Source organism: Streptomyces venezuelae ATCC 10712 (assembly GCF_008639165.1).
GTDB lineage: Bacteria > Actinomycetota > Actinomycetes > Streptomycetales > Streptomycetaceae > Streptomyces > Streptomyces venezuelae.
In genome coordinates this window covers 5,790,954-5,848,624 of the sequence record NZ_CP029197.1, presented here as the reverse complement: position 1 = coordinate 5,848,624, position 57,671 = coordinate 5,790,954, and the positions used below count along the sequence as shown (strand labels likewise).

40 protein-coding genes, 1 tRNA gene and 3 rRNA genes (2 of these 44 cut by a window edge) are annotated in these 57,671 nt (G+C 71.0%); 15 read left to right on the top strand and 29 right to left on the bottom strand.

From position 1 onward, the window contains the following. Positions 1 to 728 carry the beginning of a HAMP domain-containing protein gene (locus DEJ43_RS27095; RefSeq protein WP_181399481.1) on the bottom strand. Its footprint begins 4,759 nt before the window's first position, so only the first 728 of its 5,487 coding nucleotides appear in the window; its start codon is at positions 726 to 728; its stop codon lies off the left edge, out of view. A 270-nt stretch (positions 729 to 998) separates the two neighbouring features. Between DEJ43_RS27095 and DEJ43_RS27090 the strand changes: the two genes are divergently transcribed. After that, positions 999 to 3,644, top strand: coding sequence for a SpoIIE family protein phosphatase (locus tag DEJ43_RS27090; protein WP_015036577.1), 2,646 nt, complete (start codon positions 999 to 1,001; stop codon positions 3,642 to 3,644). A 96-nt stretch (positions 3,645 to 3,740) separates the two neighbouring features. On the opposite strand, the gene DEJ43_RS27085 is transcribed toward DEJ43_RS27090, so the two are convergent. The 7 genes from DEJ43_RS27085 to thyX form a co-directional block, all read right to left on the bottom strand. Next, a tRNA-Thr gene (locus tag DEJ43_RS27085) sits at positions 3,741 to 3,816 on the bottom strand. Between the two features lie 4 nt (positions 3,817 to 3,820). Beyond that, positions 3,821 to 3,937: ribosomal RNA gene (gene rrf / locus DEJ43_RS27080) — 5S ribosomal RNA — on the bottom strand. A 73-nt stretch (positions 3,938 to 4,010) separates the two neighbouring features. Then, a 23S ribosomal RNA gene (locus DEJ43_RS27075) occupies positions 4,011 to 7,134 on the bottom strand. 288 nt (positions 7,135 to 7,422) lie between these two features. After that, positions 7,423 to 8,948 (bottom strand): 16S ribosomal RNA (locus DEJ43_RS27070). The 16S, 23S and 5S rRNA genes sit together here with 1 tRNA gene alongside, the layout of an rRNA operon. 533 nt (positions 8,949 to 9,481) lie before the next feature. Further along, positions 9,482 to 11,167: a ribonuclease J gene (locus DEJ43_RS27065; protein WP_015036576.1), complete on the bottom strand. Its 1,686-nt coding sequence runs from the start codon at positions 11,165 to 11,167 to the stop codon at positions 9,482 to 9,484. A gap of 99 nt (positions 11,168 to 11,266) precedes the next feature. Next, complete coding sequence (dapA, locus tag DEJ43_RS27060) at positions 11,267 to 12,166, bottom strand: 4-hydroxy-tetrahydrodipicolinate synthase (RefSeq protein WP_041662934.1); 900 nt, start codon at positions 12,164 to 12,166, stop codon at positions 11,267 to 11,269. 178 nt (positions 12,167 to 12,344) lie between these two features. Continuing rightward, a complete protein-coding gene (gene thyX, locus DEJ43_RS27055) occupies positions 12,345 to 13,085 on the bottom strand; it encodes an FAD-dependent thymidylate synthase (RefSeq protein ID WP_015036574.1) in 741 nt (246 codons plus the stop codon). Between the two features lie 156 nt (positions 13,086 to 13,241). Here thyX and DEJ43_RS27050 point away from each other — a divergent pair, with 156 nt between their 5' ends. Together DEJ43_RS27050 and DEJ43_RS27045 are read left to right on the top strand one after the other, a co-directional pair. Continuing rightward, positions 13,242 to 13,481: a hypothetical protein gene (locus DEJ43_RS27050; protein ID WP_015036573.1), complete on the top strand. Its 240-nt coding sequence runs from the start codon at positions 13,242 to 13,244 to the stop codon at positions 13,479 to 13,481. Between the two features lie 54 nt (positions 13,482 to 13,535). Then, positions 13,536 to 14,096 carry a hypothetical protein gene (locus DEJ43_RS27045; RefSeq protein WP_015036572.1) on the top strand — a complete coding sequence of 187 codons (561 nt, stop codon included), beginning with the start codon at positions 13,536 to 13,538 and terminating at the stop codon, positions 14,094 to 14,096. Positions 14,097 to 14,105: 9 nt separating this feature from the next. On the opposite strand, the gene DEJ43_RS27040 is transcribed toward DEJ43_RS27045, so the two are convergent. The 6 genes from DEJ43_RS27040 to eccD all read right to left on the bottom strand — a co-directional run bounded on the left by DEJ43_RS27040 (position 14,106) and on the right by eccD (position 21,219). Beyond that, entirely contained in the window at positions 14,106 to 14,558 is a 453-nt protein-coding gene (locus DEJ43_RS27040; protein ID WP_015036571.1) for a hypothetical protein, read from the bottom strand. A 5-nt stretch (positions 14,559 to 14,563) separates the two neighbouring features. Beyond that, complete coding sequence (dapB, locus tag DEJ43_RS27035) at positions 14,564 to 15,316, bottom strand: 4-hydroxy-tetrahydrodipicolinate reductase (RefSeq protein WP_015036570.1); 753 nt, start codon at positions 15,314 to 15,316, stop codon at positions 14,564 to 14,566. A gap of 26 nt (positions 15,317 to 15,342) precedes the next feature. After that, positions 15,343 to 16,722 (bottom strand): M16 family metallopeptidase, encoded by a 1,380-nt coding sequence (locus DEJ43_RS27030; protein WP_015036569.1) that lies wholly within the window; start codon positions 16,720 to 16,722, stop codon positions 15,343 to 15,345. Continuing rightward, complete coding sequence (locus DEJ43_RS27025) at positions 16,719 to 18,938, bottom strand: polyribonucleotide nucleotidyltransferase (RefSeq protein ID WP_015036568.1); 2,220 nt, start codon at positions 18,936 to 18,938, stop codon at positions 16,719 to 16,721. The genes DEJ43_RS27030 and DEJ43_RS27025 overlap by 4 nt, the downstream gene beginning before the upstream one ends. 300 nt (positions 18,939 to 19,238) lie before the next feature. After that, on the bottom strand, positions 19,239 to 19,529 hold the full coding sequence (gene rpsO, locus DEJ43_RS27020; protein ID WP_015036567.1) for a 30S ribosomal protein S15: 291 nt from the start codon (positions 19,527 to 19,529) through the stop codon (positions 19,239 to 19,241). 202 nt (positions 19,530 to 19,731) lie between these two features. Next, positions 19,732 to 21,219 (bottom strand): type VII secretion integral membrane protein EccD, encoded by a 1,488-nt coding sequence (eccD, locus tag DEJ43_RS27015; protein ID WP_015036566.1) that lies wholly within the window; start codon positions 21,217 to 21,219, stop codon positions 19,732 to 19,734. A 226-nt stretch (positions 21,220 to 21,445) separates the two neighbouring features. Between eccD and DEJ43_RS27010 the strand changes: the two genes are divergently transcribed. Together DEJ43_RS27010 and DEJ43_RS27005 are read left to right on the top strand one after the other, a co-directional pair. After that, complete coding sequence (locus DEJ43_RS27010) at positions 21,446 to 25,414, top strand: type VII secretion protein EccC (protein WP_041662932.1); 3,969 nt, start codon at positions 21,446 to 21,448, stop codon at positions 25,412 to 25,414. Positions 25,415 to 25,477: 63 nt separating this feature from the next. After that, entirely contained in the window at positions 25,478 to 25,783 is a 306-nt protein-coding gene (locus DEJ43_RS27005) for a DUF397 domain-containing protein (protein ID WP_079179234.1), read from the top strand. Between the two features lie 78 nt (positions 25,784 to 25,861). Here the strand turns inward: DEJ43_RS27005 and DEJ43_RS27000 are convergent, their stop codons facing one another. The 4 genes from DEJ43_RS27000 to eccB all read right to left on the bottom strand — a co-directional run bounded on the left by DEJ43_RS27000 (position 25,862) and on the right by eccB (position 29,581). Further along, complete coding sequence (locus DEJ43_RS27000; RefSeq protein ID WP_015036562.1) at positions 25,862 to 26,152, bottom strand: WXG100 family type VII secretion target; 291 nt, start codon at positions 26,150 to 26,152, stop codon at positions 25,862 to 25,864. A gap of 53 nt (positions 26,153 to 26,205) precedes the next feature. Beyond that, positions 26,206 to 26,544, bottom strand: coding sequence for a WXG100 family type VII secretion target (locus DEJ43_RS26995; protein WP_015036561.1), 339 nt, complete (start codon positions 26,542 to 26,544; stop codon positions 26,206 to 26,208). A gap of 193 nt (positions 26,545 to 26,737) precedes the next feature. Further along, positions 26,738 to 28,021: a type VII secretion-associated serine protease mycosin gene (mycP, locus tag DEJ43_RS26990; protein WP_041662931.1), complete on the bottom strand. Its 1,284-nt coding sequence runs from the start codon at positions 28,019 to 28,021 to the stop codon at positions 26,738 to 26,740. 12 nt (positions 28,022 to 28,033) lie between these two features. After that, positions 28,034 to 29,581, bottom strand: coding sequence for a type VII secretion protein EccB (eccB, locus tag DEJ43_RS26985; protein WP_015036559.1), 1,548 nt, complete (start codon positions 29,579 to 29,581; stop codon positions 28,034 to 28,036). Between the two features lie 189 nt (positions 29,582 to 29,770). On the opposite strand from eccB, the gene eccE reads away from it, so the two are divergent. From eccE to DEJ43_RS26945, 8 genes are all read left to right on the top strand, one after another. Further along, a complete protein-coding gene (gene eccE / locus DEJ43_RS26980) occupies positions 29,771 to 31,072 on the top strand; it encodes a type VII secretion protein EccE (protein ID WP_015036558.1) in 1,302 nt (433 codons plus the stop codon). After that, positions 31,072 to 31,905, top strand: a complete 834-nt coding sequence (locus tag DEJ43_RS26975) for a hypothetical protein (RefSeq protein WP_015036557.1) — start codon at positions 31,072 to 31,074, stop codon at positions 31,903 to 31,905. Before eccE ends, DEJ43_RS26975 begins: the two co-directional genes overlap by 1 nt. A gap of 217 nt (positions 31,906 to 32,122) precedes the next feature. Continuing rightward, positions 32,123 to 35,584: an SCO5717 family growth-regulating ATPase gene (locus DEJ43_RS26970; protein ID WP_015036556.1), complete on the top strand. Its 3,462-nt coding sequence runs from the start codon at positions 32,123 to 32,125 to the stop codon at positions 35,582 to 35,584. A 192-nt stretch (positions 35,585 to 35,776) separates the two neighbouring features. Next, positions 35,777 to 37,618: an ABC transporter substrate-binding protein gene (locus DEJ43_RS26965; protein ID WP_041664241.1), complete on the top strand. Its 1,842-nt coding sequence runs from the start codon at positions 35,777 to 35,779 to the stop codon at positions 37,616 to 37,618. Between the two features lie 3 nt (positions 37,619 to 37,621). After that, positions 37,622 to 38,683 (top strand): ABC transporter permease, encoded by a 1,062-nt coding sequence (locus DEJ43_RS26960; RefSeq protein ID WP_015036554.1) that lies wholly within the window; start codon positions 37,622 to 37,624, stop codon positions 38,681 to 38,683. Further along, positions 38,680 to 39,678: an ABC transporter permease gene (locus tag DEJ43_RS26955; RefSeq protein ID WP_015036553.1), complete on the top strand. Its 999-nt coding sequence runs from the start codon at positions 38,680 to 38,682 to the stop codon at positions 39,676 to 39,678. Before DEJ43_RS26960 ends, DEJ43_RS26955 begins: the two co-directional genes overlap by 4 nt. Next, positions 39,675 to 40,640, top strand: a complete 966-nt coding sequence (locus DEJ43_RS26950; RefSeq protein ID WP_015036552.1) for an ABC transporter ATP-binding protein — start codon at positions 39,675 to 39,677, stop codon at positions 40,638 to 40,640. Before DEJ43_RS26955 ends, DEJ43_RS26950 begins: the two co-directional genes overlap by 4 nt. Next, a complete protein-coding gene (locus DEJ43_RS26945) occupies positions 40,637 to 41,650 on the top strand; it encodes an ABC transporter ATP-binding protein (protein ID WP_015036551.1) in 1,014 nt (337 codons plus the stop codon). Before DEJ43_RS26950 ends, DEJ43_RS26945 begins: the two co-directional genes overlap by 4 nt. Positions 41,651 to 41,706: 56 nt before the next feature. Here the strand turns inward: DEJ43_RS26945 and DEJ43_RS37565 are convergent, their stop codons facing one another. Both DEJ43_RS37565 and DEJ43_RS26930 read right to left on the bottom strand, forming a co-directional pair. Continuing rightward, positions 41,707 to 42,804 carry a large tegument protein gene (locus DEJ43_RS37565; RefSeq protein WP_015036550.1) on the bottom strand — a complete coding sequence of 366 codons (1,098 nt, stop codon included), beginning with the start codon at positions 42,802 to 42,804 and terminating at the stop codon, positions 41,707 to 41,709. 88 nt (positions 42,805 to 42,892) lie between these two features. Then, positions 42,893 to 44,065: a type III polyketide synthase gene (locus tag DEJ43_RS26930; RefSeq protein ID WP_257788002.1), complete on the bottom strand. Its 1,173-nt coding sequence runs from the start codon at positions 44,063 to 44,065 to the stop codon at positions 42,893 to 42,895. Between the two features lie 147 nt (positions 44,066 to 44,212). Between DEJ43_RS26930 and DEJ43_RS26925 the strand changes: the two genes are divergently transcribed. Beyond that, the gene (locus DEJ43_RS26925) at positions 44,213 to 45,505 is read left to right on the top strand and encodes a cytochrome P450 (protein WP_078508750.1); all 1,293 of its coding nucleotides are present in this window, start codon (positions 44,213 to 44,215) and stop codon (positions 45,503 to 45,505) included. Positions 45,506 to 45,539: 34 nt separating this feature from the next. Here the strand turns inward: DEJ43_RS26925 and DEJ43_RS26920 are convergent, their stop codons facing one another. From DEJ43_RS26920 to rimP, 9 genes are all read right to left on the bottom strand, one after another. After that, positions 45,540 to 46,508, bottom strand: a complete 969-nt coding sequence (locus DEJ43_RS26920) for a bifunctional riboflavin kinase/FAD synthetase (RefSeq protein WP_015036547.1) — start codon at positions 46,506 to 46,508, stop codon at positions 45,540 to 45,542. A 31-nt stretch (positions 46,509 to 46,539) separates the two neighbouring features. Continuing rightward, on the bottom strand, positions 46,540 to 50,268 hold the full coding sequence (locus DEJ43_RS26915) for a S1 family peptidase (RefSeq protein WP_015036546.1): 3,729 nt from the start codon (positions 50,266 to 50,268) through the stop codon (positions 46,540 to 46,542). A gap of 193 nt (positions 50,269 to 50,461) precedes the next feature. Beyond that, positions 50,462 to 51,361: a tRNA pseudouridine(55) synthase TruB gene (gene truB, locus DEJ43_RS26910; protein ID WP_015036545.1), complete on the bottom strand. Its 900-nt coding sequence runs from the start codon at positions 51,359 to 51,361 to the stop codon at positions 50,462 to 50,464. Continuing rightward, positions 51,358 to 51,798 carry a 30S ribosome-binding factor RbfA gene (gene rbfA, locus DEJ43_RS26905; RefSeq protein ID WP_015036544.1) on the bottom strand — a complete coding sequence of 147 codons (441 nt, stop codon included), beginning with the start codon at positions 51,796 to 51,798 and terminating at the stop codon, positions 51,358 to 51,360. The genes truB and rbfA overlap by 4 nt, the downstream gene beginning before the upstream one ends. A 30-nt stretch (positions 51,799 to 51,828) precedes the next feature. Then, entirely contained in the window at positions 51,829 to 52,122 is a 294-nt protein-coding gene (locus tag DEJ43_RS26900) for a DUF503 domain-containing protein (RefSeq protein ID WP_015036543.1), read from the bottom strand. A gap of 171 nt (positions 52,123 to 52,293) precedes the next feature. Next, a complete protein-coding gene (infB, locus tag DEJ43_RS26895) occupies positions 52,294 to 55,392 on the bottom strand; it encodes a translation initiation factor IF-2 (RefSeq protein ID WP_071891528.1) in 3,099 nt (1,032 codons plus the stop codon). A 150-nt stretch (positions 55,393 to 55,542) separates the two neighbouring features. Continuing rightward, positions 55,543 to 55,824 (bottom strand): YlxR family protein, encoded by a 282-nt coding sequence (locus tag DEJ43_RS26890; protein ID WP_071891525.1) that lies wholly within the window; start codon positions 55,822 to 55,824, stop codon positions 55,543 to 55,545. A 74-nt stretch (positions 55,825 to 55,898) separates the two neighbouring features. Next, entirely contained in the window at positions 55,899 to 56,894 is a 996-nt protein-coding gene (gene nusA, locus DEJ43_RS26885) for a transcription termination factor NusA (RefSeq protein ID WP_015036541.1), read from the bottom strand. Positions 56,895 to 56,896: 2 nt separating this feature from the next. Beyond that, complete coding sequence (gene rimP, locus DEJ43_RS26880) at positions 56,897 to 57,403, bottom strand: ribosome maturation factor RimP (protein WP_015036540.1); 507 nt, start codon at positions 57,401 to 57,403, stop codon at positions 56,897 to 56,899. A gap of 178 nt (positions 57,404 to 57,581) precedes the next feature. On the opposite strand from rimP, the gene DEJ43_RS26875 reads away from it, so the two are divergent. Beyond that, positions 57,582 to 57,671: the beginning of a hypothetical protein gene (locus DEJ43_RS26875; RefSeq protein ID WP_015036539.1), read on the top strand. Its footprint extends 495 nt past the window's final position; only the first 90 of its 585 coding nucleotides appear in the window; the start codon lies at positions 57,582 to 57,584; its stop codon lies off the right edge, out of view.

Sequence of the window (57,671 nt, the reverse complement as noted above, 5' to 3'; positions counted from 1 at the left end):
AGGTCACCGTCCGCGACCGCCGTCGTCACCAGCGCGATGTCCCGCACCTGGGCCGTCAGCCGGTTCGCCATCGTGTTGACCGAATCCGTGAGGTCCTTCCACGAACCCGACACCCCGCGCACCTGGGCCTGCCCGCCCAGCTTGCCGTCCGTCCCCACCTCGACCGCCACCCGGGTCACCTCGGAGGCGAACACCGACAGCTGGTCGACCAGGTTGTTCGCGGTACGCGCGACCTTCAGGAACTCCCCGCGAAGCGGCCGCACCGCCCCGTCGGCACCCTCCGAACGCAGGTCCATCCGCTGGTCCAGATCACCCTCGGCGACCGCCGAGAGCACCCGGCCCACCTCGGACACCGGCCGCGCCAGATCGTCGACGAGGGCGTTCGCGGCCTCGATCGCCGCCGCCCACGCCCCCTCACTGGCGCCCGCCTCCAGCCGCTCGGACAGCTTGCCCTCCCGGCCCACCACCCGGCGGACCCGCGACAGCTCCCCCGTCAGGTGCATCTGCCGGTCCGCGACCTCGTTGAACACGGCGGAGATCTCCGCCATGACCCCGTCGCCGGACACCGTCAACCGCCTGCGGAGGTTCCCGTCCCGCATCGACACCAGCGCGCCCAGCAAGCGCTCGAGCGCCGCCGCGTCCACCTGTACCGTCCCCCCACGGGAACGCCCGCCCCTCGCGCGCGTACCGCCGCCTCCGCCGCGTCGCGCCGCCGTGCCAGGTTCCACCGTGTCCCTCCCGAAAGGGGTCGACCGTACCGCTCCGACTCACGCCGGTAGCCTGCCCAGTGTTTCACCGCCACCCAACCAGGCGATAACAGTTCGGCAGCTTCGCACAGCGTCCCTACCCCCTGGGGACGGAATCAACGGTGACCGGCACCCGCGTGGACGGTGAAGGTAAGTAACCTGGCTACCGGCTGTCCAACCACCCCGGTCCGCCCGGCGGGGGCGGTGTGGTGCGCGAACGACCACCGGGCAGCGGGGAGGGACAGACCGAGCATGGCAGAGCCGGGCGTCGAGACGCGTATGAGGAGTGCTGTGATCACCGCGCGGGCGACTGCCAGCTTCGAGCCCGTCGGGCGGTCCGTCGCGGCCGCCCGCGCCTTCGTCCGGGACACCCTCCAGGGCTGGGGGCACCCCGAACTCGTCGACGACGCCGTCGTCCTCACCAGCGAACTCGTCACCAACGCCGTCATCCACGCCGGCACCGCGGCGGACGTCCTCTGCCTCCGCTCCGACGACAGCATCCGCGTCGAGGTCGCCGACCGCTATCCCGAGCGCGAGATCCCCGTCCAGAGCGGCCGCACCTTCGGCAACCCCGACCGCGAGAACGGCCGGGGCCTGCTGCTCTGCGCCGCCCTCGCCCACCGCTGGGGCGTCGACTACTCCCCCACCCGCAAGCACGTCTGGTTCCACCTCGACCTCCCCCAGCGCCCGGTCGGCACCCGCTCCGCGGGCCCCGTCATCCCCGACGCGCTCCTCCCCGTCACCGACAGCCGCGTCCGCGTCGCCGTCGCCCAGATCGACCGTGACGGAGCCGTCACCGCCTGGAACCAGCACGCCGAGGAACTCTTCGGGTACGCCGCCGAGCACGTCACCGGCAAACCCCTCAGCGACCTCGCCGCCTGGCCGCACACCCCCGGCATCGGCACCGGCCTCGCCGAGGCCCTCCGCCTCTCCCGCTGGGAGGGCAGCTACGGCATCCGCTGCGCCGACGGCCGCGTCATCCCCGTCTACGCCTCGCACCTCCGGGTCCGCGACGCCCAGGGCGAACCCTCCACCGTCTGTCTCCTCGTCCGCGAGCACGAGCGGGCCGTCCTCCAGACCCCGCAGCGCCCCGCGGCCGAGCCGGGCGCCGAGAGCCGCGCCGCGGACCCCTTCGAGGTCTTCATCGGCACCCCGGCCCCCGACGACCTCGACGGCCTCCTCCAGCGCACCGTCGAGCGCGCCCGCGACATGCTCGACGGCGACGCCGCCTTCCTGCTCCTCGCCACCGACGACGAGACGGAACTGGAGGTACGCGCGACCACCGGCCTCCCGGCCGCCCGCCAGCGCTTCGCCCGCGTCCCCGTGGAGACCGGCGCCAGCCGCTACGGCTCCGCCCGCATGCCGGCCGTCCACGAGGACCTGGCGGCCGTCCACGGAGCCGTCCCCCTCCTCGAAGGCACCGGCATGCGCTCGGTGGTCACCGTCCCCCTCAAGGTCGAGGGCCGGCTCACCGGCTCCCTCGGCGTCGCCGCCGAGAGCGCGAACCGCTACTCCAACGAAGAGGCACTCCGCCTCCAGTTCGCCGCCGACCGCATCGCCCTGGCCGTGGAATCCGCCCGCCTCGGCGAACTGGAGCGCCTGCGCCGCGGCTCCCTCAGCTTCCTCGTCGAGGCCTCCGACCTCCTCGCCGGCACCCTCGACCGCGACCAGACGCTGGCCCTGATGGCCCAGATGACCGTCCCGACCCTCGCCACCTGGTGCGCCGTCTACACTATCGCCGACCAGGCCTCCGACCCGTACCTCTCGTACGTGCTCCACGAGGACGAGGACCGCATCGACGGCCTCAAGGAGCTGCTCTCCTCCATCGCCCCGCCCGACCCGGTGCCGACCCCCGGCGCCCGCGTCTGGACGGCGCCGGGCGACGCCGCCCACCGCGCGGCCCTGTCCGCCTCGGTCCGCGCCCTCGACCACCCCACGAGCCCGCTGTCCTCCGGCATCGACACCACCCTGGCGACCGCGAGCGCGGTCGCCGGCGAGACGGTCGTCCTGCCGCTGGTCGCCCGCAACCGGGTCATCGGCATGCTGACCCTCGGCAGGCCCTCCGAGGACCACTTCCGCCAGGAGATCCTGGAGCTCGCCGAGGACCTCTCGCGCCGGGCCGCACTGGCCCTGGACAACGCCCGCCTGTACTCCGAGCGCGTGGCGATCAGCCAGTCCCTCCAGCGCAGCCTCCTCCCGCCCGGCCTCCCGGTGATCCCGGGCGTCGAGGTCGACGTCATCTACCGGGCGGCCGGCGAGGGCAACGAGGTCGGCGGCGACTTCTACGACGTCTTCCCGATCAGGGACGACGTGTACGGCTTCGCCATCGGCGACGTCTGCGGCACGGGCCCGGAGGCCGCCGCGGTCACCGGCCTGGCCCGGCACGCCCTGCGCCTGCTGGCCCGCGAGGGCTTCGGCGGCCCGGCCGTCCTGGAACGCCTGAACGCGGCGATCCTCGACGAGGGCGCCCGCAGCCGCTTCCTGACCCTCCTGTACGGCGAGATGCACCCCCAGGAGGACGGCTCCGCGATCCTCAAGGTCGTCTGCGCCGGCCATCCCCTCCCGCTCCGCCTCCGCCCCGACGGCACCGTCAGCCCCGCGGCCGAACCCCAGCCGCTCCTCGGCGTGATGGACGACCTGGAGCTGTACGAGCAGACCGTCACGCTCGACCCCGGCGACGTTCTCCTCTGTGTCACGGACGGCGTGACGGAACGCCGCGAGGGCACCCGCATGCTGGGCGACGACGGCCTGGCCGAGGTCCTCAAGACCTGTACGGGCCTGACGGCCGGCGCGGTGGCCTCCCGGGTGCTCCGCGCGGTGGAACGCTTCGCCCACGCCCCGGCCTCGGACGACATGGCCATCCTGGCGATGCGCCTGCGGGAGCCGGACGACCGCTGACGATGCCGGCGATCCCCCGTGCGGGGATCGCCGGCTTGTCCGCCTGTTCCAGGGAACGCAAAAAGGCCCCCGCCACAAGGCGGGGGCCTTCTTACTTGGAGCCCTTTAACGGAATCGAACCGTTGACCTTCTCCTTACCATGGAGACGCTCTACCGACTGAGCTAAAAGGGCAAGTGTTCGGCGGCGTCCTACTCTCCCACAGGGTCCCCCCTGCAGTACCATCGGCGCTGAAAGGCTTAGCTTCCGGGTTCGGAATGTAACCGGGCGTTTCCCTAACGCTATGACCACCGAAACTCTATGAAGTTGAACTCAACCAGCAAAGGGAGTTCGTTACTTCAGAACTAACACAGTGGACGCGAGCAACTGAGGACAAGCCCTCGGCCTATTAGTACCGGTCAGCTCCACCCATTACTGGGCTTCCACATCCGGCCTATCAACCCAGTCGTCTACTGGGAGCCTTACCCTCTCAAGGAGGTGGGAATACTCATCTCGAAGCAGGCTTCCCGCTTAGATGCTTTCAGCGGTTATCCCTCCCGAACGTAGCCAACCAGCCATGCCCTTGGCAGGACAACTGGCACACCAGAGGTTCGTCCGTCCCGGTCCTCTCGTACTAGGGACAGCCCTTCTCAATATTCCTACGCGCACAGCGGATAGGGACCGAACTGTCTCACGACGTTCTAAACCCAGCTCGCGTACCGCTTTAATGGGCGAACAGCCCAACCCTTGGGACCGACTCCAGCCCCAGGATGCGACGAGCCGACATCGAGGTGCCAAACCATCCCGTCGATATGGACTCTTGGGGAAGATCAGCCTGTTATCCCCGGGGTACCTTTTATCCGTTGAGCGACGGCGCTTCCACAAGCCACCGCCGGATCACTAGTCCCGACTTTCGTCCCTGCTCGACCCGTCGGTCTCACAGTCAAGCTCCCTTGTGCACTTACACTCAACACCTGATTGCCAACCAGGCTGAGGGAACCTTTGGGCGCCTCCGTTACCCTTTGGGAGGCAACCGCCCCAGTTAAACTACCCATCAGACACTGTCCCTGATCCGGATCACGGACCGAGGTTAGACATCCAGCACGACCAGAGTGGTATTTCAACGGCGACTCCACCATGACTGGCGTCACGGCTTCAAAGTCTCCCACCTATCCTACACAAGCCGAACCGAACACCAATATCAAACTGTAGTAAAGGTCCCGGGGTCTTTCCGTCCTGCTGCGCGAAACGAGCATCTTTACTCGTAGTGCAATTTCACCGGGCCTATGGTTGAGACAGTCGAGAAGTCGTTACGCCATTCGTGCAGGTCGGAACTTACCCGACAAGGAATTTCGCTACCTTAGGATGGTTATAGTTACCACCGCCGTTTACTGGCGCTTAAGTTCTCAGCTTCGCCCTGTCGAAACAGAGCTAACCGGTCCCCTTAACGTTCCAGCACCGGGCAGGCGTCAGTCCGTATACATCGCCTTACGGCTTCGCACGGACCTGTGTTTTTAGTAAACAGTCGCTTCTCGCTGGTCTCTGCGGCCACCCCCAGCTCAGGAGGAAAACTCCATCACCAGGCGTGGCCCCCCTTCTCCCGAAGTTACGGGGGCATTTTGCCGAGTTCCTTAACCATAGTTCACCCGAACGCCTCGGTATTCTCTACCTGACCACCTGAGTCGGTTTAGGGTACGGGCCGCCATGAAACTCGCTAGAGGCTTTTCTCGACAGCATAGGATCATCCACTTCACCACAATCGGCTCGGCATCAGGTCTCAGGCTATGTGCTGTCCGGATTTACCTGGACAACGCCCTACACCCTTACCCCGGGACAACCACCGCCCGGGCTGGACTACCTTCCTGCGTCACCCCATCGCTTACCTACTACCACCTTGGGTCAGCGGCTCCACCACTTTCCATTCCCCGAAGGGTCCGGAACGGCTTCACGGCCTTAGCATTAATGGGCTCGATATTGGGCGTTTCAAAGCGGGTACCGGAATATCAACCGGTTGTCCATCGACTACGCCTGTCGGCCTCGCCTTAGGTCCCGACTTACCCTGGGCAGATCAGCTTGACCCAGGAACCCTTAGTCAATCGGCGCACACGTTTCTCACGTGTGTATCGCTACTCATGCCTGCATTCTCACTCGTGAACCGTCCACAACTCGCTTCCGCGGCTGCTTCACCCGGCACACGACGCTCCCCTACCCATCACAGCACCCGTTGGGGCTTATTGCTGCAATGACACGACTTCGGCGGTACGCTTGAGCCCCGCTACATTGTCGGCGCGGAATCACTTGACCAGTGAGCTATTACGCACTCTTTCAAGGGTGGCTGCTTCTAAGCCAACCTCCTGGTTGTCTCTGCGACTCCACATCCTTTCCCACTTAGCGTACGCTTAGGGGCCTTAGTCGATGCTCTGGGCTGTTTCCCTCTCGACCATGGAGCTTATCCCCCACAGTCTCACTGCCGTGCTCTCACTTACCGGCATTCGGAGTTTGGCTAAGGTCAGTAACCCGGTAGGGCCCATCGCCTATCCAGTGCTCTACCTCCGGCAAGAAACACACGACGCTGCACCTAAATGCATTTCGGGGAGAACCAGCTATCACGGAGTTTGATTGGCCTTTCACCCCTAACCACAGGTCATCCCCCAGGTTTTCAACCCTGGTGGGTTCGGTCCTCCACGAAGTCTTACCTCCGCTTCAACCTGCCCATGGCTAGATCACTCCGCTTCGGGTCTTGAGCGCGCTACTGAATCGCCCTATTCGGACTCGCTTTCGCTACGGCTTCCCCACACGGGTTAACCTCGCAACGCACCGCAAACTCGCAGGCTCATTCTTCAAAAGGCACGCAGTCACGACCCATTGGGTAAACCCAATGAGCGACGCTCCCACGGCTTGTAGGCACACGGTTTCAGGTACTATTTCACTCCGCTCCCGCGGTACTTTTCACCATTCCCTCACGGTACTATCCGCTATCGGTCACCAGGGAATATTTAGGCTTAGCGGGTGGTCCCGCCAGATTCACACGGGATTTCTCGGGCCCCGTGCTACTTGGGTGTCTCTCAAACGAGCCGTCAATGTTTCAGCTACGGGGGTCTTACCCTCTACGCCGGACCTTTCGCATGTCCTTCGCCTACATCAACGGTTTCTGACTCGTCTCACAGCCGGCAGACTGTGAAAGAGAGATCCCACAACCCCGCATGCGCAACCCCTGCCGGGTATCACACGCATACGGTTTGGCCTCATCCGGTTTCGCTCGCCACTACTCCCGGAATCACGGTTGTTTTCTCTTCCTGAGGGTACTGAGATGTTTCACTTCCCCTCGTTCCCTCCACATGCCCTATGTGTTCAGGCATGGGTGACAGCCCATGACGACTGCCGGGTTTCCCCATTCGGAAACCCCCGGATCAAAGCCTGGTTGACGGCTCCCCGGGGACTATCGTGGCCTCCCACGTCCTTCATCGGTTCCTGGTGCCAAGGCATCCACCGTGCGCCCTTAAAAACTTGGCCACAGATGCTCGCGTCCACTGTGTAGTTCTCAAGCAACGACCAGCCACCCATCACCCCATCCGACAAGCAGATGAGTGCACTGGGGCCGGCATCGCGAAGATACAAACCTTACGGCCGTACCCTCAGACACCCAACAACGTGCCAAGCACGATCTTTTGGTTCATCATCACGTTCCACGCCGAAGCAGTACTGGTGAAGTGATCCTCAAGATCGTGCCAACTAATCAACGTTCCACCCATGAGCTGACCGTGCAGAACGTTTGCCTGCAATCGGTACTGTGCTCCTTAGAAAGGAGGTGATCCAGCCGCACCTTCCGGTACGGCTACCTTGTTACGACTTCGTCCCAATCGCCAGTCCCACCTTCGACAGCTCCCTCCCACAAGGGGTTGGGCCACCGGCTTCGGGTGTTACCGACTTTCGTGACGTGACGGGCGGTGTGTACAAGGCCCGGGAACGTATTCACCGCAGCAATGCTGATCTGCGATTACTAGCAACTCCGACTTCATGGGGTCGAGTTGCAGACCCCAATCCGAACTGAGACCGGCTTTTTGAGATTCGCTCCGCCTCACGGCATCGCAGCTCTTTGTACCGGCCATTGTAGCACGTGTGCAGCCCAAGACATAAGGGGCATGATGACTTGACGTCGTCCCCACCTTCCTCCGAGTTGACCCCGGCGGTCTCCTGTGAGTCCCCATCACCCCGAAGGGCATGCTGGCAACACAGGACAAGGGTTGCGCTCGTTGCGGGACTTAACCCAACATCTCACGACACGAGCTGACGACAGCCATGCACCACCTGTATACCGACCACAAGGGGGGCACTATCTCTAATGCTTTCCGGTATATGTCAAGCCTTGGTAAGGTTCTTCGCGTTGCGTCGAATTAAGCCACATGCTCCGCTGCTTGTGCGGGCCCCCGTCAATTCCTTTGAGTTTTAGCCTTGCGGCCGTACTCCCCAGGCGGGGAACTTAATGCGTTAGCTGCGGCACCGACGACGTGGAATGTCGCCAACACCTAGTTCCCAACGTTTACGGCGTGGACTACCAGGGTATCTAATCCTGTTCGCTCCCCACGCTTTCGCTCCTCAGCGTCAGTAATGGCCCAGAGATCCGCCTTCGCCACCGGTGTTCCTCCTGATATCTGCGCATTTCACCGCTACACCAGGAATTCCGATCTCCCCTACCACACTCTAGCCTGCCCGTATCGGATGCAGACCCGGGGTTAAGCCCCGGGCTTTCACACCCGACGTGACAAGCCGCCTACGAGCTCTTTACGCCCAATAATTCCGGACAACGCTTGCGCCCTACGTATTACCGCGGCTGCTGGCACGTAGTTAGCCGGCGCTTCTTCTGCAGGTACCGTCACTTTCGCTTCTTCCCTGCTGAAAGAGGTTTACAACCCGAAGGCCGTCATCCCTCACGCGGCGTCGCTGCATCAGGCTTTCGCCCATTGTGCAATATTCCCCACTGCTGCCTCCCGTAGGAGTCTGGGCCGTGTCTCAGTCCCAGTGTGGCCGGTCGCCCTCTCAGGCCGGCTACCCGTCGTCGCCTTGGTAGGCCATTACCCCACCAACAAGCTGATAGGCCGCGGGCTCATCCTTCACCGCCGGAGCTTTCAACCAGCTCCCATGCGGAAGCCGGTGTTATCCGGTATTAGACCCCGTTTCCAGGGCTTGTCCCAGAGTGAAGGGCAGATTGCCCACGTGTTACTCACCCGTTCGCCACTAATCCACCCCGAAGGGCTTCATCGTTCGACTTGCATGTGTTAAGCACGCCGCCAGCGTTCGTCCTGAGCCAGGATCAAACTCTCCGTGAATGTTTACCGGATATCCGGTTGCACACTCGCGTTGAGCGGGACAGTCAGGCCGGAATATGGCCGACTGTCCACAGCGTCCTCGCTGTGTATGTTGCCTACCCGCCACAAGGGCCGGCAGGACTTTCAAAGGAACCTCGCCATCCGAAGATGGACGGGGTATCAACTAATCTGGCGTTGATTTTTGGCACGCTGTTGAGTTCTCAAGGAACGGAGGCTTCCTTTGTACTCACCCTCTCGGGCTTTCCTCCGGGCTTTTCCCTTCGTTCTTGCGTTTCCGACTCTATCAGATCTTTCCGATCCGATTTCCTCGGTGCTTTCCGGTCCCTTTTGTTTTCACTCCGGGGGCCTTTCGGCGGTTCCGACTTTATCAGATGATCTGAGTCGGATTTCCCGCCTCCCGGTGAAGTGTTCAGGCGCACGTCGGCGCCGGGGCTTCCCGTTCTGGCGGAGCCGTAAACGTACTGGAGCGGGGCGCCCCGATGCAAATCGAGGGGCCCCGCTCCGGTGCTGCGCTGGTCAGACCGTCAGGCCCGTCAGACCTCGACGACGACCGGGAGGATCATCGGACGCCGGCGGTAGGTGTCGGAGACCCACTTACCGACGCTGCGGCGGATCAGCTGCTGGAGCTGGTGGGGTTCGACGACGCCGTCCTGGAACGACTTGTTGAGCGCCTGGTCGATCTTCGGGAGCACCGCGTCGAACGCGGCGTCGTCGATGCCGGAGCCCCGGGCGTGGACGTGCGGGCCACCCACGATCTTGCCGGTCGAGGAGTCGACCACGACGAAGACCGAGATGATGCCCTCCTCGCCCAGGATGCGGCGGTCCTTGAGCGAGGTCTCGGTGACGTCGCCGACCGAGAGGCCGTCGACGTACACGTAACCCGCCTGGACCTTGCCGGTGATCCGGGCGCGGCCGTCGACGAGGTCGACGACGACGCCGTCCTCGGCGATCACGATGTGGTCCTTGGGGATACCCGTCAGCGCGCCGAGCTCGGCGTTGGCGCGCAGGTGGCGCCATTCGCCGTGGACCGGCATGAGGTTCTTCGGGCGGCAGATGTTGTAGAAGTACAGCAGCTCGCCGGCCGAGGCGTGACCCGAGACGTGGACCTTGGCGTTGCCCTTGTGGACGACGTTCGCGCCCCAGCGGGTCAGGCCGTTGATCACGCGGTAGACCGCGTTCTCGTTGCCCGGGATGAGGGACGAGGCCAGGATGACCGTGTCACCGGGGACGATCCGGATCTGGTGGTCGCGGTTGGCCATGCGGGACAGGGCGGCCATCGGCTCGCCCTGGGAGCCGGTGCAGACGAGCACGACCTCGTCGTCCGGCAGGTCGTCGAGGGTCTTCACGTCCACGACGAGGCCGGCCGGGACCCGGAGGTAGCCCAGGTCGCGGGCGATGCCCATGTTGCGGACCATCGAGCGGCCGACGAAGGCGACCCGGCGGCCGTACTCGTGGGCGGCGTCGAGGATCTGCTGGATGCGGTGCACGTGGCTGGCGAAGCTGGCCACGATGATGCGCTTCTGGGCGTTCGCGAAGACCGTGCGCAGGACGTTGGAGATGTCCTTCTCCGGCGGGACGAAGCCCGGGACCTCGGCGTTCGTGGAGTCCGAGAGAAGGAGGTCGATGCCCTCCTCGCTCAGCCGCGCGAACGCGTGGAGGTCGGTGAGGCGGCCGTCCAGCGGGAGCTGGTCCATCTTGAAGTCGCCGGTGGCGACGGCCATGCCCGCGGGGGTGCGGATCGCGACCGCGAGAGCGTCCGGGATGGAGTGGTTGACCGCGATGAACTCGCAGTCGAACGCGCCCAGGGTCTCCCGGTCGCCTTCCTTCACCTCGAGGGTGTAGGGGCGGATGCGGTGCTCCTGGAGCTTGGCCTCGATCAGGGCGAGGGTCAGCTTGGAGCCGATGAGCGGGATGTCCGGCTTGAGCCGGAGCAGGTAGGGGACGGCACCGATGTGGTCCTCATGGCCGTGCGTGAGCACGATGCCCTCGATGTCGTCGAGGCGGTCCCGGATGATGGTGAAGTCCGGCAGGATCAGGTCGACGCCGGGCTGCTCCTCTTCGGGGAAGAGGACGCCGCAGTCGACGATCAGCAGGCGGCCGTCGAACTCGAAGACCGTCATGTTCCGGCCGATCTCACCGAGCCCGCCGAGCGGGATGACGCGCAGGGCGCCCTTCGGCAGCTTCGGCGGGGCGCCGAGTTCAGGATGCGGATGACTCAAAAGACTCTCCTCACCACGCACGCCACGTACCCCTTGGCACGTGGCGCGCATGACATTCGTGCACTTGCTGTTGTCAGTGTTCAGTTGTGAAGTCTGGTGTCAGAGCTCTACCCCACCGGCGGCCAGGTCGACCTTGAGCTGCTCGGTCTCCTGGGCGGAGAGCTCGACCAGCGGGGGTCGCAGGGGGCCGGCCGGGAGGCCCTGGAGGGCCAGGGCGGCCTTGGTGGTCATGACGCCCTGGGTGCGGAACATTCCGGTGTAGACCGGGAGCAGCTTCTGGTGGATCTCGGTGGCCTTCTGGACCTCGCCGCCCAGGTGGGCTTCGAGGAGGGCGCGGAGCTCCGGGGTGACGACGTGGCCCACGACGGAGACGAAGCCGCAGGCGCCGACCGAGAGCAGCGGGAGGTTGAGCATGTCGTCGCCGGAGTACCAGGCGAGGCCGGAGCGGGCGATGGCCCAGCTGGCGCGGCCGAGGTCGCCCTTGGCGTCCTTGTTGGCGACGATGCGCGGGTGCTCGGCGAGCCGGACGATCGTCTCGGTGTCGATGGGGACGCCGCTGCGGCCGGGGATGTCGTAGAGCATCACCGGGAGCTCGGTGGCGTCGGCGATGGCCGAGAAGTGCCGGTACAGGCCCTCCTGCGGGGGCTTGTTGTAGTACGGGGTGACGGCGAGCAGGCCGTGTGCGCCGTCGCGCTCGGCGGTGCGGGCGAGCTCGATGGAGTGGTGGGTGTCGTTGGTGCCGATGCCGGCCACGACGTGGGCGCGGTCTCCGACCGCCTCCAGTACCGCTCGTACCAGCTCCGATTTCTCCGCGTCGCTGGTGGTGGGGGACTCGCCGGTGGTGCCGTTGACGACGAGGCCGTCGTTGCCTGCGTCCACCAGGTGGGTGGCCAGTCGCTGGGCACCGTCGAGGTCGAGTGCGCCGTCCGCCGTGAAGGGCGTGACCATGGCGGTGAGGACCCGCCCGAAGGGGGTCTGCGGAGTGGAGATCGGAGCCATGGGTAACACGCTACTCGCTGCTCAGCGCCGGGTGCCCCTTAGGGGGACAGGAGAAAGGGAGCCCGGCGCTGCCTGCTCGGGGGTTCAGGCAGCGCCGGGTCCGTTTGATCAGCCTAGATGAACTTCGTGAAACGCCGCAATACGGACACTTCGCGCGAGGCGTTCGGACATCTGTGCCCTACGGGGCCACACGACCGTTCTTGTTGAAGGCGGCGTGGGTCAGCGGCATCAGCCGGGCCCAGTGCTCTTCCATCTTCTCGCCGACCATCTCGATCTCCCGCTGCGGGAAGGACGGGACCGCGGCCAGCTCGTGCTGGGTGCGCAGACCGAGGAAGTGCATCAGCGAGCGCGCGTTGCACGTGGCGTACATGGAGGAGAAGAGGCCGACGGGGAGGACCGAGCGGGCGACCTCGCGGGCGACGCCGGCGGCCAGCATCTCCTGGTAGGTGGCGTACGCCTGACGGTACGACTCCTCCATCGTGCGACTGACGAGCTCGTGCTGCTCCGGGGTGCCGTCGACGAAGACGTACTTGCCGGGGCGCCCCTCCTGGACGAGCTTGCGCGAGGTGTCGGGGACGTAGAAGACCGGCTCGAGCTGCCGGTAGCGGCCCGATTCCTCGTTGTACGACCAGCCGACGCGGTGCCGCATGAACTCCCGGAACACGAAGATCGGGGCGCTGATGAAGAACGTCATCGAGTTGTGCTCGAACGGGCTGCCGTGGCGGTCCCGCATCAGGTAGTTGATGAGGCCCTTCGAGCGCTCCGGGTCCTTCTGGAGCTCTTCGAGGGACTGCTCGCCCGCCGTGGAGACCCGGGCCGCCCAGAGGACGTCGGAGTCGGCCGCCGCGCTCTTGACCAGCTCGACGGTGACGTCGCTCCGGAAGTCGATCTTCTCGGGGTCGGTGGGGGTGTCGGTCACCAGCGGTCCTTCCAGTCGGCGGTTACGCAGGGAACAGGTTAGCCGGGTCCTACTGGAGGATGAGATTCGGCCGCTTTGGTGAAATAGGGCACCAAAACCCCGGTTCCGTCGTCTCTCCTTGTGACGCATCACAACGACCGGAGGAGAGTGGCCCTGATGTTCAGCCGGAAAGAGGCCGTACCGTTCGCGTTCGTCGCGGAGGCCGACCATTTCCGCAGTAACGTCACGCCACCACCCCGGGAGCGCCTGGGCGCCTCGCAGATCGTGGGCCGTACCCTGCTCGGACTGACCGTCGTCGCCGGTCTCGTCGGGTCGCTGATCTTCGGGATGCCGTCCCTGCAGTCGGGTGACTCCGCCACTCGTCAGCAGCAGTCCGAGGCCTCCGACAACCGCTGAGGTAGCCTCACCGGGCATCGCCCCTTCGAGCGTGCTTGTGAGTGAGGACCTGTCGTGCCCCTGCCCTTTCTGACGGCCGACCGTGCTTTTGACACGACCGACCACGTCGCCCTGCCGTTCGACGACCACGACCAGTGGCGCCGTCCGTACCGGCCGGGCTCGTGGCGCGTCGGATCGGCGGCGCTCGCGCTGCTGCTCGCCTCGTTCGTCCTCCTCGCCGCGGTGATCATCGCCGCCGCGGGGGCCTTCGACGGCGCGGGCATCACCCTGGGCCTCGCGGTGGCCGTGATCCTGGCCGCCCTGCGCATGCTGCGCGTGGGCACCTGGGTGAGCCGCGCCGGAGTGCGCCGCGTGGCCTTCTTCTCCACCGTCACCGTGCCGTGGGCCAAGGTGACGTCCGTGCGCACCGCGCAGCAGCCGGTGCGCTGGCTGGGTCTCCCCCGGACGGTGCAGGGCCAGGCCCTGGTGCTCGACCGGCAGGGTGGTGAGCAGCTTCTGCTGCTCACCGACCACAACGCCGACTTCCTGTCCCGGGTCGAGGCCTTCGACCGGGCGGCCGACACGGTCGAGGCCTGGCACGCCGAGTACGGCGCGGCCCCGGCCGCCACCCGCTGACCGAGCGGGTCAGGCGCTGACCGGACGCCCCTCGTGGAGGGCGATGGCCTTCTGCATCGCCTTGCGGGCCCGAGGGGTGTCGCGGGCGTCGTGATACGCCACCGCGAGCCGGAACCAGCAGCGCCAGTCGTCCGGCGAGTCCTCCGTCTCGGCCTTGCGCCGGGCGAAGACCTCGTCGGCGGAGTCGCGGTCGATCCGGCCGCCCTCCGTGCGCTTCAGCTCGTCGACAGGCAGGCCGCCCTCGGCCTCCAGCTCCGCCGCCAGGCGGTTGGCCCGGCGCGCGAAGCTGGTGTTCTGCCAGAGGAACCAGCCGCCGACGGCGGGCAGCAGGAACGCCACCGCGCCCATGCCCATGGCGGCCGGCTCGCCCGTCAGGAGGAGCAGGACGCCCTCCATCGCCACCACACCGAAGACGAGGACGAGGACGGTGGCCAGGAAGACGTACGTGATCTTTCCGCCCATCGCCGTCAGCCCAGGTCCATGAAGTTCTCCAGGCCGAAGGTGAGGCCCGGAGCGGTGGTCACGCGGCGGGCACCCAGCAGGATGCCCGGCATGAAGCTGGAGTGGTGCAGTGAGTCGTGCCGGACGGTGAGGGTCTCCCCCTCGCCGCCGAGCAGCACCTCCTGGTGGGCCAGCAGGCCCGCGAGGCGCACGGCGTGCACGCGGACGCCGTCGACGTCGGCGCCGCGGGCCCCGTCCAGGGCGGTCGCGGTCGCGTCCGGCTGGGCGCCCAGACCGGCCTCGGCGCGGGCGGCGGCGATCAGCTGGGCCGTCCGGGTCGCGGTGCCGGAGGGGGCGTCCACCTTGTGCGGGTGGTGCAGCTCGACGACCTCGACCGACTCGAAGTACGGGGCCGCGATCTGGGCGAACTTCATGGTGAGGACCGCGCCGATGGAGAAGTTCGGGGCGATGAGCACACCGGTCTCCGGGGAGGCGGCGAGCCAGGTCCGCAGCTGCGCGAGGCGCTCCTCGGTCCAGCCGGTGGTGCCGACGACCGCGTGCATGCCGTGGCGCACGCAGAACTCGAGGTTCTCCATGACCGAGGCGGGGGTGGTCAGTTCGACGACGACCTGGGCGTCCGCCTCGACGAGGCGCTCCAGCTTGTCGCCCCGGCCGAGGGCCGCGACCAGTTCCATGTCCTCGGCGGCCTCGACGGCCTTGACGGCTTCGGAGCCGATCCGGCCCTGGGCACCGAGGACCGCCACGCGCAGCTTGCTCATTGCTTCGTCTTCCTTACGGATCGGGGTCAGGAGACCGCTTGGTGGAGGCGGTCCGCCTGCTTGTCCTTCAGCGGGCCGATCACCGAGAGCGAGGGCCGCTGCTCCAGTACATCGCGGGCGACCTCGCGGACCTCGTCCGGGGTGACCGCGGCGATCCGGTCCAGCATGTCGTCGACGGACATCTGGGTGCCCCAGCACAGCTCGCTCTTGCCGATGCGGTTCATCAGCGCGCCGGTGTCCTCCAGGCCGAGCACGGTCGAACCGGAGAGCTGGCCGACGGCGCGGGCGATCTCGTCGTCCGTGAGGCCGTCCGACGCGACCTTGTGGAGCTCGTCGCGGCAGATCTTCAGGACGTCGTGGACCTGGCCGGGGCGGCAGCCCGCGTACACCCCGAAGAGGCCGCAGTCGGCGAAGCCCGAGGTGTACGAGTACACGCTGTAGGCCAGGCCGCGCTTCTCGCGGACCTCCTGGAAGAGGCGGGAGGACATGCCGCCGCCGAGGGCGGTGTTCAGTACGCCGAGGGCCCAGCGGCGCTCGTCGTTGCGGGCCAGGCCCGGCATGCCGAGGACGACGTGCGCCTGCTCCGTCTTGCGGTTCAGGAGCTCGACGCGGCCCGCCGCGCGCAGGGTGCGCACGCCGGTGCGGGGGGCGACCGGGACCCCGTCGGTACGGCCGAGGGCGCCGGCCTTCTCGAAGGCGCGGCGGACCTGGCGTACCACCGTGGCGTGGTCGACGTTGCCCGCGGCGGCGACGACCAGGTGGGTGGGGTCGTAGTGCTTCCGGTAGAAGCGGGCGATCTGGCCGCGGGTGAGACCGTTGACCGTGTCGACGGTGCCGAGGACCGGGCGGCCCAGCGGGGTGTCGCCGAACATGGTCCGCGCGAACAGCTCGTGCACCACGTCACCGGGGTCGTCCTCGGTCATCGCGATCTCTTCGAGGATGACGCCGCGCTCGGCGTCCACGTCCTCTTCGAGGATGAGCGAGTCCGTGAGCATGTCGCAGACGACGTCGATCGCCAGCGGCAGGTCGGTGTCGAGGACCCGGGCGTAGTAGCAGGTGTACTCCTTCGCCGTGAAGGCGTTCATCTCGCCGCCGACCGCGTCGATCGCGGCGGAGATGTCGAGGGCGGACCGCTTGCGGGTGCCCTTGAAGAGGAGGTGCTCCAGGTAGTGGGTGGCGCCGCCCAGCGTCGGGGTCTCGTCGCGGGAGCCGACGTGCGCCCAGATGCCGAAGGTGGCGGAGCGCACGGAGGGGAGGGTCTCGGTGACGATCCGGAGCCCGCCGGGGAGGGTCGTGCGGCGGACCGTGCCGATGCCGTCCTTGCCCGGGAGAAGCGTTTGGGTACGGGCGACGGCCCGCCCCTCCGAAGAGGGGCGGGCCGTCGTCACGGAACTACGGGACGTCACTGGTCGGTGTCGCCCTTGTCGTCGGCGGCGTTCTCGTCGTCCGCGATCACGGGGATCAGGGAGAGCTTGCCGCGCTGGTCGATCTCGGCGATCTCGACCTGGACCTTGGAGCCGATCGCGAGCACGTCCTCGACGTTCTCCACGCGCTTGCCACCGGCGAGCTTGCGGATCTGCGAGATGTGCAGCAGGCCGTCCTTGCCCGGGAGCAGGGAGACGAAGGCACCGAAGGTGGTGGTCTTGACGACCGTACCCAGGTAGCGCTCGCCGACCTCCGGCATGGTCGGGTTGGCGATGCCGTTGATCGTGGCGCGGGCGGCCTCGGCGGCCGGACCGTCGGCGGCACCGATGTAGATGGTGCCGTCGTCCTCGATCGTGATCTCGGCGCCGGTGTCCTCCTGGATCTGGTTGATCATCTTGCCCTTGGGGCCGATGACCTCACCGATCTTGTCCACCGGGATCTTGACGGTGATGATCCGCGGGGCGTTCGGGGACATCTCGTCCGGCGTGTCGATCGCTTCCATCATCACGTCGAGGATGTGGAGGCGGGCGTCGCGGGCCTGCTTGAGGGCCGCGGCCAGGACGGAGGCCGGGATGCCGTCCAGCTTGGTGTCGAGCTGGAGGGCGGTGACGAACTCCTTGGTGCCGGCGACCTTGAAGTCCATGTCGCCGAAGGCGTCCTCCGCACCGAGGATGTCGGTGAGGGCGACGTAGTGCGTCTGGCCGTCGATCTCCTCGGAGATCAGACCCATGGCGATGCCGGCGACGGGGGCCTTGAGCGGCACACCGGCGTTCAGCAGCGACATGGTGGAGGCGCAGACCGAGCCCATCGACGTCGAGCCGTTGGAGCCGAGGGCCTCGGACACCTGACGGATCGCGTAGGGGAACTCCTCGCGGGTCGGGAGGACCGGCACGAGGGCGCGCTCGGCGAGGGCGCCGTGGCCGATCTCGCGGCGCTTGGGCGAGCCCACGCGGCCGGTCTCGCCGACGGAGTACGGCGGGAAGTTGTAGTTGTGCATGTAGCGCTTGCGGGTCACCGGGGAGAGGGTGTCCAGCTGCTGCTCCATGCGGAGCATGTTGAGGGTGGTGACGCCCAGGATCTGGGTCTCGCCACGCTCGAACAGCGCCGAGCCGTGCACGCGCGGGATGGCCTCGACCTCGGCGGCGAGGGTACGGATGTCCGTGATCCCGCGGCCGTCGATGCGGACCTTGTCCTTGATGATCCGCTCGCGGACCAGCTTCTTGGTCAGCGCGCGGTAGGCGCCCGAGATCTCCTTCTCGCGGCCTTCGAAGGCCGGGAGGAGCTTCTCGGCGGCGAGCTCCTTGATGCGGTCGAGCTCGGTCTCGCGCTCCTGCTTGCCGGCGATGGTGAGCGCCTTGGCGAGGTCGCCCTTGACGGCGGCGGTGAGCGCCTCCAGGACGTCGTCCTGGTAGTCGAGGAAGACCGGGAACTCGCCGGTGGGCTTGGCGGCCTTGGCGGCGAGGTCCGACTGGGCCTTGCAGAGGACCTTGATGAAGGGCTTCGCGGCCTCGAGACCGGCGGCGACGATCTCCTCGGTCGGCGCCTCGGCGCCGCCCTTGACGAGGGCGATGGTCTTCTCGGTGGCCTCGGCCTCGACCATCATGATCGCGACGTCGCCGTCCTCCAGGACACGACCGGCGACGACCATGTCGAAGACGGCGTCCTCGAGCTCGGTGTGCGTCGGGAACGCGACCCACTGGCCCTTGATCAGGGCGACGCGGGTGGCGCCGATGGGGCCGGAGAAGGGCAGGCCCGCCAGGATCGTGGAGGCGGAGGCGGCGTTGATCGCGACCACGTCGTACAGGTGGTCGGGGTTGAGCGCCATGATCGTCTCGACGATCTGGATCTCGTTGCGCAGGCCCTTCTTGAAGGAGGGGCGCAGCGGCCGGTCGATCAGACGGCAGGTGAGGACGGCGTCCTCGGAGGGGCGGCCCTCACGGCGGAAGAAGGAGCCGGGGATCTTGCCGGCCGCGTACTGCCGCTCCTCGACGTCCACCGTCAGGGGGAAGAAGTCGAGCTGGTCCTTGGGACGCTTCGAGGCGGTGGTCGCCGAGAGGACCATCGTGTCGTCGTCCAGGTAGGCGACGGCGGAGCCGGCGGCCTGCTTGGCCAGACGGCCGGTCTCGAAGCGGATGGTGCGGGTGCCGAAAGTGCCGTTGTCGATGACGGCCTCGGCGTAGTGGGTCTCGTTCTCCACTAGCGGTTTCTCCTACGTGTTCGTCTTTGCGTCCGGGGCCCGTGTGGCCGGGGACGGTGTGCGACGGGGGCGGAGAAGCACGCCTCGGGTGCTGGCCGGTCTTCGATCGAAGCACCCGGGGATTCGTTTCCCGGGGGCCACTACCGAGGACCGGCGGCGAGCCGGCGGCTCCTCGCTCGTCGTTATGGGGGGTTGTGCGACCAGCCTACGGGCCGATGCGCACATTGTGCACGTACAGCAAAGGGAGCGGCCCCCTGAAAGTGGGAACCGCTCCCTCCGCAGCGTTCACCGTGGAACGGATTACTTGGCGCCGCCGGCCGCACCGCGACGGATGCCGAGGCGGTCGACCAGCGTACGGAAGCGCTGGATGTCCTTCTTCGCCAGGTACTGCAGCAGGCGGCGGCGCTGGCCGACCAGGATCAGCAGACCACGGCGGGAGTGGTGGTCGTGCTTGTGCTGCTTGAGGTGCTCGGTCAGGTCCGAGATGCGACGGGACAGCATCGCGACCTGGACCTCGGGGGAGCCGGTGTCGCCCTCCTTGGTGCCGAACTCGGCCATGATCTGCTTCTTGACAGCGGCGTCGAGAGCCACGCGGATCTCCTCTAGGTGTTCGTGCGCCCGTGAGTGCCCCTGGTCTAGGTCTCAGGGGAAGCTTCCGTGACTCGACGGGCGAAGGTCCGATGGGCGCAGCTTCCAGAGGCTTCCGAGTGATCTCGGGGCTTTCCGGGAGCGCGTACACAAACGGCCGTCACACAGCGTACCAGCTCGCCGGAGCGGCCCCGGGCCCGTCCTCTTACTTGCTGGTGAGGGAGCGGACCGCGGTGAAGACGTCGAGGACGGCGAGGCTGAGCGGGACGAGGGAGAGCAGGACGAAGCCCTCGGTCAGGTCGAGGAGGCGGCCCCAGAACGGGGAGAGGCCCTTCCTCGGGATGATCAGGCCGATCGCGGTGATCAGCGCGGCTCCGGCGGCGACGGCCGCGGTGAGCCAGATCGTACGGATGTCCAGGCCGCCGCGGTCCCCGTACATGAGGAGTTCCTTGACCAGGTCCACCGGCGGGTTCAGGGAGAGGCCGAGGACGAGCAGAGAGACGGCGGCGATGCCGGCGACGAGGACGCAGGCGACCTGCGAGGTGTAGCGGAAGAGGCGGGCGCGCAGCAGCATCGCGAGGCCGGCGGCGAGGGCGAGGAACTGACCCCAGACGTTTCCGGCGAAGCCGAGGACGGCGGCGGAGCCGACGACGACGGCCGCGCAGCCGCCGACCAGGCCGAGCAGCATCTCGTGGCCGCGGCGGGCCTGGAGCGCGATGCGCTCGCCGTCGACGGGCTGGCCGGGGTGACCGTCCTCGCCGGCCGGCTGGTGCGCTTCGCCGAGGAACTCGTCGTCGGCGGCGCTGCGCGGGGCGGCGTAGCCGATGGGGAGCCGGGCGAACCGGGCGGAGAGGCCGGGCAGGAAGGCGACGAGGCCGATGGCGACGGGGGCGCAGACGGCGGCCGTCTCGGTGGCGGTGCTCTCGGTGAGGATCGCCACGAAGGTGGCGAGGGTGCCGACGGTGGCGAGGAAGGTGGCGGCGACGAAGGGCGCGTCGCCGCTGGGGGTGAGCGCCACGAGGGCCACCGAGGCGACGAGGACGGTGACGCAGCCGAGCAGGAACTGGAGGCGGCCGGGGCCCTGGCCGGTGTCGGGGCCGATGATGCCGGAGCCGGCGATGAGCAGCAGCGGCAGGGCGCCGAGGCCGAGGGCGACGGCGGTGGCCCGGTCGCCGTAGACGCGGGCGCGCACTCCGGCGAAGGCGGTCAGGAGGAGGCCGGCGGCGCCCGCGATGATCCCGGGCAGGCTGTGCATGTCGTGCCGGATCGGGTCCGCGAACCAGAGGACGAAGCCCATGAGGACGAGGAGCAGCACGCCGCCGACGAGTCCGGCGCCGCGGAGCAGCTCGTCGCTCCACAGGTGGCGGTCGCGGGTGACGGCGGAGGCGACGGCGTCGGACACGTCGTCGTAGACGGCCGGCGGCAGGGACTGGGCGAACGGGCGCAGCGAGAGCACCTCGCCGTCGAGGACCTGCTGGGCCGCGAGGGTGCGGGCGCCGTCGAGGACGGAGCCGTCGCGGCGGACCAGGTGGTAGCCGGTGGGGGTGCCGGCGGGCTGGGTCTGGCCGGTGAGCCGCAGAATCTCCGGGTAGACGTCGGCGACGGCGATGTCCTCCGGGAGCGCGACGTCGATGCGGCTGTCCGGCGCCACGACGGTGACGCGGCAGAAACCGGTCGCTGCGGTCGTACTCACGTGTGTGGACCCCCTGATTCGCGGTTGCGCCCGTCGGATGCGCGGTTGCGCCCGTTCTGATTCGCGGTTGCGCACGATGCGCGCGCCACCCTACCGGGGACGGCCGGTGGGGGCTGCAAGTAGGATCGCCGTCCCATGGGGGAAGTCCGTACGCCCGGCTGCCGGCAGGGGTGCCGAGCGGATGCTCCCGCCACGAGCCCGCCTCCAACGAGGGATTGATGCGCCGGTGAGCCAGATCGTCGTCAAACGCCCGCCGAGGTCTCTTCCGCCGGAAGTGCCCGGTGAGGAACTGGTCCTGGAGTCTCCGCCGGAACTTCCGCGGGGACAGCAGGAGTCGGCGTTGATGCAGCTCCTGCCCATGCTGGGCATGGGCTCCTCGGTGGTCTTCTTCTTCATGACGCCCTCGCCGATCATGCGGATCATGGGCACGCTGATGCTGGCGTCGACGGTCGCGATGGCCGTCGCCCAGTTCGTCAGATTCCGTCGCGGTACGCAGGGGCAAATGTCCGATGTCCGCCGCGACTACCTCAAATACCTCGCGCAGACCCGGCGTACGGTCCGGCGCACGGCCCGCAAGCAGCGGGACGCGCAGCTGTATCTGCACCCGTCCCCCGAGCAGTTGTGGTCGGTGGTGGCCGAGGGTTCGCGGGTGTGGGAACGCCGGGTCGGCGACCATGACTTCGGGCAGGCCAGGATAGGGCTCGGCGCGCAGCAGCTGGCGACGCCGCTGGTGGCGCCGGACACCGCTCCGGTGGACGAGCTGGAGCCGCTGTGCGCGGGCGCCATGCAGCAGTTCCTCGCGGTGCACGGCACGCTGGACGGGCTGCCGATGGCGGTCTCGATGCGCGCCTTCTACCACGTGACGGTGTCGGGCGAGCCGGAGTCGGCGCAGGCCGTGGCGCGTGCCCTGGTGGCGCAGTTGGTGACCCTGCACTCCCCCGAGGACCTGATGCTCGCGGTGGTCGCGGCCCGGTCGGCGCAGGAGCGCTGGGACTGGACGAAGTGGCTGCCGCACACCCAGGTGGCGGGGCAGGTCGACGGGGCGGGCACGAAGCGCCTGTTCGGTGACGACCTCGGTGAGCTGGAGCAGTTGGTCCGCTCGAAGCTGGACGGCCGGCCGCGGTTCTCCCGGGAGAACCATCCGGTGCTCGACCAGCCGCACGTGGTCGTGGTCCTGGACGCCGATTCCACCCGGGGCGGTCTGGTGCCGCCGGACTCGCTGCTGGCGGCGGCGGAGGGCCTGCAGGGCGTGACGATCGTGGAGGTCGTCTCCGGCGACCTCGACGAGCCGCGCGGCGGTCTCTCCGTGGTGGTGCGGCCGGGCCGGCTCCGTCTGGAGTCCGGCGGCGGCTTCGCGTACGAGGGGGTGCCGGACGGCATCTCGCTGCCGGCTGCGGAGGCGCTCGCCCGGCAGCTGGCGCCGCTGCGGATGGGCGGCGGGGACGACGACGAGCCGCTGCTGGCCAACCTGGACTTCACGGATCTGCTGAACCTGGGCGACGCGGCCTCGGTGGACGTGGCCCGCACCTGGCGCCCCCGGTCGGTGGCCGAGCGGCTCCGGGTGCCGATCGGTGTCGGCGAGGACGGCCAGCCGGTCATGCTGGACCTGAAGGAGGCCGCGCAGGAGGGCATGGGCCCGCACGGTCTGTGCGTGGGCGCGACGGGTTCCGGAAAGTCGGAGCTGCTGCGGACGCTGGTGCTCGGTCTCGCGGTGACGCACTCCTCGGAGACGCTGAACTTCGTCCTCGCGGACTTCAAGGGCGGCGCGACCTTCGCCGGCATGTCGCAGATGCCGCACGTGGCGGCGGTCATCACCAACCTGGCGGACGACCTGACGCTCGTCGACCGCATGGGAGACGCGATCCGCGGTGAGCTCCAGCGGCGTCAGGAGCTGCTGCGGTCGGCGGGCAACTACGCCAACATCCACGACTACGAGAAGGCGCGTGCGGCGGGCGCCCCGCTGGAACCGCTCGCCTCGCTGGTCCTCGTCATCGACGAGTTCTCCGAACTCCTCACCGCGAAGCCGGACTTCATCGACATGTTCATCCAGATCGGCCGGATCGGCCGCTCGCTGGGTGTGCATCTGCTGCTCGCCTCGCAGCGCCTTGAGGAGGGCAAGCTGCGCGGTCTGGACACGTACCTCTCGTACCGGATCGGTCTGCGGACCTTCTCGGCGGCGGAGTCGCGGACGGCGATCGGCGTGCCGGACGCCTACCACCTGCCGTCGGTGCCGGGTTCGGGCTATCTGAAGTTCGGTACGGAGGAGATGACCCGCTTCAAGGCGGCGTACGTCTCGGGGACGTACCGGACGGGCGGGCCTCGGCTGGAGATCGGGCAGATGCCGGTGGAGCGGCGTCCCGCGCTGTTCACGGCCTCGCCGGTGCCGGTGGTGTACGCGGCGCCCGACCCGGCGTATCTGACGTCGCTGCGGGCGGAGGAGGACGACGCGCTCGCGGACACCGTCCTCGACGTGATCGTGCGGCGGCTGGAGGGTCAGGGGGTGCCGGCGCACCAGGTGTGGCTGCCGCCGCTCGACCAGGCACCCTCGCTCGACCAGCTGCTTCCGGGTCTGGCGCAGACGGCGGACCGGGGGCTCACGGCGGCGGAGTACACGCGTCAGGGCGGGCTCACGGTGCCGCTCGGCCTCATCGACAAGCCGTTCGAGCAGCGGCGTGAGGTGCTGTACCGGGACTTCTCCGGTGCGGCGGGCCACATGATGGTGGTCGGCGGCCCGCAGTCCGGCAAGTCGACGCTGATGCGGACGCTGATCTCGTCGTTCGCGCTCACCCACACCCCGGCCGAAGTGCAGTTCTACTGCCTGGACTTCGGTGGTGGCGGCATGGCCTCGCTGGCCGAGCTGCCGCACGTCGGCGGGGTCGCCTCGCGGCTCGACCCGGAGCGGGTGCGGCGTACGGTCGCCGAGGTGATGGGCGTACTGAACCGGCGCGAGGAGTTCTTCCGCTCGCACTCCATCGACTCCATCGCGACGTACCGCCGCAAGCGGGCGGCGGGCGAACTGCCCGGCGAGGCCTGGGGTGACGTCTTCCTGGTCGTGGACGGCTGGGGCGGCTTCCGCAACGACTACGACATGCTGGAGCCGATCGTCGCGGACATCGCGGCGCGCGGTCTCGGCTACGGCATCCACGTGGTGATCACCGCCGCCCGGTACATGGAGGTGCGAGCGGCGCTCAAGGACCAGATGCTGGGCCGGCTCGAACTGCGGCTCGGTGACGTCATGGACTCCGAGTTCGACCGCAAGGTCGCGGCGAACGTGCCGGCCGGTGTGCCGGGCCGCGGCCAGGTGCCGGAGAAGCTGCACTTCATGGGGGCGCTGCCGCGGATCGACGGGTCGAGCTCGGCCGCCGACCTGTCGGAGGGCACCTCGGCGTTCGTCCAGGCGGTACGGGCGAGCTGGACCGGGGCCCCGGCGCCCGCGGTGCGGCTGCTGCCGCGCAAGCTGCCGGCGGAGCGGCTGCCGAAGGGCTTCGAGTACCCGCAGCACGGCATCGCGATCGGCATCGACGAGACCAACCTGGAGCCGGTGTTCGTCGACTTCGAGACGGACCCGTTCTTCCTGGTCTTCGGCGAGAGCGAGTCCGGCAAGACGGCGCTGCTGCGGCTCATCGCCAAGCAGCTGTGCGAGCGGTACACGCCGGACCAGGCGCGGATCGTGGTGGGTGACTACCGGCGGACGATGCTGGAGGCGGTCGCGCCCTCGCACCTCCTGGAGTACGCGCCGATGGCCTCCGCCATGCAGATGCACATGGAGGCGATCAACACGGTGATGACGAAGCGGGCGCCCAAGCCCGACATCACACCGCAGCAGCTGCGCGACCGCAGCTGGTGGTCGGGTCCGCAACTGTTCGTCCTGATCGACGACTTCGAGCTGGTCGCCACCAACTCGGGGAACCCGCTGTCGGTGCTGGTGGAGAACCTGCCGTTCGCGCGGGACGTCGGCATCCGCTTCATCGTGGCGCGCAACGCCGCGGGCGCCTCCCGGGCGATGTACGAGCCGTTCATGCAGCGGATGAGGGAGCTGGGCGCGCAGGGCGTGCTGCTCTCCGGCGATCCGGGCGAGGGCGACATCCTCGGCAACGTCCGGGCGCGGCCGATGCCTCCGGGCCGGGGCACGTTCGTGTCGCGGAAGCGGGGCACGCCGCTGGTGCAGCTGGGCTGGCTGCCGGAACAGCACTGATCGGGTGCGGCGGTCCCACTACTGTGGGAGGGACCGCCGTACCACCGCGAAGGGAACGCGCCGATGACCGACGCAGACACCAGCACGCCCAGCGCCGAGAGCGCCGTCGACGGCGCCGCCGAGGCCGCGCGGGCCGCCGAGAAGCAGCGTCAGAAGGACGAGCTGTACGCGCTCGACATCTCGGGCGTCGAGTGGGAGGGCGCGCCGGGGACGAGCCCGGACGAGGAGCGGGTGGAGATCGCCCGGCTCCCCGAGGGGGCGGTGGCGATGCGTTCCTCGCTCGACAAGGAGACGGTGCTGCGGTACACGAAGGCCGAGTGGGACGCGTTCGTCCTGGGCGCCAGGGACGGCGAGTTCGACCTGCGGTGAGCCGCGGACACGCGTGAGGGGGTGGCCCGTCGTACGGGCCACCCCCTCACGCGTGCCTCCGCCGGTCGGCGGAGCAGCTCACATCATGCGGAACCGGGCGGCGTTGCCCTTGTCGGTGTCCTGGTAGCCGATGACCGACTCGTCGAGGAGCTGGGCGATGCGGCCCAGGTCCTGGTTCATGCCGGACATGTCGCGGGTCAGGCGGTCCTGGCTCTCGCGGTACGCGATCTTCGCCTCACCTTCCCAGTTGGAGGCGACACGGTTGACCTCGGTCATGAGGTCTTCGAGCTTCTGGGTCAGCGTGCTGGAGGTGAGGCGGACGTCGGCCGCCGCCTGCGTCACGGTGTCGTAATTGACCGCAGTGGTCATGGTGATGACTCCTGGAGTGAGAGTGGCGCGGAGGGCTGGTCGGGACGGACGGCTCAGGCCATGCCGAGGATGGCGCTCTGGCCACCGGACGTGTCGTCCATCTTGCGGAAGGTCCGGATGCGCTCGTCCTCCTCCTGCGTGAACCCGTCGGCGCTCATCCGCATGATCTCCTCGAGCTTCACGAGCTCGACGCGCATGCCGCGCAGACGCTGGTTCAGGTCGTTCTGGACCCGGTCGTACTCCTTGCTCGCAGCGCCCTGCCAGCCCGCCTGGATGCGGTCCACCACGCCGTTGAGGGCGGTGATGCGGGACTGGAGCTCGTCGTGGAAGTCCTGGATCCGGCCGGCGAGCTTGACTTGTTCGGCACTGGTTACGTTCAGGTCTTTCGACATCTTGCCCCTTCTTCCTTCGGTGACGTCGACGGCGGCTGGGCCGTCGGGCCATCCGGTCGTGATGCGGACGGGAATCTTCTGATGCCGCCCCCGTGCTGGGCTCGCACTGCCGTGCGCCCAGCGGTCACTTTATCCATTGACGGCGGCAGTTCCAACTGCAAAGGAAGGTCCGGATACTTGACCAAAACGGCGGTCAACGGGCCTCCCTCCGGCGGCGGCTGTCGCGGATCACGATGGCGGTTCCGGCGACCACGGCCACCAGGACGACACCGATCCCCAACGTGTAGGTGGCGAGCCGTTCGGAGCGCTCCTGAGGCGTCTCCGACAGCGCCAGTCGGGCCGGCTCGGGAGCCGGCGGCTTGGGCGGGCCCGGGTCGGGCGTGGGCGAGGAGGGCGGCGTGCCGGGGGTGTCGGCGAGCGCCCGCACCGGGTCGACCACGCCCCAGCCCACGTGGTTGTCCCGCCCCTTGACGGGGCGGACGGCGGTCTGCTCGATCCGGGTGACGATCTGCGCCGCGGTCCACTCCGGGTACTTGGCGCGCAGCAGGGCCGCGACGCCGGCGACGTACGGGGCGGAGAAGCTGGTGCCGTTGTCGACGCACTGGCCGCCGCCGGGCACGGTGGAGACGACGTCGACGCCGGGGGCGGCGACGCCCACGAAGGTGCCGGACTGGGAGAACGCGGCCCGCTCGTTGTTCCGGTCGGAGGAGGCGACGGCGAGGACGCCGGGGAACGCGGCCGGATAGGTCTTCTTCAGGGAGCCGTCCATGCCGTCGTTGCCGGCGGAGGCGACCACGACGATCTGCTTGGACAGCGCGAGGGCGATCGCCTTGGCCATCGGCGAGTCGGCGTCCAGCGGCTGGGTGGTGTCCTGCGAGATGTTGATGACGTGGGCGCCCTTGGCGACGGCCCACTTGATGGCCTCGGCCATCGTGTCCGACTTGCCGCTGTTCTTCTCGTCGTTCTGCCGGATCGGGATGATCGTCGCCTCGGGCGCGAGGCCGACGAAGCCGGTGCCGGGGCGGGGCCGGGCGGCGATGATCCCGGCGACCTTGGTGCCGTGGCCGACCTCGTCGACGGTGCCGTCGGTCTTGCCGCGCAGCTCGTCGCCGAAGCCCGGGTTCTTCTTGTCGGGCTTGAGGTAGTCCTTGCCCGCCTTGGCGTCGACGGCCTGCTTCAGCTGCGGGTTGACGTCGTCGACGCCCGTGTCGATGACCGCGACCCGGACGCCCTTGCCCTTGGTGTCCTGCCACAGCTCGTCGAGGAGGACCCGCTGGAGCGGCCAGGGGGTGCCCTCGATCTGCTTCTTCATCGGGAAGGTGCACTCGCCGCTGCCGTCCAGGACGGGTCCCGCGGGGCGGGGCACGCCGGCCGGGCCGCTCGTGGGGCCGGCGGCGGAGGCCTGGCCGGGGGCCGCGAGGAGGGCGGTGAGGGTGCCCGCGGCGAGCAGGGCGGCCGTACGGTAGGTCGTCGTCACCGGTGCCACCCCCTAGGAACCCTGCGGCTGACGCGCGCTGTTGGTGTCGAGGCGCGGACCCTTCGACAGGAACTCGGACCACTCGATCGGGACGAGGGCCGGCTGGACTTTCTCGTACCCGAGACGCTTCTGCGCGTCGCTCGGTTCCGGGCGCCCGTCGCTCGACTTCTCCTTGTCCCCGGCGCCGATCTCGGAGCGGTCGGAGTCGCTGTCGCCGTTGGACTGGACGGCGTACCGCAGGCCGGTGTCGGTGACGAGGAACAGCGTGCCGCCGGTGGCCGCCTTCTGCTGCCCCTGGGTCTGGGTGTAGAGCAGACCGGTGCCCGGGGTGACGTACGTGCTGGTGCCGCCCGCGGTGATGTCCGCGGGGTACTCGGCGCCGGCCCAGGTGGCGAGGGTGGTGGCGCCCTTCTCGTCGACGCCGGTGAGGACGTTGCACACGGTGTCCCGGGCGCCCGCGTCGGTGGTGGCGTTGACCTGGGCGACCCTCTTCTTCGGCCAGTTGGCGCCGCCGTGGAAGAAGGTGGGGTCGGGGACGAAGGACGGTGCGTCGACGGTGACGGCCTTGCCGTCCATGTCGAGGACGCCGTTCTGCGGGGAGTTGATGAGCAGCCGGGCGGTGAACGGGGTGACCGGCTGGACCTTCCCGGGCAGGACGACGTAGTTCTGCGGCCCCGAGCCGGTCTCGGCGACCAGGACCATGCCGACGCGGTTCTCGGTGGCGGTGAGGGAGCCGGGGACGCCCGCCGGGGCGCCGGCCTCGCCGGGGACCCGCGGGAAGTCCACCTCGTCGCCGGTCTTCAGGGTGGCGAGCCAGTCGTCGGTGACCGCCTGCGGCTTCTTGGAAAGGCCGACGAGCGTGGTGACCAGACCGGTGGACTCGGCCTTCACCGGGTACTTGGTGCCGGTGTGGTCGACGAGAAACTGGGCGGCGCCCTTCTGGCCCTTGACGAACATGACCTCGCCGTCCTTCAGCTTGCCGGCGCCCTCGGTGCGGCCGAGGTCCCGCTCGGCGAAGAGGAAGGTCGCCTTCTGGACGCTCGCGCCGGTGCCGCCGCCGGGCTGCTCGCAGACCGCCCAGCGCTTGGGCTTGCCGGCGTCGTCGGCGGTGGGCAGCCGGTCGGGGGCGTACGGGATGCCGAGGATCGGGCCGCGCGGCGGCTTGCCCAGGTCGAGCGTCTTGTCGGCGACCTGGACGACCTGGAACTGGTCGGGGTTGAGCAGGAGCCGCGCGGACGCGAGGTTGAGGACCGGGTGGAGCAGGGTCTTCTTGTCCTTGCCCTTGCCGGTCTCCAGGACCACGTACCGGGTCGTCGACTGCTTGCCGACGATGACGCGGGTGCCGGGGGTGTCCCAGCCCTTGGGGGCCTGGGGGCTGAACATGCCCCAGGCGCCGAAGCCCGCGACGACGAGCGCGGCGACGATCAGTCCCGGGACGATCGCGCGCAGCGGCCTCGGCGCCCCCTCCTCCGTGCCGGAGGGCGAGGGTTGGAGGAATGCCGCCACCGTGCGCTTCTTCGCAAAGGTGTACGCGTTGAGCTCGTCCCGCCGCGATGCCATGAGTCCCCATTCTCGTCAGGCGCGATCTTCGCGCGGGAGCCGGGGAGGTGACACCCGGGCCCCGGCCGTCGGACCGGCCCCCTACTATGCCTGCTGTCCCGTGGCGTTCGTGGGGCGGGTAGGGTGATCCGGCCGTCAAAGCCCTGGCAGGCCAGGGTGATCGGGATGAATTGAGGGGGATTCTCCATCATGGCTTCCGCGACGCGGACGCGGCCCGCCGCGGCCACCGCCTCCGCACCCCCGTCCACGGGCCCCGTCTCCTCGGTCTCACCGAGGCTCCAGGCGCGCCCGGGACACTTCGGTTCGTTCCAGTTGCAACAGTTCGTTCTGGTCGAAGTGGCGGCGGCGCTGCTCGTCGTCGCCTATGTCATCGACCGGATGCTGCTGGTGCCCGCGGGCGTGGTGGCCGTCGTGCTCGTCCTGCTGGCGGTCGTCCGCCGGCACCACCGCTCCCTGCCCGAATGGCTGGGCACCTTCCTCGCGCTGCGGGCCCGCACCCGCCGGGCGTCCTCGTTCACGGTGCCGGAGGGCACCGAGCCGGGGCTCGCGCCGGTCGTGGAGTGCGACCCCGCGCTGCGGACCTACGCGTACAGCGACCGTGACCGCCGGCCCGTCGGCATGGTCGGCGACGGCACCTTCCTCACCGCAGTCCTGCGGGTCGAATCGGACGGCACGGCGCTGCGCCCGGACCGGGCGGCGCGGCCGCTGCCCGTCGGTCTCGTCCGGGACGTGCTGAGCGTCGACGGCATCCGCCTGGAGTCGGCGCAGATCGTGCAGCACACCCAGCCGGCGCCCGCCCCGCACCTGCCCGCGCAGTCGATGGCCGCGCGCAACTACGGTCCGCTGCAGGCGCAGACGGGCTCGCCGGCGGTCCGGATCACGTGGATCGCGCTCAAGCTGGACCCAGAACTCTGCCCGGAGGCGGTCGAAGCGCGTGGCGGTGGCCTCAAGGGCGCGCAGAAGTGCGTGGTGCGGGCGGCGGACCAGCTGGCGAGCAGGCTCGCGGGCGCCGGGTTCCGGGCGAGCGTGCTGACGGAGACGGAGCTCACCTCGGCGCTCGCCACCTCGACCTGCGCGAGCCCGATGGCGATCACGCAGGCGGGCCGGGGGCAGGCGCAGGGGCGCAGGACCCAGGAGACCGCGCGGACCTGGCGGGTGGACGACCGGCGGCACACCACGTACTGGGTGGGACGCTGGCCCCAGCTGGGCGGCCAGGGCGGGGCGGGGGCCTCGATGCCGCAGCTGGTGGCCCTGCTGACCTCGCTGCCCGCGCTGGCGACGACGTTCAGCCTGACGCTCAGCGGCGGGGACCGGCAGGAGGTGACCGTGACCGGACACGTACGGATCACCGGGCGCAGCGACGAGGAACTCGTGGCCGCGCGGCACGAACTGGAGCGCGCGGCGCGCGGGGTGAGGACGGGACTCGTGCGACTCGACCGTGAACAGGTGCCCGGCATCCTCGCGACGCTTCCGCTGGGAGGTGCGCGCTGATGTCCCACTCCGCTTCCTCCCCCTCCTTCGGTACGCCGTCCAGGCCGGGCGCTCCCGGCGCCTCGGGCCGGGCCGCCTCCTGGGGTTCCGGGCCGCGCGGTGCGGGGTCCCGGGGCGCGGGCCGGGGCGCGAAGCCCCGCTTCGGCTTCGGGCTCGTCGGGCCGCGCCGCGACCGGCACTCCGTCCCCGTGGACCAACTGGAGGCGCTGGCCCTGCCGGTCGGCGACGACGGCATGGTGATCGGCGTCGACGCCGAGAGCCGGCCCGCCGTCCTCGGCATCAACCGGCCCGTCCCGTACGACGTGACCCTCATCGGCGGCCTGTGGACCGCGCAGGTGCTGGCGCTCCGGGCCGCGGCGACGGGCGCGCGGGTGGCCGTCGAGACCGGTCGCGCGCAGGCCTGGACGGCGCTCGCGCAGGCCGCGGGCGGCGGACAGCCGTGCATCTCGCTGCACGACGTGGGGCGGGTGCCGCCGCAGGGCGCGTCCGCGGGCAGCCCGGTCGTGGTGATCCGCGACTGCGGCATGCGGCCGCCGCGCGGCCGGGTCGTGTCGGCGCCCTGGCAGTCGGTGGTGACGCTGCTTCCGTATCTGAGTCCGGTCGCGCCCCGGCTCCTGGAGAAGTCCTCCCTGGTCGGGGTGCAGCGGGTGTCTCCGGACGAGGCCGCGCAGATCGGCCGCATCATGAGCCTGCCGCGCCACGAGTACGAGGCGCTGTCGACGCTCGCGGACGGGGTGACCCTCTGGTGCACGCCGAGCGACCGCCAGTTCGTGATGACGCAGGGGACCGACGCCGAGACCGGATTGTTGGGCGGCGCGCGCCGGATGGACTGAGCGGCATGAAGTCGTTCAAGTACGTCCGTTTTTGCAACGTTTTGAACGGGCGGGGTTTTCACTCTGCGGCGCGGGCAGGTCACTTGGGGACCGGAACCGGTCGCGGGGAGGGGCGCGGAGGGGCCGTCGGGCCTGCCCGGGGGTTGCCCGCGCCGATTAGGGTGGAAGAGCCCCGCCCACAACGGCACAAGGGTGCTCGACCACACCAGGAGGCAAAGTGAACGGCGATCGCGACGAGATCCACGGGGGTTGGAATCCGCCCGCCGACGATCAGTCCGACGCGGATCCCGCCGAGATGACGGGTGAGTTCACCATCGACTACACCCCGCCCGCCTGGTACACGCAGAACGCGTCGGGCGGTGCGGGGGCGGCCGGTGCCACTCCCCCGCCCCCGCCGCCGAGCGGGGCGCAGGTCCCGGTGCCGGGCCTCCCGGCGGGCAGCGGCTTCGAGCCGCACTGGAACGCCGGTGCTCCGCCGGTGGGTACGCCCCCGATCGGCACGCCCGGCATGCCGCCGGTGGGCGCGCCTCCGGGGTACGAGCAGCCGGCCGGTGCGGCTCCGCTGCCGGTGCCGCCGCCCGTGGGGGTGCCGGCCGCTCCTGGTCCGGTCGCTCCTGGTGCCGTGGCTCCGGGTGCCGTCGCTCCTGGTGCCGTGGCTCCTGGCCCGGTCGCCCCCGGTCCGGTCGCTCCGGGCCTGGCCGCCCCGGGTCCGGCGGCTCCCGCGCCGGTCGCACCCGCGTCGGTCGCACCCGCGCCGGTCGCACCCGCGCCGGTCGCTCCTGCCCCGGGGGCTCCCGCCGCCGTGGCCCCTGGCTCCTTCACCCCGGCCGAGGCCTCCGCGCCGGGTGCCTTCCCGCCGCCCGTCCCGCTGCCGGTCCCCTCGGCGCCCGCGCCCGCGTCCACGCCCGCGACGCCGTTCGGCGGCGGGGACATCGAGAGCGGCGCGACCATGCGCTTCTCCCCCGCCGCGCTCCAGCGTGAGGTCGCCGAGCGCGCGGCCGAGGCCCCGGCCGCCGCTGTGGACTCCGGCGCCGACTCCGGTACGGCCGACAGCGCGGCTCCCGCCGGAGCCGCAGCCGGAGCCGAGGCGGAGACGGCCGCCGACACCGGCTCCACCACCGACGAGGAGACCTCCGCGGCCGCCGACGGCACCGCCTCGGCCACGGACGGCAGCGCCTCCGACGACAGTTCCGCCGACGACAGCGCGTCCGACGACAGCTCTTCGGTCGACGCCGAGTCCGAGGAGACCGACGTGACCGACGCCGTCGGCGCGGCCGACGCGGCCGAGCCGGAGGCAGAGGACGCGGCCGCCCCCGCCGAGACGACGGACTCCCCCGAGGACCGGGCGCCCGAGGACGTCGCGCCGGACTCCGGTGACGCGGCCGACCCCGCCGACTCCGCGAGCCCCGTGGGGCAGCCCGCCCCGGCCGCGCTCGACGCCGTGACCGAGCCCATGGCTCCGGTCCCCTATCCGCCGGCCGCCGCGGCGCAGGCCCCCGGGCCGTTCCCCGGTGCCGCACCCGCTCCGGCTCAGGCTCCGGCTCCGGCTCCGGCTCCGGGCCAGCCGTTCCCGGCCGCCGCGCAGCAGCCCGGACTGCCCCCGCTGCCGCCGTCGTTCCAGCCGGCCGCTCCCGGGCCCGCCCAGCAGTGGCCCGCGCAGCCGGCCCCGGGCGCCCAGCCGGCGCCGCAGGCCGCGCCGTTGCCGCCCGCCGCCGGCGCGTGGCCGGCGCCCGCGGTTCCCGGCGCGCCCGGCACCGTACCGCCGCAGGCACAGCCGCAGCCCGAGCCGACGCCGGGTGCCTACGGCTACCCGCAGCCGCAGGCCCAGCAGCCGCAGCCCGCCCCCGCCCAGCCCCAGGCCCCGGGTGGCTACGGCTACCCGCAGACGCCGGGAGCGCCGCAGGGCGCGCAGCCCGAGCCGCAGCCCCAGGCCCAGGGCGGCTACGGCTTCCCGCACCCCGGGACGCCGCCGCAGCAGCAGGCCGGTTACGGCTACCCGCACCCCGCCTCCGTACCCCCGCAGGCTGCCGCGCCGCAGGGCCCGCAGCCTCCGGTGGACCCGCGGACCGGGGCGGCCTGGCCCTCGCCGGTCACGCACGACCAGCGGGAGCGTTCGGTGCCGGGCGCCCCGCTCGGGTACAACGCGGCCGTCGAGCTGTCCTCCGACCGGCTCCTGCGGAACAACAAGCAGAAGCCCAAGTCCAGCCGGACGCCGGGCGGCGCGGCCGCGCGCTTCAAGCTGGGCGGGAAGAAGGAGGAGGCGGAGCGGCAGCGGAAGCTGGAGCTGATCCGGACGCCCGTCCTCTCCTGCTACCGGATCGCGGTCATCTCCCTCAAGGGCGGTGTCGGCAAGACGACGACCACCACCGCGCTGGGTGCGACCCTGGCGACCGAGCGGCAGGACAAGATCCTGGCGATCGACGCCAACCCGGACGCCGGCACCCTGGGCCGCCGGGTGCGCCGCGAGACCGGGGCGACCATCCGCGACCTGGTGCAGGCGATCCCGTACCTCCACTCGTACATGGACATCCGGCGGTTCACCTCGCAGGCGCCATCCGGTCTCGAGATCCTCGCCAACGACGTGGACCCGGCCGTCTCGACGACCTTCAACGACGAGGACTACCGGCGGGCGATCGACGTCCTCGGCAAGCAGTACCCGATCATCCTGACCGACTCGGGTACGGGTCTGCTGTACAGCGCGATGCGCGGGGTGCTCGACCTCGCCGATCAGCTGATCATCATCTCCACGCCGTCCGTGGACGGCGCGTCCAGCGCGTCGACGACCCTGGACTGGCTCTCCGCGCACGGCTACGCGGACCTGGTGCAGCGCTCGATCACAGTCATCTCCGGGGTCCGCGAGACCGGCAAGATGATCAAGGTCGAGGACATCGTGCAGCACTTCCAGACCCGCTGCCGCGGCGTCGTGGTCGTGCCCTTCGACGAGCACCTGTCGGCCGGTGCCGAGGTGGACCTCGACATGATGCGGCCGAAGACCCGGGAGGCGTACTTCAACCTCTCGGCGATGGTGGCCGAGGACTTCGTCCGCGCGCAGCAGGCGCAGGGCCTGTGGACCGGCGACGGCCAGGGCGCGATGCCACCGCACATGGCCCCGCCGATGCCGGGTCAGCAGATGCCGGGCCAGCCGGTGCCGGGACAGCCGCTGCCGGGGCAGTTCGCGCCCGGGCAGCCCGTACCGGGGCAGCCGTACGGAGCACAGCCCGCGCCTGGCCAGCCGATGCCCGGACAGGCCCCGCCCGGGCAGCCGCTGCCGGGGCAGTTCGCGCCCGGACAGCCCGCCGCCGGTCAGCCGTACCCGGCGCAGCAGCCGTACGGACAGGCGCCGGCCCCCGGTCAGCCGTACGGCGCCGCGCCCGCGCCCGGCCAGCCCTACGGGGCGCAGCCGATGCCGGGTCAGGGCCAGCCGCTGCCCGGTCAGGCCGTGCCCGGGCAGCCCCAGCCGGGTCAGCCGTACGGAGCACAGCCGGCGCCCGGTCAGCCGTACGGAGCGCAGCCGGGTCAGCCGGGCATGCCGCAGGGCTGGCAGCAGCCGCAGCCCGGTCAGCCGCTCCCCCCGCAGGCCGATCCGCAGGATCAGCGGGCGGGTGACGACGCGCAGGTCGCGCCGCAGAACTGGCCCCCGCAGCAGCCTCCGCAGGCGCCGCCAGCCCCTCAGCAGTAAGGCGTCACAGGAGTAGACCAATGAGGCCCCGTACCGGTCCCCCGGTACCGGGCCTCTTGGCATTCCCGCAGTCCACAAGGGGTTTGAGGGATCGTTGACGACGGCAGACCACCGCTGATAAACCTTCGCTTCACTCATCGTCAGCCCAAGATCCACGACAGATCCCCCGACGCGAGGTCACGTCCCATGGTCATGGTCACGAAGGCTCCACCCCGTTCCGCCCCCGCCGCCCACCGAGCGCTCCGCCTGCTGCTCGCCTCCGGAGTCACCGCCGTCTCGCTCGTGGCCGTCCCCGGCACCGCCGCCGCGGAGGACGACAAGTCCGCCGGGAACACGCTCACGGTCGCCGTCTCGCAGAGCATCGACTCGCTGAGCCCGTTCCTCGCCCAGAAGCTCACCTCGACGAGCATCCACCGGCTGGCCTACGAGTACCTCACCAACTACGACGCCAAGGACGCCCGTACGATCCCGGGCCTGGCGACCGCGTGGACCCCCTCGGCGGACAAGCTGACGTGGACGTACACCATCCGCGAGAACTCGAAGTGGTCCGACGGGAAGCCGGCCACCGCCGAGGACGCGGCCTGGACGTTCAACAAGATGATGACCGACCCGAACGCCGCCACCGCCAACGGCAGCTTCACGGCCAACTTCGCCCAGGTCACCGCGCCCGACGCGAAGACCCTCGTCATCCGGCTGAAGAAGCCGCAGGCGACGATGACCGCCCTCGACGTGCCGATCGTGCCGAAGCACGTCTGGGAGAAGGTCGGCGACTTCTCCAAGTTCAACAACGACCAGCAGTTTCCCATCGTGGGCAACGGCCCCTTCGTCATCACCGACTTCAAGGTCGACCAGTACATCAAGCTCAAGCCGAACAAGACGTTCTGGCGGGGCGCGCCCAAGTTCGACGAACTGGTCTTCAAGTACTACAAGGACGGGGACGCGGCCGTCGCCGCCCTCCAGAAGGGCGAGGTGTCCTTCGTCCCGAACCTGACGCCCGCCCAGGCCGCCGCCCTCGCCACCCAGAAGAACATCAAGGTCAACGACGCCCCCGGCCGCCGCTTCTACGCCCTGGCCACCAACCCCGGCGCGCGGTCCCAGGACGGCAAGACCTTCGGCAACGGCCACAAGGCGCTGCTCGACCCCGAGGTGCGCAAGGCCCTCTTCCTCGCGGTCGACCGCGCCACCCTCGTCGACAAGGTCTTCCAGGGCCACGCCGTCGAGGGCGAGGGCTACATCCCGCCCCGCTTCGGCTCGTACTTCTGGAAGCCCGACGCCGGGCAGAAGCGGACGTACGACCCGGCCGCGGCGGAGCGGGTCCTCGACGCGGCCGGATACAAGAAGAACGCCGCCGGGAAGCGGCTCGGCAAGGACGGCAAGCCGCTCGACTTCCGCATCCTCTGCCACGCCACCGACCCCAACGACAAGGCGGTCGGCAAGTACCTCCAGGAGTGGTGGGGCAAGCTGGGCATCGGACTGAAGGTCGAGTGTCTGGACAGCGTGTCGGACCCCTGGGTGAAGGGCGACTACGACCTCGCGTTCGACGGCTGGTCGGTCAACCCCGACCCGGACTACGTCCTGTCGATCCACACCTGCGGCACCCTCCCGGAGACGCCGAAGGACTCCGGAGCCACCGACAACTTCATCTGCGACCAGGAGTTCGACGGGCTCTACGCGCAGCAGGCGGTGGAGTACGACGCCGCCAAGCGGGCGGATCTGGTCAAGCGGATGCAGTCCCGGCTGTACGACACGGGGTACATGAACGTCATGGCCTACCCGAACGCCCTGGAGGCGTACCGCACGGACCAGATCAAGTCCATCACGACCATGCCCGAGGCCGCCGGGAACCTGTGGGGCCAGGACGGCTACTGGAGCTGGTGGTCGGCCGTTCCGGCCGCCTCGGCGTCCGGTGACTCCGGCTCCGGCGGCTCGTCCACGGGCGTGATCGTCGGGATCGGCGCGGCCGTGGTGGTCGTCGTCGGCCTCGGCGTCCTCCTCGGTCTGCGCCGCCGCTCCACCGCCGACGACCGCGAGTAGTCGGTGACGACCGCGAGCACCCCCGCCGACGTGGTGCGGGCCGACGAGGCCCGCACCACGGACGGCGCACCCCGCACCGGTTCCTCCCTCGGCTATCTCCGTCACGCGGCGGGCAAGCTGGGCGGCGCGCTCGTCTCGCTCTTCGCCGTCCTCGTCACCAGCTTCTTCCTCTTCCGGATCATCCCGGGGGACCCGGTGAAGGCGATGACCCACGGCGTGCCGACCTCGGCCGAACAACTCGCCACGCTGCGACGCCAGTTCGGGCTCGATCTGCCGCTGTGGCAGCAGTTCACCGACTACTGCGCCAAGGCGCTCAGCGGCGACCTCGGCACCTCGTTCCAGTTCCGCGCCCCGGTCGGCGACCTGATCGCGGAGAAGCTGCCCGCGACCCTGCTGCTCACCGGGGTCGCGGTGGTGATCTACTCGGCGCTCGGGCTCTGGCTCGGCACCCGCTCGGCCTGGCGCCACGGCGGCCTCGGCGACAAGCTGAACACCGGCATCGCGCTGACCCTGTGGTCGGTGCCCTCGTTCTGGCTCGGGCTGCTGCTCATCATCGTGTTCTCGGTCGGCATCGGGCCCGTCCCCGGGCTCTTCCCGACCGGCGGCATGGAGTCGGGCACGGGCGAGACCGGCTTCGCGTACGTCCTCGACGTCGCCCACCACCTCGTCCTGCCGGTGGTCACCCTGGTGGCCGTCGGATACGCGCAGACCCTGCTCGTGATGCGCTCCTCGCTCCTCGACGAGATGGGCGGCGACTACCTGACGACGGCCCGGGCGAAGGGGCTGCGCGACGACGACGTGCGCCGCCGGCACGCCGTGCCGAACGCGCTGCTGCCGACCGTCACCATGATCTTCATCAACCTGGGCCATGTGGCGGCCGGTTCGATCCTGGTGGAGACGGTGTTCTCCTGGCCGGGCCTCGGCGGGCTGTTCTACCAGGCCCTGAGCGTCCCCGATCTGCCTCTGGTCCAAGGGCTTTTCGTGGTCTTCGCCGGAGCGATGATCCTGATGAACCTGATCGCCGACCTGCTGTATCCGCTGCTCGACCCCCGGGTGGGCCGATGACCTCGACCGAACCGACCTCGACCGACCCGAGCTCGACCGAACCGACCCCGGCCCAGCCGGTCCCGACCCCGCCGGTCCCGAGCCCGCCGACCCCGTCGGCTTTGCCGTCGGCGGCCGCGCTGCGGTGGGAACGCCGCCGGACCTCGGCGGCCCGCTTCTGGAAGGCGTACCGCACCCATCGCGCCGGCCTCTACGGCCTCGCCGGGCTCGCCCTCATCGCGGTGCTCGCGCTCACCGCCCCGCTGCTCGTCGGCGCCGACGTCCAGTCGGTGACCCAGGCCCCGGGCACCGCCCTGGAAGCACCGAGCGCCGAATTCCCACTGGGCACCGACCAGTTCGGGCGCTCCCTGCTCGGTCTTCTGATCTGGGGAGCCCGGATCTCCCTGCTCGTCGGGCTGCTCGCGGCAGCCCTCTCGGTCGCCATCGGCACCCTGGTGGGAATCATCGCCGGGCACTACGGCGGCTGGTTCTCCACCGTCGTCATGCGGATCACCGACTGGTTCCTGGTGATGCCGACCCTGGTCCTCGCGATCGTGCTGGCCACCGTCATGTCCCGGTCGATGTGGACGGTGGTCCTCGCCATCGGGGTGACCTCCTGGCCGACCACCGCCCGCCTGGTCCGGGCCCAGACGATCGCGGTCGAGTCCCGCCCGTACATCGAGCGGGCGACCGCCCTCGGCGGGGGCCACGGACACGTCATGAGCAAGCACGTCCTGCCGAACGTGATGCCGCTGGTCCTCGCGCAGACCACCCTCGGCATCTCGACCGCCATCCTCACCGAGGCGACCCTCGCCTTCCTCGGACTCGGCGACCCCACGGTCGTCTCCTGGGGCGGCATGCTCCAGGACGCGCGCGAGGCCGGCGCCGTCTCCTCCGGGCACTGGTGGTACCTGGCCCCGCCCGGCATCGCGATCGCCCTGGTGGCGCTCGCCTTCACGCTGTGCGGCCGCGCCGTCGAGTCCGTGCTCAACCCGAAGCTGGGGGTGGGGCGATGAGCCTCCTCGAAGTACGGGACCTGAGGGTGACGTACGGGACGGGCGCGGCCGCCGTGCCGGCCGTGCGCGGGGTCGACCTGACCCTGGAGACCGGCAGCAAGCTGGGCGTGGCGGGCGAGTCCGGCTGCGGGAAGTCCACCCTCGCGCTCGCGCTGCTGCGCCTGCTGCCCGCGTCGGCGCGGATCGAGGGGCGCATCCTCCTCGACGGCGACGACGTCCTCGCCATGAAGTGGGGACGGCTCAGGGCGGTGCGCTGGGCGGGCGCCTCGATCGTCTTCCAGGGCGCGATGCACTCGCTCAACGCGGTCCACCGGATCGGGGACCAGATCGCCGAACCGCTGCTCGTGCACGGCCGGGCGACCCCGGCGGCGGCCCGCAGACGGGCCGGTGAGCTGCTCGAACAGGTCGGCCTGCCCGCCGCCCGCGCCGCCGCCTATCCGCACGAGCTGTCCGGCGGGCAGCGGCAGCGGGTGATGATCGCGATGGCGCTGGCCTGCGACCCCCGGCTGATCGTCGCGGACGAGCCGACGACCGCGCTCGACGTGATGATCCAGGCGCAGATCCTGCGGCTGATCGAGCGGCTCGTCGCCGAGGAGTCCATCAGCCTGCTCATGATCAGCCACGACCTCGCCGTCCTCGCCGACACCTGCGACCGGCTCGCCGTGATGTACGCGGGCCGGGTCGTCGAGGAAGGACCGGCCCGGGCGGTCTACGAGGCCGCCCGCCACCCCTACGGAAGGGCGCTGTCCTCGGCCTTCCCCCGCATCGGCGACCTCGCCTCCCGGCGGGCCCCGCGCGGACTGCCCGGCGACCCGCCGGACCCGGCGGACCTGCCGGGCGGCTGCACCTTCCACCCGCGCTGCCCGGTGGCGGTGGCCGCCTGCGCGGAGCTCGACCAGGAACTACGCGAGGCGGGCGCGGAGCACCGGGCCGCCTGCGTCCATGTGGGGAGCGCGTCATGAGTACGGAGACGGCCGTGCGTACGGAGAAGCCGGCCCTGCTGTCGGCGCGCGGACTGCACGTCACCTTCCCCGGGCGGCGGGGCGCGCCGCCCGCGCGGGCGGTCGACGGGGTGGACCTCGACATCGCGCCGGGCGAGATCGTGGCCCTGGTCGGGGAGTCGGGCTGCGGCAAGACGACCCTGGCCCGCTCGCTCCTCGGCCTGGTCAGGCCCACGTCGGGGACGGTGTCGTTCGACGGGAAGCCGCTCGGGTACGCCTCCGGGGCGCTCAAGGCCTACCGGAAGCGGGCCCAGCTGGTCCTCCAGGACCCGAGCGGCTCGCTGAACCCGCGGCACACCGTGTACGACGCGGTGGCGGAGGGGCTGCGGATCCACGGGGTCCGGGCGGGGACCGACGAGCGGGAGGCGGTCGCCGGGGCCCTCGCGCGGGCCGGGCTGCGGCCGCCGAAGCGCTTCTTCCTGCGCTATCCGCACGAGCTGTCCGGCGGACAGCGGCAGCGGGTGGTCATCGCGGGCGCGCTGGTCCTCGAACCCGAACTCATCGTCGCCGACGAGCCGGTGGCCTCCCTCGACGCGTCGGTACGGGGCGAGATCCTGGCGCTGCTGCTGCGTCTGCGGGACGAACTCGGACTCTCCGCCCTGGTGGTGACCCATGACCTCGGCCTGGCGTGGAACATCGCGGACCGGGTGGCGGTGATGTACCTGGGCCGGGTGGTGGAGACCGGCACGGTGGAATCCGTACTGACACGACCTCAGCACCCGTACACGCAGGCGCTGTTGTCGGTGCTGCCGGAGTCCGGTGGCGCCCCGGTGGTGCTGACCGGTGAGCCCCCGGACCCTTCCCGCATCCCGTCCGGCTGCCGCTTCCACGCGCGCTGCCAGGTCCTCGCCTCGGGCGAGGCGGCGGCGATCGCGCACCGCTGCCGCGGGGAATCCCTCCCGATCCTGAGCGGCGGCCCGGAGCAGGCGGTGGCCTGCCACTGGGCGACCCGGGAGGGGGCGGCGCCCTGAGCCGCCCCGCTCGGGCCGCCGGGCGCTGAGCAGGCGGCGCTCCGAGCCGCCCGGGCTCAGGGGCCGGCGGGCCCCACCGGAGCGGCCGGCGCGACGGGCTCGACGGGGCCGGCTGCCGCCGTGACCGGCTCGACGGGGCCGGCCGGGGGCGCGGCGGGCTCGGCCGGGCCGGCCGGGGCCGCCGGGACGGCGGCGGGCGCCGCGGGCTTCGCCGGGGTGGCGGCGGGCGCCGCCGGCTTCGACGGGGGTTCGGCCGTCGTGCCCGTGGGGGCGGCCGGGGTCAGCTGGCCCGACGGGCGGTCCGCGGCGGGGGCCGCCTTCGGCATGATCTCGCAGGCGCTGATGGACGTCCGCGTCGAGACCGACTTCACCGTGCAGGTGTCCCTGCCGACGCCCGCGTCCACCGTGCCCCAGTGCTCCCCGACGATGAGGACCGCGCCGTCGGGCCCGCTGATCGTGTCGTCACCGGGGCCCGACTGGATGAGCCCGCCCGACTCGGGGCCGAGCGCCTCCGCCTCGATGACGTCCGCCCCGCTGCCGCCGAGGACGCGGCCGGAGAAGTCGACGGTGCCGACCTTGATGGTGTCGGCGCCGTCGTTCCCGGTCACGATGCCGCCGCCCCGGTTGTACTTGCCGGGGGCGCCGGTCACCGACCCGGTGGTGATCCTGTCGTCGCCGTCGTCGCCGTGGACGACCGCGCCCTTCGTGGCCCCGTCGCCGGAGACCGTGGCGACCTTGATGACGTCGTTGCCCCGGTTGCCCCGGACCATGCTGGAGGCGTTCTGCGGGACCAGGTGCTTGGTGCGGATGACGTCGTCGCCGTCGCCGCCCATCACGGCCGAGTCGATGACCAGGCCGCGTACCTCGATCATGTCGTTGCCCGCGCCACCCCAGACGGTGACGTTCTCCAGGTCGCTGTCGCAGAAGATGTTGTCGTCGCCGCTGGTGCCGCTCACGATGTCGCCCGGCGGGGCGGTCACGCCGTTCACCCAGCACTGGTGCATGGGCACCCGTACGCCGTTCGGGCCGGCCGCCCCGGCCGGCGCGGCGGCGAGCGAGGCGGCGGCGGCGCCGGCGAGCAGGGCGGTGATCGCGGCGGGGCCGCGCAGCGCCCGGGGGCGCCTCCTGCGGCCGGAGGGTGGCATGGCGGACATACGGCTCTCCTCTGCTGGGGCGGCGCGGTGGACACGGTGAGCGGGACGGCGGGGGGCGTGCGGCGCAGGAGCAAGGGGCTGCCGGTGATCAGGCGACGGACGTGCGGGCCGGGCGGAACGGCGAGTAGCCCACGATGCGCCGGGTGCCGAGGTTCGGCTCGGGCGAGACCGGGGAGGTGGTCCACCGTCCCAGGCACATCTCGGCCGTGATGCCGGGGCCGAACCCGGCGAGGATGCCCCGGGCGCCCTCGGGCTGCCCGCCTTCCTCGAAGAGCCGGCGGACGGCGTCCAGCACGACCGCGCTGGCGATGTTGCCGTACTCCGTGAGCGTGGCGCGGCTGAACCGGAAGGCGTCCGGGGGCACTTCGAGGAAGCGGCTGAGGTCGTCGAGGATGCGCGGGCCACCCGCGTGGATGATGTAGAAGTCCAGCTCTCCGGCGTCCCAGCCGTGTGCTCCGGCGACCTCGCGGAGCGCCGGGGCCAGCGGCTCCATGGTGCCGGGCACCCGCTTGTCGAGCAGGAAGTGGAAGCCGGTGGCGCGGACGCTGTAGGCGATCCAGTCCTCGGTGTCGGGCACGAGGTGGGAGCTGTTGCGCTCCAGGCCGATGCCGGTGCCGCCCCGGCCGCGCACCACGGCGGCGGCGACGGCGTCGCCGAAGAGGCCGTTGGAGAGCAGCGAGCCGACGCCGAGGTCGGTCGGCTGGTAGCAGAGTGAGCAGAACTCGCAGGCCACGATGAGGACGTTGGCGTCCGGGTAGGCGGTGCAGAAGTCGTGGGCGCGGTTGATGGCGGCTCCGCCGGCCGCGCAGCCGAGCTGGGCGATGGGGACCTGGCGGGTGTTGCTGGGGAAGCCCATCGTGTTGATCATCCAGGCGGTCAGCGACGGCATCATGAAGCCCGTGCACGACACGTAGACGATCATGTCGATGTCCGCGGGGCGCAGGCCGGCGTTCTCCAGCGCCTCGTTGACCACCGCCGGGACGCGGGCCTTGGCCTCGGCCTCGTACCGGATGTTGCGTTCCTCGAAGCCCGGGTGCTTCAGGGTCTCCTCGATGGGCTGCACGATGTGCCGCCGGGTCACCCCGGTGTTGCCGATCAGCCGGAGGGCCAGGGCCAGTTGGGGGTGGCCCTCATGGTGGGTACGGGCGAGGTCGAGGGTCTCCTCCATCGTGATCACGTGCTCGGGCACAGACACCGCGGGCTTGCACAAAGTCACCACGACACTCGCTCCTTCGTCTCGTTCGCGTGAACTGCCGCCCACACTCACCCGGTGATCACGACCCCGCAACCGCGAGCGCGCCCGGACGCTTACGCAGGGTGAGCGGCGGACCGGCGGCGGCGTGCTCCGTTCAGGCGGCTGTGGCGGCTCGGCGTTGCGCGGCTCGGGCCCGCCGGGAACAGGGACCTCATGACCTCCGAGACGACCTCCGAAGCGACCGCAGGACCGGGCCGCGGAGCACCGCGCCCGACCGGGTGCCCCACCGGGGTGGCCGCTTCCGCCGCCGCCCCGCCGGCGGCCCGCACCTGGGCGGTGGACGACCTGCCCGCCCTCGCCTTCGACCCGCTGCTCACCGAACTCCTGGAGAAGGAGCCCGTCGCCCGCATCAGGCTGCCGTTCGCCGCGCGGAACGAGGCCTGGCTGGTGACGCGGTACGAGGACGTGCGCGCGGTGACCTCCGACCCCCGGTTCAGCCGGACGGCGCTGCTCGACCAGCAGGTCACCAAGATGACCGGCCACATGGTGGCCTCGAAGGCGGCCCTCAACTACGCCGATCCGCCGTACCACACCCAGCTGCGCAAGGCGGTGACCAAGGCGTTCACCGGGCAGAGCACCAGGCGGCTGCGTCCGCTTGCCCAGGCGGGCACCGACCGGCTCCTGGACGCGATGGAGGCGGCGGGCCGCCCCGCCGACCTGATGAAGCATCTGCACGGCCCGCTGCCGATGGCGGTGGTGTGCGATCTGCTCGGCATCCCGGAGGAGGACCGGGCGGAGCTGGCCTCCTGGCCGGACCTGATCCTGTCCTCGGGCCCCGGCCCGGAGAGCAGCAAGGCGGCCAAGGCCCAGATCCACGGCTACGTCATCCGGCTGCTCGACCGGCGGCGCGCGGAGCCCCAGGACGATCTGGCGGGCGTGCTCGCGGAGTCCCTCGCCGAGGGGCGGATCACCGCCGAGGAGGCCGTCTCCCTGGCGATGGCGATCCTGATCAGCGGCGCGCACGCGGTACGGAACAACAGCGCCAACATGGTGTACGTGCTGCTCACCCGGCCGGAGCTCGCGGACCGGCTGCGCGCCGAGCCCGGACTGCTCCCGCAGGCCGTGGACGAGCTGCTGCGCTGGATCCCGCACCGCAACGGCGTCGGGCTGCCCCGGATCGCGACGGAGGACGTCGAGGTCGGCGGGGTGCTGATCCGGGCGGGTGAGGCGGTCTACGCCTCCTACCTCGCGGCCAACCGGGACCCGGCGGCCTTCGAGGACCCGGACCGCCTCGACTTCGACCGGGAGGGCATCGGGCACGTGTCGTTCGGTCACGGCCCGCACCACTGCATGGGCGCGATGCTCACCCGCATGGAGTCCGAGGTGATGCTGTCGACGCTGCTCGACCGCTATCCGCGGCTGCGGCTCGCGGGGAGCGCCGAGGACGTGGTGTGGCAGTCGAAGGGGCTCATCCGCGGCCCGAAGGAACTCCTCGTGACCTGGTGAGCCCCCAGGGGGGGCGTCCCGCCGGGACGACGGCTCAGCCCGCCGTGGGGTGCTCCCGGTCGTACGCCTCCGTCAGCTCACGGCAGCGCTTCACGTCGCCGGCCATCGCTTCGAGCAGGTCGTCCAGGGTGTCGAACTTGAGCATCCCGCGGACGTACTCCAGGAAGTCCACGGCCACGTGCAGCCCGTACAGGTCGAGCCCCTCGCGGTCGATCGCGTACGCCTCGACGGTCCGTTCCGTGCCGTCGAACTGCGGGTTGGTGCCGACCGAGATGGCCGCCGGCATCCGCTCCCCCGCGGCCGTCAGCCAGCCGGCGTAGACGCCGTCGGCCGGGATGGCGGTGTGCGGGAGGGTCTCCACGTTGGCCGTGGGGAAGCCCAGCTCGCGGCCGCGCTGGGCGCCGCGGACCACGACGCCCTCGACCCGGTGCGGGCGGCCGAGGATCTCGGCGGCCCCGGTCATGTCGCCCTCGGCGACGAGCCGGCGGGTGAGGGTGGAGGAGAAGGGGTCGCCGCCGCCGGCCGAGCCGCTGACGTACAGGTCGATGACCTCGACCTCGTAGTCGTAGGTGGCGCCGAGTTCGGTCAGGAAGGCGACGTTGCCCGCGGCCCGGTGTCCGAAGCGGAAGTTGGGGCCCTCGATGACGGCCTTCGCGTGCAGCTTGTCGACGAGCACCTTGACGATGAAGTCGGCCGGGGACAGCTGGGAGAACTCGGCCGTGAACGGCAGCACGAGCACCGCGTCGACCCCGAGACCGGCCATCAGTTCGGCCCGCCGGTGGTGCGGGGCGAGCAGCGGCGGGTGGCTGCCGGGCCGTACGACCTCGGAGGGGTGCGGGTCGAAGGTGACCACGACGCAGGGGACGCCGAGCTCACGGGCCCGCTCGACGGCGCGCCCGATGATCAGCTGGTGTCCACGGTGCACCCCGTCGTAGGAGCCGATGGTGACGACGCTGCGCCCCCAGTCCTGGGGGATGTCCGCCAAGCCACGCCAGCGCTGCACTGTGACCGCTCCTCGTCCGCCTGTTCGCCGATTACGCAGGTCTAAGACTGCCATGCCCGGGGCCGTCGGTTCGCATCGGCATGGAAGTGCCGTGACTCCGCAGGGCCCGGAGGGCGTCGGGGCCGAGCAGCGGCGCCCAGGTGACGGGGTCGTCGACCGTCCACCGGGCCAGCAGCGTGGCGAACGCGGGCCGGTCGCGGACGTGTCCGGCGAGGGCCGGGTCGAACCGTCCGGCGCCCTCGGGGGTACGGCACCACAGGGCGCCCACCCGTCGGGCGAGGTCCCGGGTGCGCGGCTCGCTGCGGGCCTCCGCGCCCTGTGCCGCGGCCGCCAGGAGGGCGTCCAGGACGGTGTACTCCCCCGCCTCCGCCTCGTACCGCTCGTGTTCCAGGAGTACGTCGAGGAGTTCGGCCCGCAGATGGCGGGAGGCTCCGCTGCCGGGGGCGGCGAGGATCGGGGCGAGGGCGCGGCGGACCGGCGCGGGGCGGCCCCGGATCAGCCCGGTGACCAGGGGGAAGAGCACGGTCCTCGCCGCGGGGCCGTCCTCGAACCGGCGGTCGACGAAGGCGGCCACGTGTGCGGCGCCCTCGGGGTGGCGGGCGACGTACTCGCGGACGAGGGAGGCGACCCGGCGGGCGAGGGCGGGCGTGTCGATCTCGGCGAGGGCGCGCAGGGCCTCGGCCGGTTCCGGACCGGCGCCCCGCAGCCGGGCCCCGAAGGCGGCGAGCACCGGCCCGGGCTCGGCGGCCAGGGCCTCGGCGAGGGCGTCGGCGGGTACGCGCGGCTCGGCCAGGGCGCGGGGCAGGTGCCGGGACCGGGTGTGCGGGTCGCGGATCAGCAGACCGAGGGCGGTGCCGTGCAGGGCGCGGTCGCCGGGGCGGGCGAGGAGGGCGAGGGCGGCGTAGCGGAGGAGTTCGCGGTCGGCGGCGGCGGTGGCGTGCCGGGCGACCAGCTGCCCGTACGCGCCGGCGGCGACGCGCCGCTCCGGGCGCCCGTCGTCGTGGGCCCAGCGGTCGACGGCCCGGCAGACGGCGGCCGGCTCGTCCTCGGCGAGGGCGGCGAGCAGGCCGTCGGCGAGCGGGTGGGCGGTGGTGACCAGCGCCTCGCAGAGGTCGTCGACGGCGAGCGCCCGATGGGTGTGCAGCAGGGTCTGGGCGGCGGTGGCGACGGTGGCGTGCGGGGCGGCGGGGAGGGGGCGTTCGTCGCCGAACCAGCGGCAGAGGAGCGGCTGCACGCCCCGGGGGTCGGCGGTGAGCATCCCGGCGACGGCGTCGAGCGCCCGCTCCCCGTCGTCGGCGTCGCCGGGGGGCGGGTCGGCGGGCACGAGCCGCCGCAGCAGGTCGATCCGCTCGTCCTCCCCGAGCGGCAGGCCGAGCCAGAACCCGGGTCCGAACGCGGCGAAGACGGGGTGCCGCGCGGCCCGGTCGCCGATCCGGTCGGCGAGCAGCCGCAGCACGGGCAGGTACGGCCGGGGGTCGGGGACCCGCCGCACGCTCTCCCGGAGCAGCCGGGCGGCCCACCACGGCCCGTCGCCGCGGGCGTCGCCCTCCTGCCCGGCGAACCGGACGAGGGCCTCGACGAGTCCGACGAGCCGGGGCGAGAGCGCGGCGGGACCGCGCTCCCGGTGCACCAGGAGAAGCGCCTGGAGCACGGGCCCGATGCGATGCCGGGGCACGGGCAGCCGGTCCCCGGCCTCACCGGCGGCCCCGGCACCGGCCGGGTGGGGGGCGGCGGCCGGACAGGGGGCCGCGCCCTGACGCCGCACGGAGGACCCGCCAGGCGGAACGGCGGCGTCCGGGGCCACGGCCCCGCTCGGCGGGGCGGGCTCGGGCGGGCCCGCCGTCGGTCCGGTCGGCGGGGCGGGCGCACCCGGGGCCACGGCCCCGCTCGGCGGGGCGGGCTCGGGCGGGCCCGCCGTCGGTCCGGTCGGCGTGGCGGGGCGCTGGTGGGGGATGCCGGTGCGGGCGGCCCCGGCGGGTGCGGTGGGCTCCGGCAGCTCGTGGTGCTGGTGGACCAGGGAGCGCAGGGCTCCGTCCACGTCCAGGTGGGCCGCCTGGATCCAGTCGCCGAGTTCCTCGTGGGCGAAGCGGTAGCCGGAGCCCGCCGGGACCAGGAGGCCCTCGGTGAGGACGGCCGAGGCCCAGCCCTCCCGCCAGGGGAACAGCTCCTCGAAGGAGGCGCGGTCGAGGACCCCGTGGCCGGGTCCGAGGCACCGGCGGGCCGCCTCGTGGGCCTGGCCGGTCACGCGCGCGGCGAGGCGGCGTACGGCGGTGCCGCCGGGCAGCGGGCGGGACCCCGCGGCGATCCGGACGGCGATCCGCAGGCACATCAGGTCCAGGTAGGCGGTGAAGATCTCCTCGCGGCCCGGCCGCCCGGCCACCTCCGCGGGCAGCGCGGCCCGCACCTCGGCGAGCAGCCGCAGGGCCAGCGGGTGGCGGGCGTCGGCCTCGGCGAGGTCGGTGTCCGCGAGCCCGTACCCCTGGCGTACGGCCTCGGCCTCCGCCGCCGCGTAGGGCCCGAGGACGAGGGCGGCGGGCAGTCCGTCCCGGGGGCCGGCGGCCGGCCGGTGCAGGGCGCCGGGGCGGTAGAGCGCGCCCGCGAGTTCCCAGTGCTCGGGGCGGCAGGCCGTGACGAGGTGGGTGTGGTGGGCGCGCAGCCAGTCCTCGGTGGCCGCCGTCCAGTCGGCGAGCCGGTGGGCGAGGAGCGGGGGCATCTCCTCGGGGCCGTCGAGGACGACGAGCAGCGGCCGGCCCGCCCGGTGGGCGAGGGCGGCGGCCGTCTCGGGGGTGGCCGCGGTGGTGTCGCCGAGCGCCCCGGAGGCCGCGACGATCCGGCCGGCCTGGTGCAGGGCGCGGCCGACGGCGTCGGCGAGCGAGCGGTCCTCCGCGCGCAGGTCGGCGCCGCGCAGCCGGACGGTGGGGGCGGGTGCGACGCCCCGGGCGCGGCGGGCGCAGAGGGCGTCGAGGGCGGTGGTGCGGCCGCTGCCGGGGGCGCCGACGAGGGCGAACACCGGGGTGTCCGCGGCGGTGAAGCGGGTCAACTCCCGGGTGCACTCGGGGCGTTCGACGGGCTCGGGCCAGGGGTCGGGGTCCCGTACGGGGCCGGTGGAGGTGGCGGTGAGCTCCAGGATCGCGGCGAGGTTGAGGTCGGGGCCGTAGGCGGGGACGGTGGCCGCGTTGCGCCGTAGGAGGGCGGTGAGCGGGCCTTCGGGCCGGAGCGGTACGGCGTATCCGGCGGCCTGGCGCTCGCCGTGCAGGGCGGTGCCGAGGACGGCGAGGACGGTGCCGGTGGCGGTGTCGAGGACGGGGCCGCCGGCGGCCTGTCCGCCGAGGCGGAGGGCTTCGGCGCCCTCGGTGCCGATGGCGAGTTCGAGGGCGTCGGGGAGGGTGTGGAAGCGGTCGGTGGCGGTGTACGTGACGGCGGCGGGGCCGAGGACCCGGGCCTCGCGCCAGCCGTCGGCCGCGATCCGTACGTACGTGCCGGGTTCGATCTCGGTGCGGGTGGCGAGCGGCAGCGGCCGGACGTCGAGCCCTTCGGTCCGTACGAGGGCGAGGCCGCGCTCCGGCAGGGGTGTGACGGCCTCGGCCTCGGCGAGCCAGGTCCGCTCGCCGGGGGCGTGCAGGACGACGCGGCTGAGCCCGTCGACGGCTTCGTGACTGGTGACGACCGTCCCGTGGTGGTCGGCGAGGAATCCTGTGCCGCGAGGCCGGCCCGCCAGATCGCAGATCCGTACCAGCGTCGCCAGGTCCCCGCGTCCCATGGGTCGACGGTAGGTCGCCGGTGATCACACGGATGACCACAGGAGTCGAACGCGCCCCCTGGCACTCCCCCCTTCACTCCGAGCGCCTCCCCGATGGGGTGATTCTCCGGCGTTCCACCGGACAGGCTCTCGCCGGGGGGAAACAAGAAGGGCGGGCACGCGCGCGTGCCCGCCCTTCTGTGTACCGGTCCGCTCAGCCGAAGACGGCCAGGCTCTTCGCCTTGCCCCGCTGGTCCTCCACGAGGGCGAGCAGCTTCCCCTCGGGTCCGAAGACCGCGACGGGGCCCGCCGGATAGGTCGGCATCTCCAGGCGGACGCCGTTGAGCAGCAGCTTGGCGCGCTTCTCGTCGACGTCCCACCGGGGGAAGGCCGCCGAGGCGGCGTCGGCCACCGGCATGACCGTGAGCTCCTCCTGGAGCTGGTCGAGCGTCTTCGCCGAGTCGAGCTTGTACGGGCCGACCCGGGTGCGGCGCAGCGCGGTCAGGTGCCCGCCCACGCCGAGTCCGGCGCCGAGGTCCCGGGCGAGCGCCCGGATGTACGTGCCGGAGGAGCAGACGACGGAGACGACCAGGTCGACGACGGGGGTGCCGTCCTCAGCGGTCGCCTCCCGCACGTCGTACACCTGGAAGGAGGAGACGGTCACCGGGCGGGCCGGGATCTCGAACTCCTCGCCGCCGCGCACGCGCGCGTAGGACCGCTTGCCGTCGATCTTGATCGCGGAGACCTTCGACGGCACCTGCATGATGGCGCCGGTCAGCTCGGCGACGCCCGCGTCGATGCCCTCGCGGGTCACCTTGGAGGCGTCGACGGAGGCCGTGATCTCGCCTTCGGCGTCGTCGGTGATCGTCGTCTGGCCCAGGCGGATGGTGCCCAGGTACTCCTTCTCGGTCAGCGCGAGGTGACCGAGGAGCTTGGTCGCCCGCTCCACGCCGAGGACGAGGACGCCCGTGGCCATGGGGTCGAGCGTGCCGGCGTGGCCCACCCGGCGGGTCTTCGCGATGCCCCGCATCTTGGCCACGACGTCGTGCGAGGTGAATCCCGACGGCTTGTCGACGATGACGAGGCCGTCGGGAGTCTGGCGTGCGTTGCTCATTCGGCGGCTTCGTCCTCGCCCGGCTTCTTGTAGGGGTCGGCGTCGCCCGCGAAGGACGCGCCCGAGGACGCCTCCCGCACCTGGGCGTCCGAGGCCCGCGCCTTGTCGAGGAGGTCCTCGATGGTCTTGGCGTTCTCCGGGAGGGCGTCGGCCACGAAGGACAGGGTCGGGGTGAACTTGGTCCCCGCCGCGCGGCCCACGGCCGAGCGGAGGATGCCCTTGGCGCTCTCCAGGCCGGCCGCGGCGCTCGCCCGCTCCTCGTCGTCGCCGTAGACCGTGTAGAAGACCGTGGCCTCCCGCAGGTCGCCGGTGACACGGGTGTCCGTGATGGTCACGTGCGTGCCCAGGCGGGGGTCCTTGATGCCGCGCTGCAGCTTCTCGGCGACCACCTCCCGGATGAGGTCTGCCAGCTTCTTCGCCCGCGCGTTGTCGGCCACTGGTCCTTCTCCTTCTTTGCCTTGCTCACATCAGTCTTCATCAGTGTGGAGCCTGCGGCGCACCGACAGCAGCTCCACCTCGGGGCGGGCGGCGACGAGCCGCTCGCACCGGTCCAGTACGTCGCTCAGGTGTCCCGTGTCCCCCGACACCATCGCGACGCCGATCTCGGCCCGTCGATGGAGGTTCTGGGCGCTGACCTCCGCCACGCTCACCGCGAATTTCCGCTGGAGCTCGGCGACGATCGGCTTGACGACGGAGCGTTTCTCCTTCAGCGAACGTACGTCGCCGAGGAGCAGATCGAAGGACAGTGTCCCCACATACATGGATGTCCGGATGTCCCGCCGGTTCGGGTTCGGTGTGCCCGCCGACCACTCGGCGGGGACACCCGAAACCGTACACGCAACGGCCGGGGCCGATCGACGGAATACTTTCCGCCGACCGGCCCCGGCTCAGTGCTGCGATCGGATCGGCCGGATCGCTCCGGCCGGCCGCGATCAGGCGCGCGGCTTCTCGCGCATCTCGTACGTCGCGATGACGTCGTCGATCTTGATGTCGTTGAAGTTTCCGAGGTTGATACCGCCCTCGAAGCCTTCGCGGATCTCGGTGACGTCGTCCTTGAAGCGGCGCAGACCGTGGATCGTGAGGTCCTCGGCGATGACCTTGCCGTCGCGGACGAGGCGCGCCTTGGTGTTGCGCTTGACCTCGCCGGAGCGGATGAGGACACCGGCGATGTTGCCCAGCTTGGACGAGCGGAAGACCTCGCGGATCTCCGCCGTACCGAGCTCGACCTCTTCGTACTCCGGCTTGAGGAGGCCCTTGAGCGCCGCCTCGATCTCCTCGATCGCCTGGTAGATGACCGAGTAGTACCGGACGTCGACGCCCTCGCGCTCCGCCATCTGCGCGGCACGGCCGGCCGCACGGACGTTGTAGCCGATGACGATGGCGTCGGAGCCCATGGCCAGGTCGATGTCCGACTCGGTGACCGCACCCACACCGCGGTGCAGGACGCGGATGTCGACCTCTTCGCCGACGTCGAGCTGGAGCAGCGAAGCCTCGAGGGCCTCGACCGCACCGGACGCGTCGCCCTTGATGATGAGGTTGAGTTCCTGGACGAGACCGGCCTTGAGCACCTTGTCGAGGTCCTCGAGGGACACCCGGCGGACGCGCTTGGCGAAGGCGGCGTTGCGCTCACGCGCGGCGCGCTTCTCGGCGATCTGACGGGCCGTACGGTCCTCGTCGACAACCAGGAGGTTGTCGCCGGCACCCGGGACGTTGGTGAGACCCAGGACCAGGACGGGAGTCGACGGGGTCGCCTCCTCGACGTTGTTGCCCTTGTCGTCGAGCATCGCCCGGACGCGGCCGTACGCGTCGCCGACCACCACGGTGTCGCCGATGCGCAGCGTTCCGCGCTGGACCAGGACGGTCGAGACGGCGCCGCGACCACGGTCGAGGTGCGACTCGATCGCGATGCCCTGCGCGTCCTGGTTCGGGTTGGCCCGCAGGTCGAGCGAGGCGTCGGCGGTCAGGATGACCGCCTCGAGGAGCGAGTCGATGTGCAGACCCTGCTTGGCGGAGATGTCGACGAACATCGTGTCGCCGCCGTACTCCTCGGCCACCAGACCGAACTCGGTCAGCTGACCGCGGACCTTGGTCGGGTCGGCACCCTCGACGTCGATCTTGTTGACCGCGACGACGATCGGGACGCCGGCGGCCTTGGCGTGGTTGAGCGCCTCGATCGTCTGCGGCATGACGCCGTCGTTGGCCGCGACCACGAGGATCGCGATGTCGGTCGACTTCGCACCACGGGCACGCATGGCGGTGAACGCCTCGTGACCCGGGGTGTCGATGAAGGTGATGCGACGCTCTTCGCCGTTGACCTCGGTGCCCACCTGGTAGGCCCCGATGTGCTGGGTGATGCCACCGGCCTCGCCCGCGACGACGTTCGTCTTGCGGATCGCGTCGAGCAGTCGGGTCTTACCGTGGTCGACGTGACCCATGACGGTGACGACCGGCGGACGGGAGACCAGGGCCTCTTCGCCGCCCTCGTCCTCGCCGAACTCGATGTCGAAGGACTCGAGCAGCTCGCGGTCCTCCTCCTCGGGGGAGACGATCTGAACCTGGTAGTTCATCTCGTCGCCGAGCATCTGGAGCGTGTCGTCGGACACGGACTGCGTGGCCGTGACCATCTCACCGAGGTTCATCATCACCGCGACGAGCGACGCCGGGTTGGCGCCGATCTTCTCGGCGAAGTCGGTGAGGGAGGCACCGCGGGACAGGCGAATGGTCTCGCCGGAACCGCGCGGCAGCATCACGCCGCCCACGGACGGGGCCTGCATGGCCTCGTACTCCTGGCGCCTCTGACGCTTCGACTTGCGACCGCGACGCGCGGGACCGCCGGGGCGACCGAAGGCGCCCTGCGTGCCACCACGGCCACCCGGACCGCCGGGACGGCCACCGAAGCCACCGGGACGACCGCCGAAGCCGCCGCCACCGCCGCCGGGACCACCCGGGCGACCGCCGCCGCCACCGGGACCACCGGGACGGCCGGCGAAGCCGCCGCCGCCACCGCCGGGACCGGCCGGACGACCGGCGAAGCCGGGACGACCGCCGCCGCCACCGCCGGGACCACCCGGACGGCCGCCGGGGCCACCGGGACCACGGCCACCGCCGCCGGGACCGGGACGCGGGCCGGCAGCGGGACGCTGCGGCATCATGCCCGGGTTCGGACGGTTACCGCCGGGCGCGCCGCCCGGACGGGGAGCCTGCGGGCGAGGCATGCCACCGGGGGTCGGACGGGCGCCGCCCTGACCCTGGGGACGCGGGGCGCCACCGGGGCCGCCCTGCGGACGCGGGGCGCCCGGAACGGCACCGGGGCCGCCGGGACGGGGAGCGCCGCCACCCGGACGGGGCGTCTGCGGACGCGCCATGCCGGTGGAGCCACCCGAGGTGAAGGGGTTGTTGCCCGGACGGGGACCGGCCGGACGGGCACCGCCCGGACGCGGCGCGCCCTGACCCTGCGGACGCGGGGCACCCTGGCCCTGCGGACGCGGCGCACCCTGGCCCGGACGGGCGGGGCGCTCGCCGGCGGGACGGGGTCCCGGGGTGGCGCCACCAGGGCGCTGACCGGCGGCCGGAGCCGACGGGGGCGCGGTGAACTCGGGGGCGGCCGGGGCCGGCGTGGCCGGCTTGGGCGCGGGCTTCGGGCCCGGGCGGGGGCCCGAGGCGGCCGGAGCCGGAGAGGGGGTGCTGCTCGCGGGCGCGGCCGGGGTGACCGGAGCCGGCGCCGCGGGCGCGGCGGGGGCCGGCTTGGGGGCCGGGGCGCCGGGCTTGGGAGCAGCGGGACGTGCCGCGGCGGCCGGAGACGGCGCCGCGGGGGAGGGCGCCGCCTTGCGGGGCGCGCCAGGCTTGGCAGCGGTCTTGCCGGCGTTGCCGCCGGGACCCTGCAAAGCGTCAGTCAACTTGCGCACGACCGGCGCCTCGATCGTCGAGGACGCCGAACGGACGAATTCACCGAGTTCTTGGAGCTTGGCCATGACGACCTTGCTCTCCACACCGAACTCCTTGGCGAGTTCGTATACCCGGACCTTAGCCACTTTGCTCCTTTGTGAGGTCCGGTTACCGCCGGACCGTCGCTACTTCATGGGCGTACTCATCGCGTACTCATCGAGTGCTCATCGCAATCTCGACCTACTTCCAACTCGCGAGGTACCTGACCGCACGGTGTTCCGTGCCGTACTTCTTCTTCACTGCGGTGCCGACCGCTCGACGTGTCGGCGGAGTTCCGCGGTGTCGAGCGGGCCCTGGGCCTTGAAGGCCCTCGGGAACGCTCGGCGGCGGACCGCCAGGTCGAGACAAGCCACGGCGGGGTGCAGGTACGCACCCCGGCCGGGCAGCGTACCGCGATGATCAGGAACGCACTCGTCCTTGGTCACCACGATCCGCAGTAGATCGCTCTTGGCCGCTCGCACCCGGCACCCCACACAGGTTCGCTCAGGGCACGCGCGGGCATGCGTCCGGCCAGACACGATTAAGTCTACCTCCCCGTACCGACCTCACCTGTTTGGGGCAAGAATCGAACAGTTGTTGGCCAAAAACGGTCTCAGTCCTGCGGACCGCTCGGCTCCGTGTCCGGACGGATGTCGATCCGCCAGCCGGTGAGGCGCGCGGCGAGGCGGGCGTTCTGGCCCTCCTTGCCGATCGCGAGCGACAGCTGGTAGTCCGGCACGGTCACCCGGGCCGAACGGGCCGCCATGTCGACGACCTCGACCTTCGACACCCGGGCCGGGGAGAGCGCGTTCGCCACCATCTCGGCCGGGTCGTCCGACCAGTCGACGATGTCGATCTTCTCGCCGAGCAGCTCCGCCATCACGTTGCGGACGCGGCTGCCCATCGGGCCGATGCAGGCGCCCTTGGGGTTCAGGCCCGAACGGGTGGAACGGACGGCGATCTTGGTCCGGTGGCCGGCCTCACGGGCGATCGCCGCGATCTCGACCGAACCGTCGGCGATCTCCGGCACCTCGAGGGCGAACAGCTTCTTCACCAGATTGGGGTGGGTACGCGAAAGGGTGACGGACGGACCGCGGACGCCCTTCGCCACCCGGACGACGTACGTCCGCAGCCGCAGACCGTGCGAGTACTCCTCGCCCGGCACCTGCTCCTGCACCGGAAGGATGGCCTCCAGCTTGTCGTCCAGCTTGACGAGGACGTTCTTCGGGTCCTTGCCCTGCTGCACCACACCGGCGACGACATCGCCCTCACGGCGCGCGTACTCGCCGAACGTCACGTCGTTCTCGGCGTCGCGCAGCCGCTGCTGGATCACCTGGCGGGCGGTGCTCGCCGCGATCCGGCCGAAGTCCGACGGGGTGTCGTCGAAGTCCTTGGGCTCCTGACCCTCCTCCAGCTCGGAGGGGTCTTCCTTCGCCCACACCGTCACGTGACCGGTGACCCGGTCCAGCTCCACGCGCGCGTGGCGGCGGGCGTCGGGGGTGCGGTGGTACGCGATGAGGAGGGCCGACTCGATCGCCTCGACCAGCAGGTCGAAGGAGATCTCCTTCTCATGCGCCAAGCCCTTGAGCAGCTTCACGTCGATGTCCACGGCTACGCCTCCTCTTCCTTCTTGTCCTTGCGGTTGAACTCGATCTCGACACGCGCCTTGGCGACATCGGCGAACTCGACCCGGCGGGCGGTGGGCTTGCGCCCCTTCACGCCCGGCACCTCGAGGTCGAGGCCGTCCTCGTCCACGGCGACGATCCGCGCGACCAGCTCCTCGGCGGCGCCGTCGGAGGACAGCTGCAGTTTGACCAGACGGCCGGTGGCCCGCACGTAGTGGCGGTGCTGGGTCAGGGGGCGGTCGGCGCCGGGCGAGCTGACTTCGAGGACGTACTCGCCCTCGCCCATCGCGTCGGTCTCGTCGAGCTTCTCGGAGATCGCGCGGCTCAGCTCGGCACAGGCGTCCAGCTCCACGCCCTCGTCCGAGTCGACGACGATGCGCAGCAGCCCACGGCGGCCGGCCCGGGACACCTCGATCTCTTCCAGATCAAGGTTCTTCGCGGCGACGAGCGGCTCCACGAGTCCGCGCAGCCTGTCGCTCTGGGTGGTGCTCATCCGGGTGACTCCTCGGCCGCGTGTGCTGTTGTCGTTCGTCGCGTGTTCGTCGCGTGTCAGACCAAAGGGTATCCGGTCCCGGAGGGTGTTGCCGTCCACCGCCCCAGGGCCCGCGGGTACGCTCGCCTGCGGTGATCCCGACGATCTTCGACGACGTACCACGGCAGAGGGAGAGAGCGTGACGACGACGGGCAGGCGCGCACTCCTGACGGCGGGGGTCTCGGCCGCCGCCGCGGCGGCCCTGTCGGGCTGCACCTCCGAGGCCCCC

Coding starts and splice junctions, on each gene's coding strand:
- DEJ43_RS27090 (WP_015036577.1), top strand. CDS start 999: ATGGCAGAGCCGGGCGTCGAGACGCGTATGAGGAGTGCTGTGATCACC.
- dapA (WP_041662934.1), bottom strand. CDS start 12,166: ATGGCTCCGATCTCCACTCCGCAGACCCCCTTCGGGCGGGTCCTCACC.
- DEJ43_RS27050 (WP_015036573.1), top strand. CDS start 13,242: ATGTTCAGCCGGAAAGAGGCCGTACCGTTCGCGTTCGTCGCGGAGGCC.
- DEJ43_RS27040 (WP_015036571.1), bottom strand. CDS start 14,558: ATGGGCGGAAAGATCACGTACGTCTTCCTGGCCACCGTCCTCGTCCTC.
- dapB (WP_015036570.1), bottom strand. CDS start 15,316: ATGAGCAAGCTGCGCGTGGCGGTCCTCGGTGCCCAGGGCCGGATCGGC.
- DEJ43_RS27005 (WP_079179234.1), top strand. CDS start 25,478: ATGACCGACGCAGACACCAGCACGCCCAGCGCCGAGAGCGCCGTCGAC.
- DEJ43_RS27000 (WP_015036562.1), bottom strand. CDS start 26,152: ATGACCACTGCGGTCAATTACGACACCGTGACGCAGGCGGCGGCCGAC.
- DEJ43_RS26995 (WP_015036561.1), bottom strand. CDS start 26,544: ATGTCGAAAGACCTGAACGTAACCAGTGCCGAACAAGTCAAGCTCGCC.
- eccB (WP_015036559.1), bottom strand. CDS start 29,581: ATGGCATCGCGGCGGGACGAGCTCAACGCGTACACCTTTGCGAAGAAG.
- eccE (WP_015036558.1), top strand. CDS start 29,771: ATGGCTTCCGCGACGCGGACGCGGCCCGCCGCGGCCACCGCCTCCGCA.
- DEJ43_RS26975 (WP_015036557.1), top strand. CDS start 31,072: ATGTCCCACTCCGCTTCCTCCCCCTCCTTCGGTACGCCGTCCAGGCCG.
- DEJ43_RS26965 (WP_041664241.1), top strand. CDS start 35,777: ATGGTCACGAAGGCTCCACCCCGTTCCGCCCCCGCCGCCCACCGAGCG.
- DEJ43_RS26955 (WP_015036553.1), top strand. CDS start 38,680: ATGACCTCGACCGAACCGACCTCGACCGACCCGAGCTCGACCGAACCG.
- DEJ43_RS26950 (WP_015036552.1), top strand. CDS start 39,675: ATGAGCCTCCTCGAAGTACGGGACCTGAGGGTGACGTACGGGACGGGC.
- DEJ43_RS26945 (WP_015036551.1), top strand. CDS start 40,637: ATGAGTACGGAGACGGCCGTGCGTACGGAGAAGCCGGCCCTGCTGTCG.
- DEJ43_RS37565 (WP_015036550.1), bottom strand. CDS start 42,804: ATGTCCGCCATGCCACCCTCCGGCCGCAGGAGGCGCCCCCGGGCGCTG.
- DEJ43_RS26925 (WP_078508750.1), top strand. CDS start 44,213: ATGACCTCCGAGACGACCTCCGAAGCGACCGCAGGACCGGGCCGCGGA.
- DEJ43_RS26915 (WP_015036546.1), bottom strand. CDS start 50,268: ATGGGACGCGGGGACCTGGCGACGCTGGTACGGATCTGCGATCTGGCG.
- truB (WP_015036545.1), bottom strand. CDS start 51,361: ATGAGCAACGCACGCCAGACTCCCGACGGCCTCGTCATCGTCGACAAG.
- DEJ43_RS26900 (WP_015036543.1), bottom strand. CDS start 52,122: ATGTATGTGGGGACACTGTCCTTCGATCTGCTCCTCGGCGACGTACGT.
- rimP (WP_015036540.1), bottom strand. CDS start 57,403: ATGAGCACCACCCAGAGCGACAGGCTGCGCGGACTCGTGGAGCCGCTC.